This is a genomic window from Nocardioides zeae (assembly GCF_030818655.1).
GTDB lineage: Bacteria > Actinomycetota > Actinomycetes > Propionibacteriales > Nocardioidaceae > Nocardioides > Nocardioides zeae_A.
Genome location: NZ_JAUTAN010000001.1, coordinates 1 through 57,120, shown reverse-complemented (window position 1 = coordinate 57,120; position 57,120 = coordinate 1). Strand labels below are relative to the sequence as shown.

The window sequence follows — 57,120 nt, the reverse complement described above, 5'->3', positions numbered from 1 at the left end:
TAGTTCGGCGCCTCGGCCACCATCTGGATGTCGTGGGGGTGGCTCTCCTTCAGCGAGGCCGAGGTGATCCGCACGAAGCGCCCCTTCTCCTGCAGCTCCGGGACCGTGCGCGCGCCGATGTAGAACATCGACTGGCTGAGGCCGCCGATGAGCTGGTGGGCCACGGCCGCCAGGGGGCCGCGGTAGGCCACCTGGCCCTCGACGCCCTCGGGCACGATCTTGTCGTCGCTGGTGACCTCGGCCTGGAAGTAGCGGTCCTTGGAGTAGGACTTCTTGCCCCGGCTGCTCATCGCGCCGAGGGAGCCCATGCCGCGGTAGGCCTTGTACTGCTTGCCATTGACGAAGACGAGCTCGCCCGGCGACTCCTCGCAGCCCGCGAGGAGCGAGCCGATCATGACCGACTCGGCACCCGCGACGAGGGCCTTGGCGATGTCGCCCGACTGCTGCAGGCCGCCGTCGGCGATGACCGGGACGCCGGCCGGGTGGCAGGCGAGCGAGGCCTCGTACACGGCCGTCACCTGCGGCACACCGGCACCGGTGACGACGCGCGTCGTGCAGATCGAGCCGGGACCGAAGCCGACCTTGACGGCGTCGGCGCCCGCGTCGACGAAGGCCTGGGCGCCCTCGCGCGTCGCCACGTTGCCGCCGATGACCTGCACGTGCTTCGTCGCCGGGTCGGACTTGAGCCGCTGCACCATGTCGAGCAGCAGCCGCACGTGGCCGTGGGCCGTGTCGGCCACGAGCACGTCGACGCCCGCCTCGATGAGCGTGGTCGCGCGCTCCCACGCGTCGCCGAAGTAGCCGATCGCCGCGCCCACGAGGAGGCGACCGTCCGCGTCGTACGACGCGTCGGGGAACTGCTCGGACTTCACGAAGTCCTTGACGGTGATGAGGCCGCCGAGCTTGCCGTCGGCGTCGACCAGCGGGAGGCGCTCGCGCTTGTGCTTGCGCAGGAGCGCGGTCGCGTCCTCCCGGCTGATGCCCACGTCGCCCGTGATGAGCGGCATCGGGGTCATCACCTCGTCGACCTTCGTGGTCGCCCACTCGGCGACCGGCGTGAAGCGCAGGTCGCGGTTGGTGATGATGCCGAGCAGCGTGTCGGCGGGGTCGACGACGGGGAGGCCGGAGACCCGGTACTCCCCGCAGATGCGGTCGAGGTCCTCCAGCGTCGCGTCGGGGCCGATGGTGACGGGGTTGGAGATGATGCCCGTCTGGGTGCGCTTGACCAGGTCCACCTGGTAGGCCTGGTCGGCCACCGAGAGGTTGCGGTGCAGGATGCCGATGCCGCCCTGGCGGGCCATCGCGATCGCCATGCGGGACTCGGTCACCGTGTCCATGGCGGCGGAGATGAGCGGGGCCTTCAGGGAGATCTCGCGCGTGAGCCGCGAGGTGGTGTCGATCTCGCTGGGTGCCAGGTCGGAGTAGCCCGGCAGCAGCAGCACGTCGTCGTAGGTCAGACCGAGGGCGGCGAACTTGTCGGGGACTCCGGCGGTGGCGCTCATGGGAGCCAGTCTAGGCCCGCGGCAGCGGCCTCAGCTCCCGCACCGGGATGCGAACGGTGAGCACGTCCGCCGACATGCGGATCCGGCCCCGGAGGCCCGCGGCGAGCACCAGCGGGAGGACCGCCTGGTTGTCCGCACGGGTGGACAGGAGGATGTCCTGGGCGCCCTCGCCGGCCGCGAGCCGGGCGATGTCGGAGAGCAGCCGCGTGCCGATCCCCCGGCGCTGCCAGCTCGGGTCGACCTCGAGGTCGACGGGGTGCAGGCCGGGCTCGGCGCTCGGCTCCGCGGGCCGCAGCGTGGCCACGCCCACCACGACGCCCTGCACGGTCGCCTGCACCGTGCGGCCCACCACCTCGAAGGTCGGGGTCGCGCCGCCGCCCATCCGGCGGGCGCTCGAGCCGAGCACCGTGGGCGTGCGCGCCAGCACGTCCGAGACCAGGTCGGCCATCGCCGCTCCCCGGGCGTGCTCGGTGGCGGTGAAGGCGGCCCGGCGGCGTACCTGGACCTGGACGTCCCCGACCGTCATCTCCATCACGTCGCCGGTGGTGGCGTCCCCGGGCTCGGCGTCGAAGAGCTGCGCGACGACCTCGGGGAACCGCGACGGCCGCGCGATCACGGCCCGGGCCGCCTGCACGTAGCGCGCGGGCTGGTCGACCAGGGCCGCCTCCGTGCACGGGGTGCCGACGACGTCGGTCCCGCCCGCCCCCTCCAGGAGGCCGGTGAGCTGCTCGAGGGTCCAGCCCTCCGGGGTGCGCACGACGAGCTCGTCGGTCACGGCCTCGACGCCCGGGAAGACCTGGAGCGCGAGGATGTTGACGCCCGCGGCGCCGCACTCCTGGGCGAGGACGGCCAGGGTGCCCGGTCGGTCGGGGAGGGTGGTGCGTACTCGCCACAGCATGGGGCTGACGGTGCGCCGTGCGTGTTGCGCGACCGGGGCAGGGGTGTTTCGGCGGTGCAACAACGTGGCGCGGACGCACGCCGCCCCCGACGCCACGAGGGCGCCGGGGGCGGAGCGGTGGTGCTGGTGGAGCGGTCGCTCAGTGACCGTGGCCGTGGCCGTGACCGGCGGCGGCCGGCTCCTCCTCCTCGGGCTTGTCGACGACCAGGGTCTCGGTCGTCAGCAGCAGGCCCGCGATGGAGACGGCGTTGACCAGCGCGGAGCGGGTCACCTTGACGGGGTCGAGGACGCCCTGGGCGACCAGGTCGCCGTACTCGCCCGTGGCGGCGTTGTAGCCGTTGCCCACGCCGAGCTCGCGCACCTTGGAGACCACGACGTAGCCCTGCTCGCCGCCGTTCTCGGCGATCCAGCGGAGCGGCTCGTCGACGGCCTTGCGCACGATGCGCACGCCGACCGCCTCGTCGCCGGTGAGGCCGAGGTCGCCCTCGAGCGCCGCGGCGGCGTGGATGATCGCGGAGCCACCGCCGGGGACGATGCCCTCCTCGATCGCGGCGCGCGTCGCGGAGACGGCGTCCTCGATGCGGTGCTTCTTCTCCTTGAGCTCGACCTCGGTGGCCGCGCCGACCTTGATGACGACGACGCCGCCGGCCAGCTTGGCGAGGCGCTCCTGGAGCTTCTCGCGGTCCCAGTCGGAGTCGGTGTTCTCGATCTCCGCCTTGATCTGGTTGACGCGACCCTCGACGGCCGACGCGTCGCCGGCGCCGTCGACGATCGTGGTGTTGTCCTTCGTCACCACGACGCGGCGGGCCTGGCCGAGCACCTCGAGGCCGACCTGGTCGAGCTTGAGCCCGACCTCGGGGGCCACGACCTGGGCGCCCGTGAGCACCGCGATGTCCTGGAGGATCGCCTTGCGACGGTCACCGAACGCAGGCGCCTTGACGGCGACGGCGGTGAAGGTGCCGCGGATCTTGTTGACGACGAGGGTGGAGAGCGCCTCGCCCTCGAGGTCCTCGGCGATGATGAAGAGCGACTTGCCCGCGGCGATGACCTTCTCGAGCAGCGGGAGCAGCTCGGCGACGGCCGAGATCTTCCCCTGGTGCAGGAGGATGTAGGGGTCGTCGAGGACAGCCTCGCGGCCCTCCGAGTCGGTGACGAAGTACTGCGAGATGAAGCCCTTGTCGAACTGCATGCCCTCGGTGAACTCGAGGTCGGTGCCGAGCGTGTTCGACTCCTCGACGGTGATGACGCCGTCCTTGCCCACCTTGTCGAAGGCGTCGGCGAGCAGGGCGCCGATGTGCGCGTCGCGCGAGGAGATCGTGCCGACGCTGGCCACGTCCTCCTTGTTGTCGACCTCGCGGGCGGCGTCGCGGAGCGCGTCGCCGACGGCCGCGGCGGCCAGGTCGAGGCCGCGCTTCAGGCCGAGCGGGTTGGCACCGGCGGCGACGGCACGGAGGCCCTCGTGCACCAGGGCCTGCGCCAGCACCGTCGCGGTCGTCGTGCCGTCACCGGCGACGTCGTTGGTCTTGGTCGCGACCTCCTTGGTGAGCTGGGCACCGAGGTTCTCGAACGGGTCGTCCAGCTCGACCTCACGAGCGACGGTCACGCCGTCGTTCGTGATGGTCGGGGCGCCCCACTTCTTGTCGAGGACGACGTAGCGGCCCTTGGGGCCGAGCGTCACCTTGACGGTGTTCGCGAGCGCGTCGACGCCGCGCTCGAGCGAGCGACGAGCGTTCTCGTCGAACTCAAGGATCTTGGGCATGTCTCTCCTCAGAGAAGCTGCAGGGTCAGGAGACGATCGCGAGGACGTCGCGACCCGAGAGGATCAGGTACTCCTGGCCCGCGACCTTGACCTCGGTGCCGCCGTACTTGCTGTAGATGACCTTGTCACCGACCGCGATGTCGAGCGGGATGCGCTCGTCGCCGTCCTCGTTCCAACGCCCGGGGCCCACCGCGAGGACCTCGCCCTCCTGGGGCTTCTCCTTGGCGGTGTCGGGGATGACGAGACCGGACGCCGTGGTCTGCTCGGCGTCGAGCGGCTTGACGACGATGCGGTCCTCGAGGGGCTTGATGTTGACCGACACGATGTCGACCTCCACTTTCCGTGCGGATCCGAATGCCGGACGGCGGACGCCGCCCGGCGGGGGCTGTGGTCGTCGCCGGCTCCGAGCGCGCCGTCGCGGGGGTCGCGCCGTCGTCGTCGACGATTGGCACACTCACCCGGAGAGTGCCAGCGCCGACGTTAGCACTCCACCAGAGGGAGTGCCAGAAGTGTCTGGGAGGATGGACGACGTGGACCTCGAGACCTTCCGGTGGCTGCTGACGCACGACGGGCGCACGCTGCTGGACGTGGCCTCCCGGGCGTACGCCGACGCCGACGGCGACCCGGTGCGCGCGGCGGCCGCGGTGCGGCGCACCGAGCCGGACCCCGAGCGCTCCGCCGCCGCGCTGACCCAGGTCGGGCTCCGCGTACGCGGTGTCGCGAAGTTCGGCGAGGACGCGCTGCGGATGTTCTTCACGCCCGACGGGCTCGAGCAGGCGACCCGCCGCTCCGTGGCCGACCACCGGGCCGCCCGGCTCGCCGCGGCCCGGCCCTCGTCCGTCGTCGACCTCGGCTGCGGCATCGGTGGCGACCTCACCGCCCTGGCCCGCGCCGGGCTCGTCGCGGCGGGGGTGGACCTCGACCCGCTGCGCGTGGCGATCGCCGAGGCGAACCTGGCCGCCCTCGGGCTCGAGGGGGCGGTCACCGTCGCGGACGCGACGACGCTGCCCCTCGGCGGGTTCGGGGTCGCCGCCGTCGACCCCGCTCGGCGGGACGGCCGCGGCCGCGTCTTCGACGCCGATGCCTGGGTGCCCTCGTGGGACTTCGTCGCGGGCCTGCTCACGAGCCGCCCGGCCGTCGCGAAGCTCGCGCCGGGCCTCCCCCACGACCTCGTCCCCGACGGCGTCGAGGCGGAGTGGGTCAGCGACCGCGGCGAGGTGAAGGAGGCGGTGCTCTGGTCACCCCACCTCGCGGTCAGCCGGCGGCGCGCGACCGTGCTGCGGGCCGAGGGGCTCGCGACGCTCACGGAGGAGGACGACCCCCACGACGGCGCCGAGCGTCCCGTCCGCGGGATCGGCCGCTACCTCTACGAGCCCGACGGTGCGGTCATCCGCGCCGGTCTCGTCACGGCCGTGGCCGGGGCCGTCGAGGGCGGCCTGCTCGACGAGCACATCGCCTACGTGACCTCGGACGCCGGGTTCCGCACGCCGTTCGCCGCGACGTACGAGGTGGTGGAGGAGCTGCCCTACCGCGAGAAGGCGCTCCGCGCCGCGCTCCGCGAGCGCGGCGTCGGGCGGCTCACCATCAAGAAGCGCGGCGTCGACGTCGTCCCGGAGCAGCTGCGCAAGCGGCTGGCGCTCCGGGGCGACGCCGAGGCGACGGTGGTGCTCACCCGGGTGGCCGGGGAGGGTACGGCGCTGCTCGTGCGCCCGGTCTAGGAGAGGCGCTCGATGACCATCGCCATGCCCTGGCCGCCGCCGACGCACATCGACTCGACGCCGAACTGCTTGTCGTGCCACCGCAGGGAGTTGATGAGGGTGCTCGTGATGCGGGCACCCGTCATGCCGAAGGGGTGACCGACGGCGATCGCGCCGCCGTTGACGTTGAGCTTGTCGACGTCGATCCCGATCTGCTGCGCCGAGCCGAGCGCCTGCACGGCGAACGCCTCGTTGATCTCGAACAGGTCGATGTCGCCCACGCCCATGCCCGCGTTGCGCAGCGCGGCCGGGATCGCCTCGACCGGACCGAGGCCCATGATCTCGGGCGAGAGGCCGGTGACGGCGGTGGAGACGATGCGCGCGAGCGGGGTGAGGCCCAGCTCCTTCGCCTTCGTGTCGCTCATGATCACGAGGGCCGCGGCGCCGTCGTTGAGCGGGCAGGCGTTGCCCGCCGTGACCGTGCCGTCGGGGCGGAAGACGGGCTTGAGCTGGCTGATGGCCTCGTACGTCGTGCCCGCCCGCGGACCGTCGTCGGTCGAGACGACGGTGCCGTCCGGCAGGGTCACCGGGGTGATGTCGGTGGCCCAGAAGCCGCTGGCGATGGCCTCCTCGGTGAGGTTCTGGCTGCGGACGGCGAAGCGGTCCTGCTCCTCGCGGCTCATGCCGAGCTTCTGGGCGACGTTCTCCGCGGTCTGGCCCATCGCGATGTAGGCGTCGGGCAGCGTGCCGTCCTCGCGCGGGTCGCGCCACACGTCGGCACCGCCGGTCGCGCGGGCCTCGGTGCGGCGGACGGCCTCGGCGAAGACGGGGTTCTGGGCGGCGGGGTCGTCGGCGAACCCGGCGCCGAAGCGGCTGACCGTCTCCACGCCGCCCGACAGGAAGACGTCGCCCTCGCCGGCCTTGATGGCGTGGAACGCCATGCGGGTCGTCTGCAGGCTCGACGAGCAGTAGCGGTTGACCGTCACGCCGGGGAGGTGGTCCATCCCGGCGAGCACGGCGACGATGCGGGCCAGGTTGTTGCCCGACTCGCCGGCGGGCTGGCCGACGCCGAGGGCGAGGTCGACGATGTCCGCGCGGTCGAGCTCGGGGACCTTCGCGAGCGCGGCCTCGACCATCTGCACGGCCAGGTCGTCGGGACGCATGTCCTTGAGCGACCCCTTGCCGGCACGGCCGATGGGCGAGCGGGCGGTGGAGACGATGACGGCTTCGGGCATGGGGGCTCCTGTGTCTGTCGGTGGGGGCGGGAGTTCAGCGGGCGCGACGGGCGACGACGCGGGCGAGGATGCCGAGCGTGCCCTTGAGGTGCTGCTCGGAGATGACGGGGAAGATCTTCTTCCACCGGTCGTGGGCGTTCGACCAGTCGTAGTAGCTGGTCACGAGGGTGCGCGCGGAGCCGTCCTCGGACGGTTCCGTCGGCTCGAGGCGGTAGCCGTAGACGTGACCGATCGGCGGCTTGATGGTGCCGACGATGCGCCAGGCCACCTCCCGATCGGGCTCGAGGGTCTCGATGACGACCGTGACGTCGTACTCCCCCATCTCGGGGAGGTCGCCGAGCGCCTCGCGGTCCATGTGGACGACGAAGGTGTCACCGACGGCGCGCGGGCGGTCCCCGCTCGCCGACTGGAGCATGCCGGAGGAGTCGATGTCGACGTGGCCCTCGGGATCGGTGAGGACGTCGAAGATCGCGCTCGCCGGGGCGGCGATCACGCGGGTGGTCTCGAGGCGCTCGGTCACGTCGCCCACCCTAGACGGGCGACGGACCGAGCGCTCGGTCAGGTGAGGTTCGTCATCTCCGCGGCGATCGTCGTGTCGTCGCCGTGACCGGTGTGGACGACCGTGTCGCCGGGCAGGGCGAAGAGCCGTGCCTTGATCGATGCCTCGATGGTGGGGCGGTCGGAGTAGGACCGGCCGGTGGCCCCCGGGCCGCCGTTGAACAAGGTGTCGCCGGTGAAGACGACACCGAGCTCGGGGGCGTGCAGGCAGACCGCGCCCGGGGCGTGGCCCGGGGTGTGCAGCACGGTCAGGGTCGTGCCCCCGACCGCGATCTCCTGGCCGTCGGAGAGGTCGACGTCCCAGAGCTCGCCGTGCTCGCCGGTGCCGTGGGTCAGCTCCCACAGCGGCCGGTCGTCGGGGTGCAGCAGGATCGGCGCGCTCGTGCGCTTGCGGAGCTCGGGCGCGACGCGGACGTGGTCGTCGTGGGCGTGGGTGCACACGATGGCCTTGACCCTGCGGTCCCCGACGACGCCGAGGATGGCCTCGACGTCGTGCGGGGCGTCGATCACGACCACCTCGGAGTCGTCACCCACGACCCAGATGTTGTTGTCGACGTCGTACGTCTCCCCGTCCAGGCTGAACGTGCCCGCGACGACGCCGTGGTCCACGCGGGCGCCGCCGGCGGCGTGGTGGGAGCTCGCCATCAGAGGACCACCACGCTGCGCAGGACCTCGCCGTGGTGCATCTTCTCGAACGCGGCCTCGACGTCCTCGATCCCGATCTCCTCGGTCACGAACGCGTCGAGGTCGAGACGGCCCTGGCGGTAGAGGTCGACCAGCATCGGGAAGTCGCGGTTGGGCAGGCAGTCGCCGTACCAGCTCGACTTCAGCGACCCACCGCGACCGAACACGTCGATCAGCGGGATCTGCGGGACCTTCATGTCCGGCGTCGGCACGCCGACCAGGACCACCGTGCCGGCCAGGTCGCGGGCGTAGAAGGCCTGCTCCCAGGTCTCGGGACGACCGACCGCCTCGATCACCACGTCCGCACCGTCCGCGCCCTCGTGACCCGCCGCCGCGCCCGCGATCGCCTTGATCGCCGCGACCGCATCGGTCTCCTTCGAGTTCACCGTGTGGGTGGCGCCCAGCTTCCTCGCGCCCTCGAGCTTCTTGTCGTCGATGTCGACCGCGATGATCGTGCCCGCACCCGCCAGCGCCGCGCCCGCGATCGCGGCCACGCCGACACCGCCGCAGCCGATGACGGCCACGACGTCGCCGCGCGACACGTTGCCGGTGTTGATCGCGGCACCGATGCCGGCCATCACGCCGCAGCCCAGCAGGCCCACGGCAGCCGGACGGGCCTCCGGGTCGACCTTCGTGCACTGCCCCGCGGCCACCAGCGTCTTCTCGGCGAACGCCCCGATGCCCAGGGCCGGCGACAGCGGCGTACCGTCCGCCAGCGTCATCTTCTGCGTCGCGTTGTGGGTGTTGAAGCAGTACTGCGGCTCGCCGCGGTCGCACGCGCGACAGTCGCCGCACACCGCGCGCCAGTTCAGCACCACGAAGTCACCCGGCGCGACCGCCGTGACGCCCTCGCCGACCGCCTCCACGACACCTGCGGCCTCGTGGCCCAGCAGGAACGGGAACTCGTCGTTGATCCCACCCTCGCGGTAGTGCAGGTCCGTGTGGCACACCCCGCACGCCTGCACCTGCACCAGCGCCTCGCCCGGCCCCGGGTCGGGCACCAGGATCGTCTCCAGGCTCACCGGCTCCCCGACCGACTTCGCGACGACTGCCTTGACCTCATGCATGTGGGACTCCCTCTCCTGGAGCTCGTGGACCTGACCCGACGCATTCTCCCCGATGCAACCGATCGGAGGACGGTCGCGTCTTGGTGGCGGAATGATGGAGGTGAGAGATGACGACCCCAGGAGCGACGTTGACGACGCCCCGGCGACGCAGCCGTGACGAGGAGTTCGCGGACTACATGGCGGCGCGCCAGGCGAGCCTGCTGCGCACCGCGTACCTGCTGTGCGGCGACCGGCACACCGCCGAGGACCTCGTGCAGACGACACTGGCGAAGCTGTACCTCGCGTGGGACAAGGTCGAGGCGCAGACGTCGCTCGACGGCTACGCGCGACGGATCCTCGTCAACGAGCACAACTCGCTGTGGCGGCGCGCGTGGAAGAAGCGCGAGTCCAGCACCGCCGAGGTGCCCGACACCGTGCAGCACCGCGACGACTACGACGACGGCACCGCCGGGCGGTTGTGGGCCTTCGTGCAGACCCTGCCCCGCAAGCAGCGCGCGGTGATCGTGCTGCGCTACTACGAGGGCCTCAGCGAGGCCGAGATCGCCACCACCCTCGGGATCTCCCCCGGGACCGTGAAGTCGCAGGCCAGCCGCGCGCTCGCGGCCCTGCGGGACCGGACCCCCTCCCACCTCCGAGAGGAGCAGCGATGACGAACGACCTGGACGACCAGCTGACCCGCACCCTGCGCGAGCACGCCGGGGACGCCGGTACGCCGCGGCTCGACCTCGACGCCGTACGGGGTCGCGCCCGCCGGATCCGGCGCACCCGCACCGCTCTGGTCGGGGCGGGAGCCGCCGCCGTCGTGCTCGCCGTCGTCGCGCCGCTGGGGCTGCTCGGCGGAGGGTCCAGCGACCGGTCGGTCGACCCGGTGACGGGTGGTACGGCGAGTGCCGATCGCACGCGGCACCTCCTGATGGACCTCGGCGACCTTCCGGAGGGGGCCCCGGCCGAGGTGCCGTACCGGCTCGACGGGGTGCTGCACCTTCCCGGCGGGGCGACGTACGAGCTCCCGTTCGACGCCATCTCCGGCTCGCTCGGCGATGTGGTGCCGTACGCCGCGGGCGGCTGGCTGGCGACAGTGGATCCGGGGCGCGGCGGTGAGTACGACCTCTACCACCTCGACGGCCAGGGCGAGCTGGTCGAGATCCTGACGGGCCTCGACGAGGAGCGACTGGTGAACCCCACCTTGGCCTACGATCCCGCGACGGGGCGCGTGGCGTGGGTGGAGTCGTCCATCGGGGCGGGCGAGGGAGGTATCGAGACCCTCGTTGTCGCCGATGCGGACGGCGACGAGCTGTGGCGCCGCCCCCTGGCGACGGGGCCCAACTTCGATCCCGTCAGCCGGCCCCTCGGGTTCCGAGGCGACGACGTGATCGTGGAGGCTCAAGAGCTGGGCCGGTCCGTCCGAACGATCCGGTTGACCCAGGACGGCATCATCACGGTGCTCTCCCGCACCCCCAGCGACGCCGTGTCGCCGGACGGTTCACTCGTCGCTCGTCCCACGGGTGAGACCGGCGAGCTCGACCAGGCGTGCCGCGGGGTCTACCCCGCGGGCGAGGATGCTCCCCTCGCGTGGTCGACCGAGACCTGCGCGACCACCTACGGCCTCTTCGACCGTGACAGCCGCTGGGTGACCGCGGGCCCGTACGAGCAGTACGCCGAGGCCGGCGGGCTGATCGACAGCGTCCGCGATGCTCGCAACGGTCGCGGCGTTCTCCAGGTCAACTCCCCGGAGGGCACTCAGACGTTCGTCAGGGGCGGCGCCTGGGAAGGTTCGTCCTCCCTGATCGTCGAGGTGCAGCAGAGCATGTCGTCCACCGCCCCGGCTCGCTACGCCCTCGTCCGCATCGATGTCGACAGCGGACGAGCGGAACTCGCAGCTCCGATCGAGGACTACGACGCCGAGTGGGACAACGGGGCTGGGCGGTTCTTCGTGAAGTGACGCCTCGCGAGCTCGCCGGCCCCCTCAGACCAGCACGCTCGTGACGGGCTGGGAGGAGTCGGCGGGCAGGTCGAGCGCGGAGGGGGTGCGTCCGCGGGCCACCATCTCCGCGCCGAGCGCAGCGACCATCGCGCCGTTGTCGGTGCACAGGCCGGGGCGCGGGATGCGGACCCGTACGCCGACGCGCTCGGCCCGCTCCAGCACCATCGCGCGCAGGCGGGAGTTGGCCGCGACGCCGCCACCCAGGAGGAGGTCCTCGATCCCCTCCGCGGTGGCGGCGTCGAGCGCCTTGCGGACGAGGACGTCGCAGACCGCCTCCTGGAAGCTCGCGGCGACGTCGGGCACCGAGACGGGCTCGCCGGAGCGCTCGCGCGCCTCGACCCAGCGGGCGACCGCGGTCTTGAGGCCGGAGAACGAGAAGTCGAAGCGGTGCCGCTCGAGGTCGCGACGGGCCGTCAGGCCACGGGGGAAGTCGATCGTGATCTCGCCGTCGCGGGCAGCGCGGTCGACGTGCGGGCCACCCGGGAACGGCAGGCCGAGCAGGCGGGCGACCTTGTCGAACGCCTCCCCCGCCGCGTCGTCGATCGTGGCGCCCATCGGGTCCACACCCAGGGTGAGGTCGGTGACCTTGAGCAGGCTCGAGTGACCGCCCGAGACCAGCATGGCGATGCAGGGCTCGGGCAGCGGCCCGTGCTCGAGCTGGTCGACGGCGACGTGGGCGGCGAGGTGGTTGACGCCGTACAGCGGCTTGCCCAGACCGACGGCGAGCGCCTTGGCGCTCGCGACGCCGACCAGGAGCGCTCCTGCGAGGCCGGGGCCGCTCGTCACGGCGATGGCGTCGACGTCGCTCGGGCGGATCCCCGCGGTCGCGCAGGCGCGCTCGATCGTCGGGACCATGGCCTCGAGGTGGGCGCGGCTGGCGACCTCCGGGACGACGCCGCCGAACCGCGCGTGCTCCTCGACGCTGCTCGCGACCGTGTCGGCCAGCAGCGTCGTGCCGCGCACGATCCCGACGCCCGTCTCGTCACACGAGGTCTCGATGCCGAGGACGAGGGGTTCGGTGCTCACGCGTCGGATTGTTCCAGAGGCGGTCTCGCGGCGAAGGCGAGGTGGAGGCGGGCTTCCATCTCGGAGCAGGGGTGGGTGCCGGTCGGGTCGATGGTGAAGCCGAGACCGTTCGGGGTGAGCCAGACATAGTGGCCCGGCGCGCGTTGGCGGGCTTGGTAGCCGGCGTGGGTCTTCCAGCGGTGGTGGCGGCGTTGCAGGAGGCCCGAGTTGTGGGTGCCGGTCTGGGCTGGTTGTTGTGCTTCGGGGGATCGCTCGGGGTCGTGGTCGAACGGGGTGGGGTGGTCGTAGTCGGCGTTGCGGCTGGTGGAGGTGGCATACGGCCAGTAGTCGCCGCCGGTGGTGAGGTGAACGCGTTCTTTGATGGCTTCGGGGTGTTCGTAGGCGGTGGTGCGGACCGCGTCGGCCAGGTCGATGACCGGTTTCACGGTGACCTGGGTGGTGGCGAGGAGCTGGTGGAGGGCGCCGAGGGTGCGGGGGCCGAGTTCTTCGGCGCGGGCGACGCCCTTCGTCCCGAGGAGGGTGGCTTCGTGGAGGTGGACGTAGAGGACCGCCTTCGGCCGCAGCTTCGTCAGGTCGGTGCGGTGGAGCTTGTCGAGCACGTCGGCGGGGAGTGCGGTCGCGCGCGAGGGCGCGAGGGGTTCGTCGTCGGTGACCGGACCGGCCTGCGCGGGATCAGCGGTCTCGGCGGTCTCGTGCTCGACCAGCAGGGCGAGGAGCTCGGCAGGCCGCGCGAGGTAACCCAGCGCGATCGCACGGACCTCGTCCGCGGTCGCATCCGGGTGACCCGGGGTGAGGATCTCCGCGACCCGGGTGACGGTGGCCTGCACCCACGCCGCATCACCCGCATCCAGCCGCGCGATCAACGTCCGCAACCCGTACTCGTCGGTCCGGCCCAGACCCACGTAGCGGCGGCGCTTCTCCTCCTCCACCCGCTCCTCGTGCAGCGCGGGGTCGGCCTCGATCACCTTGCCCTCGGCCACCGTCAGCACCCGCCCGGGTGCCTCGGTGGCGATCATCCGCGCCACCGCAGAGTCGACGACTCCGACCACCGCACGCGGCAGATGCCGCGACATCCGGGCGACCTTCCGCGCGACGTACACCTCCGCGCTCCCCTGCCGCACCACCGCCCACGTCAACGGCAGCCGGTGCTGCAGGTCCAGCACGTCCGCGAGGGCGTTGATCGTCGCGACCACACCCGAGCTGCGGGCGAGGGCGATCTCCCCGAGGGCGTGGTCCTGCACCCGCGGCGTCCCCTCCCCACCCACGTCGACCAACGGGTTCCGCACACGGTTCGACTCCCCGGAGTGCACCGCAGCCCACGCCGCGATCACCTCCAGGTCGGCCACCTCCGCCAACCGGCGGGCGCGCACCGCCCCAGCAGCTGCATCCAGCAGCTCACGAGGCGAAAGGTGGTCGAACATGTGTGCGATTCTACGCCTCGCCGACCTGCCCCGCCACCGCGATTCCACAGGCACACAAGGCCCAGCTCGATGGCCTCACCGCGGCGTACAAGACAACTCGACGCTCACGCCGCGCCGTACAACCCAGCTCGACGCACCCGCCGCGCCGTACAACCCAACTCGACACGCACGCCGCGCCGTACAACCCAACTCGACGCCCCCGCCGCGCCGTCCAACCCAACTCGACGCCCCCGCCGCGCCGTCCAACCCAACTCGACGCAGAGATCAGCAGGCGTGGGAGGCCGCGCGGCAGGCGCGGAGGCGGCGGAGGACGCGGAGGCCGCCGCCGAGGAGGCCGTGGGCCGAGATCGCCTCGAGGCCGTAGCGGGAGCACGACGGGCTCAGGTGGCACACCGGCTCGGGCCGAGCGGCGGAGACGTTGACCTGGTAGGACCGCACCGCGCGCGAGGCCAGGCGTGCGCCGACCGTGGACGGACGCGCCGTGTGGGGATCGACCGCGCTCGCGCGGAACATGCCGAGCACCGCCTGGAGCAGCACGGTCAGGGCCAGGAACGAGAAGCAGTCGGCGTCGCAACAGCCGGAGCAATCGGGGGTACGGTCCCGCTTCTTCCTCCCGGGCAGCGCCCGCCGGCCGCGCGGCTGCTGCCGCTGCTTGCGGCGTCGCTGCTCCCACCACCGCACGTTCACAGCGCCGCCTCCGGGAAGGCGATCACGGAGAGGAACCGGATGGGCAGCTCGACCAGCTCGACCGGTCCGTGGGCGCCCTCGCCGTCCATCTGCAGCGAGTCGCCGGGGTGGAGGCGGTACACCGTGCGGGAGTGGGAGTAGTCCATGGCGCCCTCCAGCATGAAGATGAACTCGGTCCCGGGGTGCTGGAAGAGCGGGTAGGTCTCGCTCTTCTCCGTGAGCGTCACGTGGAGGCACTCGAGCCGCTTGTGCTCGCCGCGCAGCGAGCCGAGGAGCTCGTACTCGTGCCCCTCCTTCGTCCCCGCCCGCACGATGCGGGCCCCGGTGCCGGCCGCCACGAACGCCGCCGGGCGCTCGGCGTCGGCGCCGCGGAAGAGGGAGGTGACCGGTACGTCGAGGCCGACGGCCAGCCGCGCCAAGGTGGAGAGGCTGCAGGAGGTCTGGGCGTTCTCGATCTTCGACAGCATCGCCTTCGAGATGCCGACCCTCTCCGCCATCTCCCCCACCGAGAGGCCCTGCTGGGTGCGCAGGCTCCGCACGTTGCGCGCGATGGCCTCCTCGAGCTCGAGCTCCTCGAGAGGATCCTCCGGGCGACGCTCCCGCGCCGTACCGGCCCGGTTGCGCAGCAGTGCGGCGTCGTTCTCCTCGGTGGACACGAGTGAACCCTAGGAGACGCCCACCGGCTCCTGCAGCAGGCGCTCCAGCACGTCGGCCAGCGCCACGGCCCCGGCCTCGGCGTCGGCGTCCTCGCACGCCTCCTCCGGCGAGTGGGACACGCCCGTCGGGTTGCGGGTGAAGAGCATCGCCGTCGGGATCGCGGAGGCGAGCACGCCGGCGTCGTGCCCCGCGCCGGTGTCGAGCACCGGCGCGTCCGGCAGCACCCGCGCCAGGCGGCCCGACAGGTCGGCGTCGAAGTGGACCGTGCCGCCGTAGGACTCCTCCGTCAGCGTCACCGCGCACCCCTGCGCCGCGGCCAGCCGCGACGCCTGACGCTCGATCTCCGCCACCACGGCGGCGGTCACGGCGTCGTCGGGGTGGCGCGCGTCGAGCCAGAGGTCGACCCGCGAGGCGATGACGTTGGTGCCCCCGGGCACCGGTACGACGCGGCCGACCGTCGCCCGGGCCTCGGCGTGCGCCACGGCGGCGTCGCGGGCGGCGAGCACGATCCCCGCCGCCACCACCATCGGGTCGCGCCGGTCGACCATCCGGGTCGTGCCCGCGTGGTTGCCCTCGCCGGTCACGGAGAAGCGCCAGCGACCGTGGCCGAGGATGGAGGAGCCGATCGCGACGGGCTGACCGAGGTCCACCAGCCCCCGACCCTGCTCCACGTGGAGCTCCACGAAGGCGTCGATCCCCGCGAGCCGCGCGGGGTCGGGCCCGATCCGGTCGACGTCGAGACCGGCGCCGGCCGCGACCTCCGCGAAGGTGCGGCCGTCGGCGTCGCGCAGCCCGCGCGCCCGGTCGGGGTCGATCGCGCCCGCCAGCAGCCGCGAGCCGAGGCAGGCGACGCCGAACCGCGCGCCCTCCTCCTCCGGGAACGCCACGACGGCCAGCGGCCGCTCGGTGCGCACGCCCCGGGCGTCGAGCAGGTCGACCGCCGCCAGGGCCGACGCGACGCCGAGCGGACCGTCGAAGGCGCCGCCGCCGGGCACCGAGTCGAGGTGGCTGCCGGTGACGATCGCGTGGGGCGAGCCGGCGGCCCCGGCGGGGCCCGTGCCCGGCCGCCACGCCCAGATCGCCCCGTTGCGGTCGGTCTCGACCTCCAGCGAGCGCCGCTGCGCCTGCTCGACGAACCACTCGCGCAGCGTCAGCTCGGCGTCCGCGTAGACGAACCGCGACCAGCCACCGCGGGTCGCGTCGCGGCCCACGTCGGCGATCTCCCCGAGCAGCCCGGCCACCGACGTGGCGCCGGCGGGGGCGGGCGCGCTCACGCCGCCACCCCCGCGAGCCGGAAGGCCGGCGGCACCGCGGCGGCGCCGGTGGCCGCGTCGGCCGCCAGCCGCCCGAGGAGCGGCGCGAACTTGGCACCGTGCCCGGAGCAGGGCGAGAGGATGGTGATGCCGGCGACGCCGTCGATCACGAAGTTCTCGTCCGGGGTGTTGGTGAAGAGGCAGGTGGTCTCCGCGTAGGGCTCCGGCACGAGCCCGGGCAGGTGCTGCCGCACGTAGGCCACCACGCGCTCGCGGTTGGCCGGGTCGATGCGACCGTCGGAGTGGGCGGCGGACGGGATGGCCGGACCGCCGTTGTACTCCGCCACCTTCTGGCCCCGGAAACCCGCGTCGCGCCCGCCCGGCAGGCCGTAGACCTGGATCTCGGGGATCTTGTGGATGAAGGTCGGCCAGCCGTCGACCGGCAGCCCGGACGCGTCGTCGACGTAGGGGAAGTGGTAGGCCTGCTCCTTCCGCACCTCGAGGCGCGGCACGCGCCGGACGAGGGCCTCGGGCAGCGTCGGCAGCAGGTCGGGCAGCCACCCGCCCGCACTGACGACGACGTGGTCGGCACGCAGCTCGGCACCGGCCTCCGACACGACGCGGAGACCGCGCCCGTCGGGCACCACCTGCGCCACGGGCCAGTCCGTCAGCACGGTCGCCCCGGCCTCGGCGGCGAGCCGGGCCATCGCGAGCACCGACGACTCGGCGTCGATCACGCCGGCACCGGGGTGCCACAGCACGTCGGAGTCGAACGCGATCCCGGGCCACCGCTCGGCGGCCGCCGCCGCACTCATCAGCTCGTGCTCCACGCCCGCACCGGCCATCACCGTCGCGAGGTGGTCGGGGCGCCGGTCGGCGCCGTGGTCGAGCGACCCCGTCGGCGTGATGAGCCGCTGGCCCGCCAGGGCCTCGAGCTCGTCCCACGCGTCCCGGGCCTGCACCACGAGCCCCGTCCAGAAGGGATCCGGGTAGCCGTAGCGGAAGATCCGTGCCGACCCGTGCGAGCTGCCGTGCTCGTTGGCCGGCGTCGTGCGCTCGACCAGCGTCACCCCGTGCCCGCGCCGCGCCAGCTCCCAGGCCGTCGCCGCGCCCGCCAGGCCCGCTCCCACCACCACGTACGTCGTCACCGACGCTCCCTCCTCGTCCGCCTCGTCCATCATCACCGCACGGCGGCACTCACCACCACCGCGCGCCCCCCACCACCGCCCGAGCCGTCCAGCGCCCACAGGAGCACGTCGTCCGCGCCCGGCTCGAAACCGGCGAGCTCCACGACCCGCAGGCCACCCACGGCCCGGCCCCGCGCCAGCACCAGGTTGAGGTTCTGCACCGGCCCGCCCAGCGGTCGGCCGAGCACGACCGACTCCCCGCGGTAGGCGAGCACCTCGCCGCGGCGTACCGACTGCTCGGCGCCGTCGACCGTCAGCACGAGCCCCTCCCCCGCGACCACGCAGGACACGCGGTCGACACCGGGGAACGCCGACCAGGGCGCCGGGCCAGCGATGGCGGCGACGCTCACGCGCCACGCGCCGTCGGGGTGCGCGGCGAGCTCCCGCGTCAGCCCGGCGCCGTTGCGCCACGGCACCGCCGGGAGCCCGCCGAGGTCGGCGAGCGACACCCGCCTCAGAACGACGGGCCCGGGCGACCCGGGACCCAGTCCGTGCCGGCGACCGGCACGCGGGCCATGGCCGCGGCCTCGACCGTCAGCGCGACGAGGTCCTCGGGCTCGAGGTGCGTCACGTGCGCCTTGCCGCAGGCCCGCGCGATGGTCTGCGCCTCCATCGTCAGCACCCGGAGGTAGTTGGCGAGGCGGCGGCCGCCCTCGACGGGGTCGAAGCGCGCGGCCAGCTCGTCGTCCTGCGTCGAGATGCCGGCGGGGTCGCGGCCGTCCTGGTAGTCGTCGTAGTAGCCGGCGGCGGACCCGATGGCCTGGTACTCGGCGTCCCAGCGCGGGTCGTTGTCACCGAGCGCGACGAGCGCGGCAGTGCCGATCGCGACCGCGTCGGCGCCGAGCGCCAGCGCCTTGGCGACGTCGGCCCCGGTGCGGATGCCGCCGGACACGATGAGCTGCACGCCGTCGGCCTTCCGGTGCACGCCGAGCTCCTGCAGCGCCTGCACGGCCTGCGGGATCGCGGCGAGCGTCGGGATGCCGACGTTCTCGATGAAGACGTCCTGCGTCGCCGCCGTGCCGCCCTGCATGCCGTCGACGACGACCACGTCGGCGCCGGCGTGCACGGCGAGCTTCACGTCGTAGTAGGGCCGCGAGGCGCCGACCTTCACGTAGATCGGCTTCTCCCAGCCCGTGATCTCGCGGAGCTCGGCGATCTTGATCGTGAGGTCGTCGGGGCCCGTCCAGTCGGGGTGCCGCGAGGCGCTGCGCTGGTCGATGCCCTGGGGCAGCGTGCGCATCCCCGCGACGCGCTCCGAGATCTTCTGGCCCAGCAGCATGCCGCCGCCGCCGGGCTTCGCGCCCTGGCCGAGCACGATCTCGATGGCGTCGGCCTTGCGGAGGTCGTCGGGGTTCATGCCGTAGCGGCTCGGCAGGTACTGGTAGACGAGGTGCTTGCTCTGCCCCCGCTCCTCCGGCGTCATGCCGCCGTCCCCGGTCGTCGTCGAGGTGCCGGCCTCGCTCGCGCCGCGGCCCAGCGCCTCCTTCGCGCGGCCCGACAGGGCGCCGAAGCTCATGCCCGCGATCGTCACGGGGATGGCCAGCTCGAGGGGGTACGTCGCGTTGCGCGCGCCCAGCGTCACCTCGGTGCCGCAGCGCTCCCGGTAGCCCTCCAGCGGGTAGCGGCTCATCGAGGCGCCCAGGAAGAGCAGGTCGTCGAAGTGCGGCAGCGCCCGCTTCGCGCCACCGCCCCGGATGTCGTAGATGCCCGTCGCGGCCGCGCGCTGGATGTCGGCGATGGTCGCCGGGTCGAACGTGGCCGAGGGGCGCAGGCCGCGCCGCGCGAGGGTGAGGTCGTCGTGCATGGGAGCCTCCGGTTCAGTACGCCGCGGCGTTGTCGACGTGGAAGTGGTAGAGCGTGCGGGCCGAGCCGTAGCGCGTGTACGACGCGGGGTCGTCGTCCTCGAAGCCGGCCGCCTTCAGCAGCGTCGCCAGCTCCTCGAGGTGCTCGGGGCGCATCTCCTTCGCGACGCAGTCCGCGCCCAGCGACGCGACCGAGCCGCGCACGTAGATCCGCGCCTCGTAGATCGAGTCGCCCAGCGCCTCCCCGGCGTCACCGCGCACCACGAGCCGCCCGGCCTGCGCCATGAAGGCGCTCATGTGGCCGATCGACCCGCCCACGACGATGTCGACGCCCTTCATCGAGATGCCGCAGCGCGCCGCGGCGTCGCCCTCGACGACGAGCAGGCCGCCGTGGGCGGTCGCACCGGCCGACTGCGAGGCGTTGCCCTTGACCAGGACCGAGCCGCTCATCATGTTCTCCGCGACGCCGACCCCGGCGTTGCCCTCGATGACGACGTCGGCGCGCTGGTTCATGCCCGCGGCGTAGTAGCCCACGTGCCCCGCGACCGTGACCTGCCGCGGCGTGTCCATGCCGACCGCCACGGCGTGCGCCCCGCGGGGGTTGGTGAGCGTGACCGGCGTGTCCACCGGCAGCGTCTCCTGCCCTTCGACCTCGCGTCCCTGGAGCAGGGCGTTGACGGTGCGCAGCGGCACGGCCGCCAGGTCCAGCTCGACGGTGGTGGCGCTCAGCGCGTCCATGCGTAGATCCTCTCGGGCTCGGGCTCGTAGATGCGGGCCTCGGCGATGCCGGGCAGGCCGACGAGGGCGCGGTACTCCGACGCCATCGCGACCCAGTCGTCGTGCTCGGCGATGACGGCCGGCTTGCAGGCGATCGCGTCGCGCACGACGGCGAACGAGTCCCCGTCGGCGACGAGCAGCGTGTAGAAGCCGTCGAACGTGGTGAGCAGCTCCTTGAGCGCCGTCTCGACCGTGTAGCCCGCGGCCAGGCGGTCGGCGACGAAGCGGGCACCGACCTCGGTGTCGTTCATCGAGTCGAACTCCGCGCCGGCCGCGATGAGCTCCCGGCGGATCGAGGCGTGGTTGGAGAACGATCCGTTGTGCACGAGGCACTGGTCGGGGCCCACCGCGTAGGGGTGGCAGCCGCCCGGCGTCACGGCCGACTCGGTCGCCATGCGGGTGTGGCCGACGCCCTGCCAGCCCTGCGCCGCGGGGAGCCCGTAGGCCTCCGCCAGGTCACGGGGGTGGCCGACGCCCTTGAGCACGGCGACGTCGGCGCCGAAGCCCGCGACGAGCGCCTCCGGGAAGGCCTCCTTCACCGCGGTGCGCAGCCGGTCGAGCTCGGCGTCGCCGCCGGGCACGTGCGCCACCAGGGTGGGCCCGGCGTCGACGACGGCGACGTCCGCGCCGTACGCCGTGGTGAGGGCGCCGGCGACGACCTCCGCCGCGAGGCCGGTGGTGAGCTCGACGCAGCTCGCGTCGGGCACGAACGAGACGGTCACGTGGCCGGCCGGGGACCAGCGGGGGTCGCCGTAGACGGCGATGCCGGCCGAGTCGGCGCCCCGGTCCTGCATCTCGCAGAGCATGCCGGTCAGCAGCTCACCGAGCCGGGGGGCGAGGGCGGGGTTGCGCAGGTGCAACCCGACGATGCCGCACATGGGCGGGTCCTTTCTCCGAAGACTTCAGGGGCCGGTCAGCAGGCCGGTCAGTAGGCCGTGAGGTAGTGGTCGATCTCCCAGGACGTGACCCGGGAGTGGTAGGCGAAGAACTCGGCGCGCTTGGCCTCGGCGAAGTACGCCGCGACCCGGTGCTCGCCGTCGCTGGCGGCGTCGAGGGCGGCGCCGACGACGGGGTCCGCCTCGAGCGCCTCGACCGCGTGGATCAGCGTGCGCGGCAGCGGCGGGCGCACGGTGCCGTTGTCGCCGCCGACGGTGCCGGGGTCGAGGTCGCGCTCGATGCCGTCGAGGCCGGCGCCGATCGTCGCCGCGATGGCCAGGTAGGGGTTCGCCGACCCGTCGCCGCCGCGCAGCTCGACGCGGTGGTGGTCGGGGATGCGGATGAAGTGGGTGCGGTCGTTGCCGCCGTAGGTCGGGAAGCTCGGCGCCCAGCTCGCGCCCGACGTCGTGGCGACCGCGCCGGTGCGCTTGTAGGAGTTCACGCTCGGCCCCAGCACCGCCTGCAGGGCGGAGGCGTGCTCGAGGATGCCGGCGGTGAAGGCGTACGCCGTGCCGCTCAGCCCCAGCCCCCGGGCGTCGTCGCCGTCGGGGAACGCCGACTCGCCGTCCTTCCACAGCGACAGGTGGAGGTGGAGGCCCGAGCCGGTGCGGTCGGAGAACGGCTTCGGCATGAAGGTCGCGACCATGCCGCGCTCCTCGGCGAGCATGGAGATGAGGTAGCGGAGCGTCACCACGCGGTCGGCGGTGGTGAGCGCGTCGGCGTACTCGAAGTTCTGCTCGAACTGGCCGTTGCCGTCCTCGTGGTCGTTGGCGTAGTTGCCCCAGCCCAGCTCGTTCATGGCGCGGGACACGGTCGCGAGGTGCTCGTACATCCGCGTGACGCCGCGGGCGTCGTAGCAGGGCCGGGCCGCGTTGTCGCCCGGGTCGGCCGTGACGAGCGTGCCGTCGGCCTCGCGGCGGAGGAGGAAGTACTCGACCTCCGCACCGACGTAGGCCTCGAGGCCCTGGGTCTCCTGCAGGCGGGCCAGCATCGACTTGAGGATCACGCGCGGCGCGAACGGCCACGGCTTGCCGTCGACGTGCGGGTCGCAGTGCACGATCGCCAGGCCCTCCTTGATGAAGGGCACCGGGGTGAAGCTGGCGGGGTCCGGGAGGACCATGAGGTCGGGGTCCTTGGGCTCCTGGCCCATGGAGCCGACGGCGTAGCCGGCGAAGCCGACGCCCTCCGTCTGCAGCTGCTCGACCGCCTCGACGGGCACGAGCTTGGCGCACGGCTTGCCGTTCAGGTCGACGAAGAGCGCCAGGATGAACGTCGTGCCGGCCTTCTCCGCGAGGGTCGCGAGATCGGTCATGGCGGGAACCTCCACTTGTTCACTGCTGTGAATCATTGTCTACGAGGAGTGAACAGCGCAAGCGTTGCGGACGTGTTTCGCGGACGTCACGGTCAGGGGTCCGCCCGGAACGGGTCACGACGGAGGGTCCGGGCGTACCGTGACGGCATGGCGATCAGCGACGGCCGGAAGCGCGCCTACGCCTGGATGATGGGCGTCTGCCTCACGCTCTTCGTGCTGGCCGGCGTCGTGGTGCGGCACTGGTCGACGCCGCTGGCGATCGGCATGTGCGTCGTGGCCGCCGTCCTCCCGCCGGCGGCGGCGGTGGTGGCGAACACCGGCGCGCTCGCCGACCACCGCCCGCCGCCCGAGCCCCCCGACCCCGACCGGTGACCGTCAGGCCGCGCGGCTGCGCGCCCGGGCCGCCAGCGCCAGGTCGACCACGAGGAACGCCAGCAGGCTGACACCCAGCAGCGGCAGGAACCAGCCGACGGCGACCGCCGCGAGCGCGAGCCCGACGAGGCCGACCGGGGGCGCCGAGCGCCAGGCCCCGCGCCGTACGGGACGGCCCACCGCCCAGCGGTCCCCGCGGGTCGGGCGGCGCAGCCACCACATGCGGTAGCCGCTCACCACCATCACCACGATGGCGAGGCCGAGCCCGAGCAGCGCCACCTGGTTGGCGAGGCCGAACAGCGAGCCCATGTGGACGTCGACGCCCCAGCGGGCGAGCTTCGCCATGAACGGGTAGTCCTCGAACCGCACCACGTCGACCACCTCCCCCGACGCCGGGTCCACCGCGGCCGCGTCGACCTGCACGGGCCAGGAGCGGTCGATCTCGGAGACGACGTACGTCGCCGTGGCGCTGCTCGGCCGCTTGATCTCGACGGCCGCGGTGAGGCCCTCGGCACGGGCCGCGTCCCACGCGGCCTGCCACCCGACACCGGGAGCGTCCTCGTCGACGCCCACCCCGGACCCGGAGCCGGCAGACCCGTGGTGGTGCGCGTGCTCGTCCGCCCCGGCGTGCGGCTCGGTGAGGTCGCTGACGACCGCGGGCGTGGTCCAGTCGAGCGCGGAGCGCAGCTCGGTGACGTGGGTGCCGGCGTGCTGCGACCAGGTGAGACCCGTGGCCGACAGCCCGAGCAGGCCGACCGCGACCACGGTGCCGAGCAGGCCGTGGACGGCGCGGGTGCGGGCGGGCGCGCCCGGTGCTGCCGCGCACGCGGCGGGCGTCGCGGTGGCGCCGCTGCGGGCCGGTCCACCACAGGGCGAGGCCGCCGAGGGCGACGACGGCCAGCCAGGAGGCGGCGAGCTCGGAGTAGAGCCGCCCGGTGTCCCCCAGGTGCAGGCTGCGGTGCAGCTCGCTCACCCAGGTGCGCAGCGGCAGGGAGCCGGAGGTGCCGTACGCCGTCAGCTCCCCCTGCGTCTCGCCCGTCACCGGGTCGACGAAGACGGCGCGCGTGCGGGAGGTCGCCACCTCCCCCGCGTCGAACATCACGCGGGTGGTCGCGCCCTCCTCGGGAGCGGGCCGGACGGCCACCAGCGGCAGGTCGGGCTCGACCTCCCGGGCGGCGGCGACCTGGGCCTCGAGCGGCAGGGCCGGCCCCCGGGAGTCGGTGGTGAGCACGTCGTCGTACACCACCCTCTCCACCTGCGGCGTCACCGCGTAGAGGGCGCCGCTGACGGCGGCGACGAGCAGGAACGGCGCGATGAGCACGCCGGCGTAGAAGTGCAGGCGCAGCAGGAGCGGGCGCCAGGTGCGGGATTGCTGGTGGGTCATGCGGACATGCCTCCTCGGGCACGACGACGGAGCGGCGGACCGCTCCTCGAGCAGCCCGACCGCGATGGCGCGTCGGTGGCGCGGGCCCCTCAGGCGGGGCGCGCGCCGAGGCGCGGCGGCGCGCGGGCGGGGAGGCGTCGGCGCTCCGCACGGTCACGGAGGGCCGGGGGCGCGGGAGCCGGTACGACGCGGGCGGCGCCCGGCACCGGGAGGGGACCCCGCAGCGCGAGCACCGCGACGAGGCGCACGAGGGCGAGGTCGAGCACCGTCCAGAGCGCGCGTTCACCCGCGGCGAGCCAGAGCCCGCCGATCCCCGCCGCAGCGAGGTGGGCGAGCAGCATGGTGGGGGTGGCACCGTGGCCCCCGTGCTGGATCCCGTCGTGGACCCCGTGGTGGGCCCCGTCCGCGGTCACCATGAGCGCGAGGTGCACGGCCGCCTGGCCGAGCACGAGCAGCAGGCCGGCCTGGAGGGCGTCGACCCGGCGGCCGACGAGGAGCGCGGCGACGGGCGTGAGCGCCACGAGCAGCCCGGCGAGCACCGGCAGGCCCGGGAGCGCACCGCCGGCGAGCGCGTGCCCGCCCGCGCCGGCGAGCAGGGCGACCGTCGTGAGCACGGCGCCGCGCACCACGCGCAGCGGCCACCCGATCGACGTCACGGACGGACATTCTCCACGACTCAGCTCCCGGGGCCGCCCGTCGGCAGCGGGTAGACCGTCGGCGAGCCCACCACCGGGTCGGGGGCCACGACGCACGGCAGGTCGAAGACCTCCTCGACGAGGGCGGCCGTCAGCACGTCGGCGGGCGCTCCCGTCGTCACGACGTGGCCGTCCTTCATGACGACGAGGTGGTCGGCGTAGCGCGCCGCCTGGTTGAGGTCGTGGAGCACCGCCACGATCGTCTTGCCCTGGTCGTGGAGGGCACGGAGCAGGTCGAGCAGCTGGTACTGGTGCGCGATGTCGAGGAACGTCGTCGGCTCGTCGAGCAGCAGGGTCGGCGTCTCCTGGGCCAGCAGCATGGCGACCCAGACCCGCTGGCGCTGGCCGCCCGACAGCTCGTCGACGTAGCGCCCCGACAGCACGTCCGTGCGCGTCGCCGCCATCGCGGCCGCGACCGCGGCCTCGTCCTCGGGTCGCCACTGCTGGATGAGGGACTGGTACGGCGCGCGTCCGCGCGCGACGAGGTCCGCGACCCGGATCCCGTCGGGGGCCAGGGACGTCTGCGGGAGCAGGCCGAGACGCCGCGCGACCTCCTTGGAGCGGTAGCGGGAGATGTCCTTGCCGTCGAGCAGCACCCGGCCCGCGGTGGGCGTGATGATGCGCGCCAGGGAGCGCAGCAGCGTCGACTTGCCGCAGGCGTTGGGACCGATGATCGCGGTGAACGAACCGTCGGGGATGCCGACGGTCAGGCCGCTCGAGATGGTCCGCTTGTCGTAGCCGATCGTCACGTCCTCGGCGGCGAGGCGGGTGCTGGTGGTCGTCGTCATGGGTCCGTCCCGTCTCAGGAGGTCGCGGCCTGGCGGCGGGCCTCGCGCACCAGCAGCCAGATCAGGTAGAGCCCGCCGACGCACACGGTGATGAGGCCGACCGGCACCGGCCGGTAGGCGCTCGCGACGACGAGGGAGAGGAGGTGGGCGCTCACGAGGAGCGTGGCGCCCATGGCGGCGGCCCCGAGGAGGCTGACGCCCGGCGAGCGGGTCAGCCGACGGGCGAGCTGGGGTGCGACGAGGGCGATGAAGCCGAGCGGTCCGGCGGCGGCCGTGACGAGGGCGGTGGTCGCGACGCCGACGACGATGAGGGCGAGCCGCGCCAGCCCGACCCGCGTGCCCTGCGTGACGGCGGCGTCGTCGCCGAGCTCGAGGCGGCGCAGCGACGGGGCGAGGGCCGCGGCGGCCAGGACGATCAGCCCGAACCCGACGAGTGCCGGCACCAGCGACGTCCAGGTGACCCGGGTGATGGAGCCGGCGCCCCAGAAGCCGACCGCCATCGCGTCCTGCAGGTCGGCCCGGGTGATGAGGTAGCTGTTGACCGAGCCGAGCATCGCGGAGACGCCGATGCCGACGATGATGAGCCGGAACCCCTGGACGCCGCGGCGGTAGGCGAGCACGTAGACGACGACGGCCGTGAGGATGCCGCCCACGATGGCGGCCGCCGCCAGGGAGGCGTAGTCGCGCGTGCCGAGCACGAGGATCGTCACGACCACCGCGGTGTAGGACCCGGCGTCGAAGCCGATGACGTCGGGCGAGCCGAGCGGGTTGCGGGTCAGCGACTGGAAGATCGCGCCGCCGACGCCGAGCACGGCACCGAACACGAGGGCCGCGAGCACGACCGGCATCCGCCACTCGAGCACGACGAGCCGGTGGAACCGCTCCCCGCCGCCGCCGATCGTGCGCACGACCTCCGCGACGCTCAGCGGGTAGTCGCCGAGGGTGAGCGCGACGATCCCCAGCGCGGCGGCGACGAGGGCCAGGACGGCGGAGACGGCGACCACCCGCACCGGGAGGCGGAACGAGAAGAACCCGCCGCGCAGGGTGCCGGTGGTGTAGCCGAAGTCGACCCGCGGCGTACGGGGCTCCACGGCGCTCACAGGCCGCTCGCCTTCTGGCGGCGGACGAGGGCGATGAGCACCGGGGCGCCGATCACGGCCGTCACGATGCCCACCTGGATCTCGCCGGGGCGCCCCAGCACGCGGCCGACCACGTCGGCCACCAGCACGAGCACCGGGGCGGCCACGGCGGAGTAGGCGATCACCCAGCGCTGGTCGGGGCCGGTGAACCAGCGCACGACGTGCGGCACCATGAGGCCGACGAACCCGATGCCGCCGGTCAGGGCGGTGCCGCCGCCCGCGAGCAGCGTGACCGCGACGATGCCGAGCACGCGCGTGCGCAGGATGTTCGTGCCGAGCGAGGTGGCGAGGTCGTCGCCGAGCGCGACCGCGTTGAGCGCGCCCGACAGCGCCAGCGCGACGAGGAGGCCGACCGCGAGGAACGGGAGCACGGCGAGGGTGTCGTCGAGGCTGGTGCTGTCGATGGAACCGACCCCCCAGCTGCGCAGCCGGTCGAAGGTGGTGGGGTCGATGAGGGTGAGGAACTGCTGCACGCCGCCCAGCACGGCCGCGAGCGCGACGCCGGCCAGCACGAGGGTGATCGGCGAGGCGCCCCCACCGCCGGCCGCCCCGATGAGGTAGACGAGCCCCGTCGCGAACGCGGCGCCCACGAAGGCGAACCAGACGTAGCCCGACACGCTCGCGACCCCGAAGATCCCCACCCCCAGCGTCACCGCGAACCCGGCGCCGGCGTTGACGCCGAGGATCCCGGGGTCGGCGAGCGGGTTGCGCGTGAGCGCCTGGACGAGCGCGCCCGCCACCCCGAAGGCGGCGCCGACGGCGAGGCCGGCGATCGTGCGCGGGATCCGCAGGTCCCACACGATGAGCGAGGCCTCGGTGCCGTCCTTGGTGAGCAGGCCGTCCCGGACCGCCCCGAACGGCAGCGGGTTGGCCCCGAACGCGAGGCTCGCGGCCATCGCGGCCACGAGCGCCGCCAGGAGCACGACGAGCCCGACCGCGCGCCGGGGTCCGAGCGACGGCGACGGTCGCTCGGGAGCGGGCGCGGGCGGGGGCGCGAGGACGGCGGCGGTCATGGCGGTCCTTCGGGGGCGGCAGCAGAGCGGGCTTAGGTTAGCCTTCCCTGCTTCCGACGTCGCGCAGGGTCCGTGTCCCGGGCATCCACCGCCGCAGCCGCGCCCCCACGACCTCGTACGGCGCGCCCAGCGCCGTCAGCGCCGGCACGACCTGGTCGTCGGTCAACCGGCCGGTCACCGTCAGGTGGGGCACCCACCGGCCCGGGGCCGACCACGGCGGTCCGCCCCGGGCTCCCCCCGACCGGAGCAGTCGCGCCGCCTCGGCGTGGAGCGCCAGCAGTGCCGGCGTGGGGGCGACCACGCGCGCCACGACACGGCGCCCCGCCGCACCGAGCACGAGCGGGGCGCCGAGGTGGAGGGTCAGGGGCAGGTGCGCCACGAGCGCGTCGAGCGCCGCGTCGGCCTCGGCCGGGACCTCGTCGCGCTCCGCGACCGTCAGGTGGGGCGCGTGGCCCGCGTCGCGGCGTACCCCGGCCCCGGGGACACCGGCCGCCGCCACGCGGTCCCACTCCTCCCGCACGGCGCCCTCGCCCTCGGCGTCGAGGAGGAGGTCGAGAGAGTCGCGCACCTCGTCAGGCTACGGGCGGCTCACGTGTAGCCGTTCCACGTCGCCTGCCCGCCGGGGCGCAGGGACGACCGGAGGGAGAACTGGGTCCAGTAGTCCTCCCGGATCGAGACGGTGCGGCAGTCCGAGTCGCCGTGGACGACGAGCGTCGTCCACCCGCCGTCGGGGTGACGGACGGAGCCGTAGAGCGTGCCGAGCGACCCGGTGCGCTTCACGCACAACGTGTTGGTCCCGTCGCGCCACACCAGCTTGGCGACGGAGCTGCCCGTGTTGCTGTACAGCGTCCACTCGTAGTCAGCAGCCGTCGCCGGTGCCTGACCCGCGGCGGCGAGCCCCACCGCCACCAGCGGCAGTGCGCAGAGCTGCGCCAGTCGTCGTCGTACGTTCACGTCGTTCCCCCTCGTGGCCGGCCGCGCCCGTCGCGGCACTGCCCCGCAGGGTTCGCCGTGACGCGCGCGGCCAAACCTCCGCGAGCGGCTCAGCCCTTCGTCACGTCGGCCACGAGCACCGAGGTGTTGAGCGCGGCCCACGCGAGCGTCACGGCGGTGGCCTTCTTCCGCGCCGTGCCGTCGGACAGCTTCTGGTTGAGCAGCAGGCAGTCGACGACGTCCGAGGTGATGCGCGCGCCGAGCGCGAGGCGGCGCACCCGCTGCCCGCCCACGATGCCGGCGGTGCTGATGAGGAGGTCACGGACGCCGTAGGTCTTCGCGAGGCCCTCGTACGACGCGCGCTCGCCCCCGCGGATCCCGAGCGCGTCGGGCAGGTGGCTGGGCTTGGCGAGGGCGTAGACGCCGTAGGCCGCCGTCGCGGCGGACACCAGGCGGGTGGGGCGGAAGCTGCTCACTTGTCCTCCAGGCGGGTCGTCTCGTTCTCTGCGGGGAACTTACCGGGGTCCCCGGTGACGGCCGCCCGGATGCCGCCGACGAGGCGGCGCACGCGGGAGGAGGAGGACTCCCAGTACTCGGCCGTGTCCACCTTCACCTTCAGCAGCGCCAGCGTCGGGGTCTCGAGGCCGTCCGGGAACCACACCTCGAGCGCGGGCGACCACAGCTCGCGGGCCTTGTCCGCGTCGTGGGTGAGCAGCGCCGTGCCGGACAGCGAGGTCCAGGCCGCGTGCTTCGGGTCGGCGAAGGAGACGTTCACCTGCGGGTGCTCGCGCACCTCGGCGACCTTCGCGGAGTCGTCGTGGCAGAAGAACCAGAGGTCACCGTCGAACTCCACCTCCTGCAGCGCCATCGGCCGGCTCACGTGCTTCCCGTCGCTCGTCATCGTGGTGAGCATCGCGATGCGCGCCTGCTCGACGAGCTCGGCGACCTTGGCGGTGCCTCCGTCGGTGTCGTGGTGGGACATCTCTGCTCCGTTCGTGGGGGTCGCCCGTGGTGTGGACGGGTGGGGACCGGCCCCGGTACCCCGCAGGTGTCGGTGGGATGCGACAGGATGGCGGGCGATGACCACCCCCGAGGCCGCGGACGCCCCCGCCGAGCGCTGGTCGCTCGAGCGTGTGCGCGGCGCTGCGCCCGACGCGGCGTCGCTGGCCGCGGCGCGCCGGCTGACCGCCCCGGGGTCGTGGTCGGACTGCGGCGTCAGCGCCACGCTCGTCTGGGGCAAGTGCCAGGGCTCGGGCACGGCGCCCTACCAGGTGAGCGTCGACCTGGCCGGTCCGGCCTACCGGTGCTCCTGCCCGAGCCGGAAGTTCCCCTGCAAGCACGCCCTGGCGCTGCTGATGCGCTGGTCGGCGGGCGACCTGGAGCCCGGCGCCGACGCCCCGGACGAGGCCGCCGCGTGGGCGCGCCAGCGGGCGGAGCGGGCGGCGTCCCACGCGGCGGCCGAGGCGGGGTCCCAGGATCCCGTCGACCCGGCCGTCGAGGCAGCGCGGGCCGAGGCCGCGGCGAAGCGGCGCGACGAGCGCCTCGCGCGGATGGACGCGGGCGTCGAGGAGCTCGCGGTCTGGCTCACCGACCTCGCCCGCACGGGGATCGCCGCCGCCCGGCAGCGCGACCTGACCTGGTGGGAGTCCGCGGCCGCGCGGCTCGTCGACGCCCAGTTGCCCGGCGTCGCGGAGGAGGTGCGCGCCCTCGGGCGCACCGTCCGCCACCGCGCCGACTGGGCCGAGCACACGGTCGACGTCCTCGGCCGCTGGTGGCTGCTCGTGCGCGCCTGGCGGCGCCGCGGCGACCTCGACGCGGCGAGCGCGGCCGACCTCCGCGCCGTGGTCGGCTGGGCCTGGGCGACCGACGAGGTGCGCGCCGGCGAGACCGTCACCGACGTGTGGGCCGTGCTCGGTGCCCACCGCTCGACCGACGGGGGCCTGCTCGAGCAGCGCACCTGGCTCCACGGCGAGCGCTCCGGCCACGTCGTGCAGGTGCTCGACTTCGCGGCGCGGGGCGCCCCCGTGCCCGTGGCCCGCACCGTCGGGAGCCGGCTCGAGGCCACCCTCGCGCTCTACCCCGGTCACGACCCCCGCCGTGCCCTCCTCGTCGCCGAGCCCGTGGCCGCCGGCGACCTCGACCGGCTCCCCGGGGGCGGCGACCTCGCCGCGGCCCGCGCGCGCCGCACGGCGGCGTTGGCCGCCAACCCCTTCGTACGGCGCGTGCCCGTCGTCGTCGCCGACGCGCGGGTCCTCCCGGGCGCGGACGCCGACACCACCGGCGCGGTGACCGTCGTCGACCCGGCGGGCCGCACGGTGCCGGGGGTCGCGACCGGGGCCGACGAGGAGGAGGCCACGGGCGCCGTCTGGTCGCTGCTCGCCCGCACCGGCGGCCACCCCGCCGACCTGTTCGGCGAGCTGCAGGACGGCGTGCTCCGGGTGCTGGCCGTGGGCACGGGCGACGGGGTGGTGGGACTGTGAGCACGATCGAGGACTGGGCCGACGGCGTCGTCGCGGCCGCGATCCTCGGCAGCGGACGTCGGGCGGTGCCGGAGCCGCCGGACGTGCTCACGGGGCTCGGTCCGAGCCCCACGGCCGACTCCGGCACCCGCCTCCTCGACGCCGCGACCGTGCTGGCGGCGCTGCGGTCGGTGGGAGCGCCCGACGCTCCCGCGGCTCCCGCCGACGCCCCCGCTCCCGCGCCTGCCGACACCCTCGCCGCGCCGCCCCCGCGCGCCCGGCAGCTGCTCGAGCTGCTCCACGCACGGCCCGCGCCGGTGCCGGCCGCGGAGCGCGACCTGCTGGTCGCCCACTGGCTGGAGCGCGCGGCGGCGGCCGGGGTCCGCGTGCCCCACGACCTCCTGCCGGTGCTGCTGGAGCGTGCCCGGAGCGCACCGGCGCTCCGGGCGCCGCTGCGGCCCGTGCTCGACGCGCGCGGACGCTGGCTCGCCGGGCTGCACCCGGGCTGGGGCGCCGTGCTGAGGGACGACCGGGGCGCGGCGCCCGCGGCCGGAGCTCCCGACGACCGGCCCGACCCGGCCGCGTGGCCCCACCTCCCGGCGCCGGCGCGCCTCGGGCTGCTCCTCGACCTCCGCGCCTCGGACGACCCCGCCGACCGGGCGCTGGCGGCCGACCTCGTCGCCTCCACCTGGGCGAACGACCCGGTCACCGAGCGCACCCAGCACCTCGAGGCACTCGGCACGGCGCTCGCCGACACCGACGACCCCCTGCTCGAGCGGGCGCTCGACGACCGGTCCGTGAAGGTGCGGGGTCTCGCGCAGCACCTGCTCGACGGGCTGCCCACCTCACGGCGGGCCCAGCGGATGGCGGACCGGCTCGCGCCGCTGCTCTCCCCGGAGCGGGATCCTCGGCCGGCGCCTCGACCTCGCCACCCCGCCCGACCCCGACGACGCCGGCGTGCGCGACGGGCTCACCCCTCCCCCGCGCGGCACGTCCCGCCACGACTGGTGGCTCGCCACGTTGGTGACCGGCGCCCCGCTCACCGTGCTGACCCGGGGGTCCGGGGTGGACGAGGCCGCGACGTACCAGCGTCTCCCCGACCCCCTCCGCGACGCCGTGCGACGGGCGGTGCTGCTGCGCCGCGACGCCGTCTGGGCGCGGGCGGTGATCGCCGTGGAGGGACGCCCCTCGGGGCTGCTGTCGGTGCTGCCCCTCGAGGAACGCACGCAGCACCTCGGGTCCGGTCTCGCCCGCTGCCGTGGAGCCGGTGACCTGCGGGACCTCCGCGACCTGCTCGCCGCCCTCCCCGTGCCCGCCGACCCCGGCCTGGGCCGCGAGGCGGTCGAGGCGCTGCACCGCGTGCCGCCGCCGCGGCTCGTGCTGCCGACCGAGGTGTTCCACCACCTGCGCGACGCGCTGGTGGACGCCCCGCCCGCGACGCTCGACCGGCTCACCGACCTGGTGCGCACCGACCTGCCCGAGACCACCGGTCGACCCCTCTCGACCGCCCTGCAGCTCCTGTCCTTCCGACGCACGATCAGCGAGGCCCTGCGATGACGACCACCCCTGGCACGCCCGAGACCCCCGAGGTGCTGCGGCCCCACGCCGAGCAGGCGTACGCCGACGAGCTCGCCGCCCTGCGGGACCACGACGCCGCGTCGGGCCGGGCGCGCCCGCCGAGCTGGCAGCTGTCGCCGGGGGCGGTGACGACCTACCTGCTCGGCGGCGAGCTGCCGGACGGGACGGTCATCAGCCCGAAGTACGTCGGGTCGCGGCGCCTCGTCGAGATCGCGGTGGCCTCGCTGGCGACCGACCGGGCGCTGCTGCTGCTCGGCGTGCCCGGCACGGCGAAGACGTGGGTCGGCGAGCACCTGGCGGCGGCGATCAGCGGCACCTCGACGCTCGTCGTGCAGGGCACGGCGGGCACGGCGGAGGAGGCGCTGCGCTACGGGTGGAACTACGCCCGGCTGCTCGCCGAGGGGCCGTCCGAGGCGGCGCTGGTGCCCAGCCCGGTCATGCGCGCGATGCGCACCGGCGCGCTGGTGCGCATCGAGGAGCTGACCCGCATCCCGGCCGACGTCCAGGACGCGCTCATCTCGATCCTGTCGGAGAAGACCCTGCCGGTGCCCGAGCTCGACACCGAGGTGCAGGCCCGGCCGGGCTTCAACGTGATCGCCACCGCCAACAACCGCGACAAGGGCGTCAACGACCTGTCGTCGGCGCTCAAGCGACGGTTCAACACCGTCGTGCTGCCGCTGCCCGACAGCGTCGAGCAGGAGGTCGAGATCGTGCGCAGCCGGGTGTCGGCGCTGGGCCGCTCGCTCGACCTGCCCGCCGACCTCGGTGGCACCGAGGGGGCGCCGAGCGAGATCGAGCGCGTCGTCACGGTGTTCCGGGAGCTGCGCTCGGGCTCGACGCTCGACCGGCGCACGAGCCTGAAGTCGCCGTCGGCCACGCTGTCGACCGCCGAGGCGATCTCGGTGATGACCAACGGGCTGTCGCTGGCGGCGCACTTCGGTGACGGGGTCGTGCGCGCCGCCGACGTCGCCGCGGGCCTCGTCGGCGCCGTGGTGAAGGACCCGGTGGCGGACGCGATCGTGTGGCAGGAGTACCTCGAGACCGTCGTCCGCGACCGCCCCGCGTGGGCGGACCTCTACCGCGCGTGCCGCGAGCTGGGCTGAGCGCTGCTCCCGTGACTGCCGTGACCACGAGCGTCCTCGTCCCCCTCGGCATCCGCCACCACGGCCCGGGCTCGGCCCGCGCCGTGCGGGCGGCCCTGGAGGAGCTGCAGCCCGACCTCGTCGTGGTCGAGGGCTGCCCGGAGCTCGACCCGCTGGTGGCCCACGTCGCCGACCCCGGGCTCGTGCCGCCCGTGGCGGCGCTCGTGTACGCCGCGGACGACCCGCGCCGGGCGTCGTTCTACCCGTTCGCCGCGTTCTCCCCCGAGTGGGTCGCGCTGCGCTGGGCGGTCGCCCGCGGCGTACCGGTGCGGTTCGCGGACCTGCCCGCCGTCCACCAGCTGGCCCCTGTTGATGTCGAGGGGGCCCCGGAGGACGCCCGGCCCGCGTCGTACCCCGACGTGATCGGGACGCTCGCCCGCACGGCCGGGTACGACGACCCCGAGCGGTGGTGGGAGGACGCCGTCGAGCTGCCCGACGCCACGGTGAGCGTGCTCGACCGGTTCGCGCTGCTGCGCGAGGCGGTGACGGAGGTGCGCGACGCCCACCGTTCCGAGCACGCGGACGAGGACCTCGAGAACGCGCGGCGGGAGGCGGCGATGCGTCGTGTCGTGCGGGCGGCGTTCAAGGAGGGCCACGAGCGGGTGGCGTTCGTGTGCGGTGCGTTCCACGCCCCGGCGCTGCACCTGCCCGACTTCCCGGCGGCCGCCCATGACAACCGGCTCCTCGCGCGCCTGCCGCGCACCAAGGTGGCGGTCACCTGGGTGCCGTGGACGCACGGGCGGCTGCAGTTCACGAGCGGGTACGGCGCGGGCGTCGGCTCGCCGGGCTGGTACGACCACCTCTTCACCTGGGCCGACCGCGACCGGGACGGCGTGGTGCCGGCGTGGATGGTGGCCGTCGCCCGGGCGTTGCGGACCGCCGGGATCGACGCCCCGCCCGCGTCGCTGGTGGAGGCCACGCGGCTGGCCGATGACCTGGCGGTCATGCGCGGGCGACCGTCGGCGGGGCTCGCGGAGCTGCAGGACGCGGTGCTGACGGTGCTGTGCGAGGGCTCGGCCGTGCCGTTGCAGCTCGTCGAGGAGCAGGTGGTCGTGGGCCAGCGGCTGGGCGAGGTCCCCGAGCACGTGCCGATGGCGCCGGTGGCCGCGGACCTCGCGCGGCAGCAGCGCGCCGTGCGGCTCAAGCCGAGCGCGTCGGTGACGGAGACCGTGCTCGACCTGCGCACGCCCAACGGCCGCGCCCGCTCCGCGCTGCTGCACCGGCTGCGCCTGCTCGGCGTCGCCTGGGGCACGCCGATCGACGCGGCCGCACGACGGGCACCTTCAAGGAGGCCTGGCGGCTGCAGTGGGACCCGGGCTTCGCCGTCGCCCTCGTCGACGCGGGCCTGCGGGGCACGACGGTCGCCGACGCCGCCGCCCGCACGGTCGCCGAGGACGCCGCCGTGGCTCCCGACCTCCCCGCGCTGAGCGACCTCGTCGAGGCCTGCCTGCTCGCCGACCTGCCCGCGGGGCTGGCCGCCGTGGTCGACGCACTGGCCGAGCGCACGACCCACCAGCACGACGCGCTGGCGCTCGCGGAGAGCGTGGGGCCGCTGGCGCGGACGCGGCGGTACGGCGACGTGCGCGGCGCCGACACGACCCGCGTCGCCGACCTGCTCGGCACCGTGGTCGTGCGGGCGTCCGTCGGGCTGCGGGCCGCCTGCGCGAGCCTCGACGACGACGCGGCCGCGCGCGCCCGCCGCGCGATCGAGACCTGCGACGAGGGCGTGACGCTGCTGGACGACGAGGCGCTGCGCCAGCCGTGGCAGGAGGCGCTCGGCGGGTTGGCGGCCGACGAGGCGCTGCACGGCTCGGTGGTGGGACGGGCCAACCGGTTGCTGCTCGACGCGGGACTGGTCGTGCCGGCCACCGCGGCCGAGCGGATGGCCCGCCGGTTGTCCCCCGCCGCCCCGGCGCCTGCGGCGGCGGCCTGGCTCGACGGCTTCCTCGCCGGCGACGCGGCCGTGCTGCTCCACGACGACGACCTGCTGCGGATCCTCGACGACTGGATGGCCGGCACCGCCGACGCCGTCTTCGACGACCTGCTGCCGCTGCTGCGTCGCACCTTCGCGCGGTTCTCGTCCGCCGAGCGACGCGCGGTGGCGCGCGGGGTGGGGCGGGGGCCGCGGTCCGGCGGCGCGTCCGGTGGCCTCGTGCTCGACGTCGACGGGGCCGCGCCGGTGCTCGCCGGGGTGGCGCGGTTGTTGGGTGCTCCCGAGGTGGGAGGTGCGGTCGCATGAGCGAGCGGGACGCCCGCACGCGGTGGCGGTTGGTCCTCGGGGCGCCGTCCGACGAGGTGCTGGGGAACGACGGCCACGGTGTCGAGCTCTCCGCCGACGACGTGAAGCGGGACGAGGCGCTGGAGGCGTTGTACGGCGAGCGCTCCGGCTCCCGCTCGCGGACCGGGGGGCTCGGTGGTTCGTCGCCGCGGGTCGCCCGCTGGTTGGGCGACATCCGCACCTACTTCCCGAGCTCCGTCGTGCAGGTGCTCCAGGTCGACGCCATGGAGCGGCTGGGCCTCCGCGAGCTGCTGGCGGAGCCGGAGCTGATGGAGGCGGTGCAGCCGGACGTGCACCTCGTGACCACGCTGATGGGGCTGCGGGGCGTCATCCCCGAGCACTCGAAGCAGACGGCCCGCCGGGTCGTGCGGACCGTCGTCGACGAGATCGAGGAGCGGATCCGCGCGCGCACCGTGCAGGCCGTGACCGGTGCGCTCGACCGCGCCGCCCGCACCCGCCGTCCGCGGCCGGCCGACATCGACTGGAGGCGCACCATCGCCGCGAACCTCCAGCACTACCTGCCCGAGCACCGCACCGTCGTGCCCGAGCGCCTCGTCGGCCACGCGCGCCGGGCCCACCAGCTCGAGCGCGAGATCGTGCTGTGCGTCGACCAGTCGGGGTCGATGGGCCCCTCGGTCGTCTACGCGTCCGTGTACGGCGCCGTCCTCGCCTCGCTGCGCTCCGTCGCGACCCGGTTGGTCGTCTTCGACACCGAGGTCGTCGACCTCACCGACGACATGGACGACCCGGTCGACGTGCTCTTCGGGGTGCAGCTCGGCGGCGGCACGGACATCAACCGCGCGCTGGCCTACTGCGAGAGCCGCATCGAGCGGCCCACCGACACCGTGCTCGTGCTGCTGAGCGACCTGTTCGAGGGCGGCATCGCCGAGGAGATGCTCGCGCGCTGCGCGCGTCTCGTTGCGTCGGGCGTCACCGTGGTCGCGCTGCTCGCGCTGAGCGACGACGGGGCACCGGCGTACGACGAGGACCACGCCTCCGCGCTCGCCGGGCTGGGCGTGCCCACGTTCGCGTGCACGCCCGAGGCGTTCCCGGACCTCATCGCGGCCGCGATCGAGCGGCGGGACATCACCGCGTGGGCCGCGGCGGAAGGGATCGTGACGGCGCAGCCGGGGTGAGGCTGGGGGGCGTCAGCGGACGCGCATCCGCATGACGACGTCACGGAGACCGACGAACCACCGCGTGTGATAGCCCGTCTGGCCACGCTGCAGTGCGCGCTCGATGCCGTCCAGGACGAAGTCGCGGCTCCAGTGACCGCGGCGGACGAGCTCGGGGATCACGTGACGATCCATCCGACGCGACTGCCACGCCATCGTCTGGTCGCACTGCGCCAGCGATGCGCCGGGAACGCCGTCGACGTCGAAGACCGCGGCCAGCGTCGTCCCGATCAAGGTGGGGCGTGCCTCGAGGTACGACAGGAGCCATCCGCCCCCACGGGCCGACGGCAACCACGCCCCCAGCAGGAGCACTGCCCCGTGGTCGAGCGGCGGCGGCACCAGGCCGTCGCGGACCCAGTCGAACATCGCCTCTATCCCGTTGAGACCGTCCCAGTCCTTCGGCGACCGGACGAGCCGCGCCGACCACTCGTGCACGAAGACGTGGAGGTCCTCGGGATGGAGTGCCGGTGGCAGGTCGATCCGGTCCCTCAGGTCGAGGGGCCAGTATCGAGCGGCACGCTCGGGTGACAGGCAGGCCAGCTGGGCTGCGGAGGACGCCGACCAGTGGGCCGGGGTCAGCCGGCCCCTCCACTCACCGTCGGGCGCCAGGCTGCCACCCGGCAGGGATGAGACCCGAGCGTCGTGCCGGCGGACGAACGGAGCGACGGAGCGTCTCTCGGACGGCGTCGCCGCCTGCATCAGCCTGACGACCCCGTCTCGGTCGCCCCGGCCCAGAGCGTCCGTGAGGGCCAGCCGGAGCGGGGGTCCACCGACGGAGTCCACGCGCGCAGGTTAGCGGCGTGCCGCCAGCGACCGACATGGCCGACGGCCCCGGCCCCTCCACGAGGAGGGACCGGGGCCGTCGGGGTGACGCGGGTGAGGCTCAGCTGCAGCCGCTGGTCGAGCCGCAGCCCTCGCAGACGTAGCACGAACCAGCCGGGCGCATCTTGGTGCCGCAGGTGAAGCAGAGCGGGCTGTCGACCGCCGTGCCCGTGATCTTCTCGAGCAGCTCCGCGGAGGTGTGGGCCTCCTTCGGGGCGGGCTTGGCGCCGGACTCGGCCGACGGAGCCTTCTCCTCCACCGCGACCTCGGGCAGCGGCGTGATCTCCACGGTCGGCGCCTCGAGCAGCTCGGCCGCCGAGCCCGTCTCCTCGACCGGCTCGTAGGAGCCCGTCTCGAGGTGACGCTGGCGCTCCTCGGCCGAGTAGATGCCGAGGCCCGCCCGCTCGTCGAACGGCAGGTAGTCCAGCGCCAGGCGACGGAAGATGTAGTCCATGATCGACTGGCTCATCCGGACGTCCGGGTCGTCGGTCAGACCGGCCGGCTCGAAGCGCAGGTTGGTGAACTTCGAGACGTAGGTCTCGAGCGGCACGCCGTACTGCAGACCGATCGACACCGCGATCGAGAACGCGTCCATCACGCCGGCCAGGGTCGAGCCCTGCTTTCCGAGCTTGAGGAAGATCTCGCCGAGCTCGCCGTCCTCGTGGGCGCCGGAGGTCATGTAGCCCTCCGCGCCGCCGACCGTGAACGACGTCGTGCGGGAAACACGCGACTTCGGGAGGCGCTTGCGGGTCGGAGCGTAGACGATCTTCTCGACGACCTTCTCCACGACCTCGGCCGCCTCGGCAGCCTCGGCGGCGTCGGCCGCGTCCTTCTTCGCCTTGCCGCCACCGTCGGAGAGGGGCTGGCCCACCTTGCAGTTGTCGCGGTAGATCGCCGTGGCCTTGAGGCCCAGCTTCCACGACTGCAGGTAGACGTCCTCGATCTCCTCGACCGTGGCCGACTCGGGCAGGTTGACCGTCTTGCTGATCGCGCCCGAGAGGAACGGCTGCGCCGCGGCCATCATGCGGACGTGGCCCATGGGCTTGAGCGAGCGGGCACCCATCGCGGTGTCGAACACCTCGTAGTGCTCCTGGCGCAGGCCGGGGGCGTCGATGACGTGGCCGTGCTCGGCGATGTAGTCGACGATGGCCTCGACCTGCTCCGGCTGGTAGCCCAGCTTCTTCAGCGCGCGCGGGATCGTCTGGTTGACGATCTGCATCGAGCCGCCGCCGACGAGCTTCTTGAACTTCACGAGCGAGAAGTCGGGCTCGATGCCGGTGGTGTCGCAGTCCATCATGAAGCCGATGGTGCCGGTGGGGGCGAGCACGGAGGCCTGCGCGTTGCGGAAGCCGTTGACCTTGCCCAGCTCGACGACCTTCGCCCACTCCTTGGTGGCGAGGCGGTGCACGGCCGTGTCGTTGCTGTGCATCGTGCGCACGGCGTCGTTGGCGGCCTGGTGCTTGCGCATGACGCGCTGGTGCGCCTCGGCGTTGCGGGCGTAGCCGTTGTAGGGGCCCACGATCGCGGCGAGCTCGGCCGAGCGGCGGTACGACGTGCCGGTCATCAGCGAGGTGATGGTGCCGGCCATGGCGCGGCCACCGTCGGAGTCGTAGCCGAGGCCCATGGCCATCAGCAGCGCGCCGAGGTTGGCGTAGCCGATGCCCAGCTGGCGGTAGTTGCGCGTCGTCTCGCCGATGGGCTCCGTCGGGAAGTCGGCGAAGCAGATCGAGATGTCCATCGCGGTGATGATGATCTCGACGGCCTTGGCGAACAGGTCGGCGTCGAACGTGTCGTCGTCCTTGAGGAACTTCAGCAGGTTGAGCGACGCCAGGTTGCAGGACGAGTTGTCGAGCGACATGTACTCCGAGCACGGGTTGGACGCAGTGATGCGACCCGTCTCGGGGTTGGTGTGCCAGTCGTTGATCGTGTCGTCGTACTGCAGGCCCGGGTCGGCGCACTCCCAGGCGGCCTTCGCGATCTTGTGGAAGAGCTCGCGGGCGTCGACCGTCTCGATGACCTCACCGGTCTGGCGGGCGCGGAGACCGAACTCCGTGCCGTCCTCGACGGCGCGCATGAACTCGTCGGAGACGCGGACCGAGTTGTTGGCGTTCTGGTACTGCACCGAGGTGATGTCGTCGCCGCCGAGGTCCATGTCGAAGCCGGCGTCTCGCAGCGCGCGGATCTTGTCCTCCTCGCGCGCCTTCGTCGCGACGAACTCCTCGATGTCCGGGTGGTCGACGTCGAGGACGACCATCTTGGCCGCACGACGCGTGGCGCCGCCCGACTTGATGGTGCCCGCCGATGCGTCGGCGCCGCGCATGAAGGAGACGGGACCGCTCGCGGTGCCGCCCGAGGAGAGCAGCTCCTTGCTGGAGCGGATGCGGGAGAGGTTCAGGCCGGCACCGGAGCCGCCCTTGAAGATGAAGCCCTCCTCCTTGTACCAGTTCAGGATCGAGTCCATCGAGTCGTCGACCGACAGGATGAAGCAGGCGGAGACCTGCTGGGGGCTCGACGTGCCCACGTTGAACCACACGGGCGAGTTGAACGAGAAGTACTGGTGGACCAGCAGCCAGGTGAGCTCGTGCTCGAAGACCTGGGCGGCCGCCTCGTCGGCGAAGTAGCCGTGCTCGACGCCGGCCGCGACGTACGTCTTCACGACGCGGTCGACGAGCTGCTTGAGGCTCCACTCGCGCGCGTCGGTGCCGAGCGCGCCGCGGAAGTACTTCGACGTGACGATGGTCGAGGCGTTGACGGACCAGAAGTCCGGGAACTCGACGCCGCGCTGCTCGAAGACGGTGGCACCCGTCTTCCAGTTCGTCTGGACGACGTCGCGACGCTCCCAGGTGATCTCGTCGTAGGGGTGCACACCCGGGGTGCTGAACACCGGGGTGAGGGTGAGGCCGGCCGAGCCCGAACGACCCTCAGCGCCTGCTGCGCCCGGGCCGCTCACCGTCTCCGTCATGAAATCTCCTCGATCGTCGCTGCTGGGTCACTACTGGCTGTCGTTCGGTCGTGCTGGTCGCGCACGAGGGCCGGGGACTCCCCCGTACAACGCTCTCGCGGCGACATGTATTGCTGGTCTGCGTGCTGTGGTGCGTGCGGATGTCGGCGCGAGGCCGACGGACGAATGGTGTGCCCGGCACGCCGCTTCCCCACGACGTGCCGGGCAGCTGGTGGTCAGCCGCTGGTGGCGGGCGCCGGGCGCTGTGCAGCGTTGCCGACGGCACTGACAGTTCTGGGATCCCCACCGGGACCGTCCCCGGGCTCACCGGCGGCGGCCGCCGCCTCGGCCCGGTCGAGCCGCAGCAGGCCGATCTCCGCCTCGAAGTCGGCGGCGGACTCGAACGAGCGGTAGACGCTCGCGAAGCGCAGGTAGGCCACCTCGTCGAGCTGCCGCAGCGGGCCGAGGATCGCGAGGCCGACGTCGTGCGCCTTGATCTCGGCCGAGCCGGAGGCACGCAGCGTGTCCTCGACGGCCTGGCCCAGGCAGGCCAGGTCGTCGTCGCTCACCGGTCGGCCCTTGCAGGCCTTCCGCACGCCGGCGATGGCCTTCGCGCGGTTGAACGGCTCGCTCGCGCCCGACCGCTTCAGCACCGAGAGCTGCATGAGCTCGACCGTCGTGAACCGCTGCTCGCACGCGAGGCACGAGCGCCGACGCCGGATGGAGGCGCCGTCCTCCGCGACCCGGGAGTCGAGGACCTTGGTGTCGCTGTTGCGGCAGAACGGGCAGTGCACGGCGCGACCTCTCCTCGGATCCGGGGTGTGGACGTAGATGTGGATGGAACGGCCCCGCCTGTGGAGGGACCCGCCGACTTCTGTGGATTCACAGAAGCCTTCTGGGGACTAGATGTGGATAACTACATCGGTGTAAGTACTAGATGTGGGGGTAACCGTACGCGCCACCCCCCAGCCGTGCAAGTGCTCCCGAGAACCCGCCGAACGCGCAGGTCAGAGCGCTTCGGCGGCGTGTCGCGCCCCCATCCGTCATGATGGGGCGGTGGCCGGGGGGAAGCGTGCAGGAGACCGATCGGGAGAGCCGAACCGCGCCCGAGGATCAGGCCGGGCCCTCGCCCTGCACGCCCTGGGCATCACGCTGACGGTCGTCGCGTGGGGCTACCTCGTCTGGATGGCGATCGACCTCGGGCGCGCGGCGCGCGACGACGGGAGCGGCGTCGCCTGGCTCCTGCTCGCGCTGGCCTGCCTCGGCGCCATCGCCTGCCTCTTCGTCGGACTGCTGCTCGGCGGGAGCGCCCTGCGCCTCCTCGGTGGAGCGGGCGGCACACCCGGTGACCAGCCACCGCGACCGACCGGCGGCAAGCGCGCCGCCCGCTGACCGGACGACGGGGACGACCCTCCGGGAACGGCACGAGGGGCGAGCCCGCCGTCGCAGGCCCGCCCCTCGCTCTCTTCCCCTGGTCCGGCAGGTCGGGGTCGAGTCGACCTGCCGGGATCGTGGGCGTCGCGGACCTGCCGCGACGCGGTGCGGCGTCAGCCGGCCGCGGGCACCTCGAGCTGGTCGCCGGCCATCAGCGCCCCGGAGCTCAGGTGGTTGATCGAGCGGATCTCGTCGATGACGTCCTGCACCGACTCGCCCGAACCGGCACGCGCCGCGGCGATGTCCCACAGCGTGTCGCCCGACTGGACGCGGATGGTCTCCGTCTGCCCGGCGGTCGACTCGTCGCTCGCGGCGGACACCGAGCCGAGGACGACGCCCAGGGCGAGCATGGCGACGAGACCGAGCACCAGCACCACCAGACGGCCGCGTCGCGTGAGGCGCAGCGAGCCCTGCGCCCGGGGAGCCGGGCGCGCCGGACGGACCGCGCGAACAGGACGGGCGGACCGGGTTGCCGGCAGCTGCGGGGCGAATGCGGTCGAGCTCATGGTGACCTCCTGGGGAAGTGTCGGGTCGTGACGAGCGATGTCTATCGACGGCCACCGACAGTTCTGGTCGGCGTCACCGCCGGACCCACCGTCGATCACACGTTCGATCGAACACCTGAGCGACACTAGAGCAGGTGTTCGATCGGATCAAGGGTGCGGTCGAACATTTCTTCGACGGCGTACCGACGGCGACACGGGACACGCCGGTCGAACAGATGTTTGAATCCGCACGGGTCCGACGACTAGCGTGCGGTCCGCGACGGTGTCCCGCCTGCAGCACGGCGCGGGGGCACCGAGCAGTCGACCGAGCGGCGAAGCGTCCGAGGGCGCGGAAAGAAGGACGGACATGGCGGCGACCAAGGACCCGGGCGACGACGCAGGGGTGACGGACGTGTCGGCGGTGCCGCAGCCCGGTGCGGGGCAGGCGCGCCTGACGCCGCGCCAGGCGCGCGTGCTCGCCGTCATCACGACCGCGCTCGACGAGCGGGGCTACCCGCCGAGCATGCGCGAGATCGGCGAGCAGGTCGGCCTCACCAGCTCGTCCTCGGTCGCCCACCAGCTCAAGGCGCTGGAGGAGAAGGGTTACCTCCGTCGCGACCCCAACCGCCCCCGGGCGATCCAGGTGGTCGGGCACGGCCTCGAGGTCGAGCGCGCGGCGCTCTCCAGCGCGGACGAGTCCGTCATCGACGAGACCGACATCGGCGAGGCGCGCCCCGCCGCGACGTACGTGCCGGTCGTCGGACGGATCGCGGCCGGCGGCCCGATCCTCGCGGAGCAGCGGGTCGAGGAGGTCTTCCCCCTCCCGCAGCAGCTCGTCGGGGACGGCACGCTCTACATGCTGGAGGTGTCCGGCGACTCGATGATCGACGCGGCGATCTGCGACGGCGACTACGTGGTGGTCCGCCAGCAGCCGACGGCCGAGAACGGCGAGATCGTCGCCGCGATGATCGACGGCGAGGCGACCGTGAAGACGTTCCAGCGCCGCAACGGGCAGGTCTGGCTCCTCCCCCACAACGAGGCGTACGACCCGATCGACGGCACCCACGCCACCATCCTCGGCAAGGTGACGGCGGTCCTCCGCCGCCTCTGATCCCGACTGCTCCGGGCCCGGTCGTCCCGGGCCCGGGGACGGCCGTAGGATCACGTCGAGGCCGTCCCCGAGGAGACCGCAATGCCGAGCGACACCCCGCGCTTCCCGGTGCTGGAGGCTGCCGACGGCTACCGGATCCGCGACGTGGACGCCCACGTCACCGCGCTGGTCGAGGAGATGCGTCGCGGCCGACGCACCGGCTTCCACCCCGGCCCCTTCGACCCCCGTCCGTTCCCGGCGGTGCACGACGCCCAGGTGTACGACGCGGGCGTCGTCGACGCCTGGATGGACCAGTGCTCCGCGGAGCTCGAGGCCCGGCGCCAGCACCCGTCCAACGGGGGCGGGTGGCAGGCCGGGGAGCCCTACGCGGGCGACCTCGACGACCCGCCGGAGCTCCGTGACACCGGCGTCCGGGACGACAGTACGCCCGACCACTTCGTCAGCAGCGTCCCGACCTGGGCCCGGGTCGTGGCCCTCGTGGTGATCGTCGCGCTCCTCGGCGCCTACGTGCTCTCCTTCTTCTGATCCGCGCGGGCCGCACGGATCAGGACGGCCCGCTCTCCGTCCCCACCCGTACAGCGCGGACCCGTCATCCCCAGGGCGACGGACCTGTGCCCGTCCGACGCCCCGGCGGGGTTGGATGGCCCCATGTCGCCCTTCCGCCTCCTCGTCGTCGTGGCCCTCGTGGTCGCCGGCTGCGCGCTGCCGCCGGCGGTCGGCGCTGCGCCCGGCGGTGCGGCGGGCACGGCGGGCCCGGCGGCTGCCGTGGCAGCCACCCCGGCGTCCGATCCCCTGGCCCTGTCGTCGCTCCCCGGTGCCCCGCGCACGGTCCTCCTCGACGTCGACGGCCACGAGGTGCGCGACACGGCGTGGAACACCGTGCACGGCCTCCCGGCGGGCGCCTACGCCGGCCTGCGCCCCGCCGCGGGGTGGGACCCGACGACCCTCGAGCTCGTCCGGCTCGTCTGGCTGCGGGTCGCCGACGACCTGGCGCCCTTCGCCGTCGACGTCACCACCGCCGACCCGGGCGCGGCCGCCCTCGAGCGCTCGTCGGCCGCGGACGGCGCCTACGGGATGCGGGTGCTGCTCACGACCGACACGTCCGCCGCGCCGACGCTGTGCGACGAGCCCTGCGGCGGCATCGCCTTCACCGACGCCTTCGACCGCGTCGGCTCGGCCGACCAGTCCCCCGCGTGGGTGTTCGTCGACCCGGCCGACCTCGCCGCGGTCCGCACCGACCCCGGACGGCTGCCCGCGCTCGCCGACACGCTCGCGGCGGCCGCCTCCCACGAGCTGGGCCACACCCTCGGCCTCGGGCACGACGGTGACGAGGAGTTCGAGTACCACCCGGGACACGGCAACTGGGCCCCCGTCATGGGCCGCAGCGAGGGTGTGCCCCTCGTGCAGTGGAGCAACGGGGAGTATCCCGGTGCCGTCCGGCGCGAGGACGACGTCGCCCTCATCGCCGCCAACGGTGCTCCGCTCCGCGACGACGACCACGGTGACACCCCCGCGACCGGCACCGTGGTCGCCACCGACGCCATGACCGAGGGCGCGACCGAGGGCGTGATCGGCACCAGGACGGATCGCGACGTCCTCCTCGTCGACACGACCTGCACCGGCACGATCCGGGCCCGTGTGGCCCCATCGCCGGGCGGCAACCTCGACGTCGGCCTGCGCCTCCTGCGCCCCGACGGCAGGGTCCAGGAGGTGGCGGGCACGGGCACGCACGGCGACGGGGCCGTGCTCGGCCTCGACGCCCAGCTCGTCAGCGGCCCCGTGCCGGCCGGTCGGTGGGCCGTCGAGATCGACGGGGTCCCCGTCACGACGGGGACGGTCGCGGACGGGAGCCCGACGTGGTCCGACTACGGGAGCCTGGGCGCCTGGTCCGCCCGCGTCAGCACCGCGTGCGCCGGGGCGGTGCCGCCACCGGTCACCGACGTGCGGGCGGCCCCGCCCGCCCCCGGGGTGCTGCAGGTCCGCTGGGGAACCGCGTCGGGGACGTCCCCGACGGCCTACGAGGTGCGGCTGTGGGACGGCGACCACCTCGTCCGCGGGCCGGAGACCGTCAGCGTCGGCACCAGCTCGGCAACGAGCGAGGCATCGGCCCGCGGTGGCCGCCACCAGCTGGGCGGGCTGCGGTCGGCCGCGACGTACCGGGTCGAGGTGCGCAGCGTCGCGGGCGGCGAGCGCGGCGCCTGGTCGAGCGCGACCGGGCGCACGCCGCCGGGTGCGGTGACCCGGCTCGTCGCGAGCGGCGCCCGCCCGACCTCCGTGACGCTCGGCTGGGCGCCGCCGACGGTGGGCGCCGGCGACGTCACGGGATACGTCGTGGCCGTGGACGGGCGCTCGCGGTGGGTCCCGGCCGACCAGCGCCACCTCACGCTCACCGGCCTGCGGGCCGGCAGCTCCCTGGCCGTCGAGGTGCGGCCCACGTCCGCCGTCGGCCACGGAGCCTCCGCGTCGCTCACCGTGCGGCTGCCGCGGGCGACGGTGCCGTCGGCTCCGACGGGGATCAGCGTCCGGCCCGGTCGGCCCGGGCGACCGACCACCGCGCATGTGCGGTGGGGCGCGGCGCACCCCAACGGAGCCGCCATCACGGCCTACTACGTGGTGGCCCGTCCCGCGAGCGGCAGCAGGACCACCAAGGTCTCCCGGGTGCTCGGCCCGGCCGCCCGGTCGCTCGACCTGCCTCTCCCCTCCGGCCGGTGGACCGTCGATGTCCACGCGGTCAACGACCGCGGTACGGGGCCCGGGAAGCGGTCCGTGCCGGTGCTCGCGCAGTAGCCACGTGAACGGACGGCGACGGTTCGCCGTCGGGACCGTGCTCACACCGCTGCACGCGGAACCCGCGGGTCCGGCCCTCGTTACCGGGGTGTGACCGAGACCTCGTCCTCCTGCGCGCCGCGGCCCGAGCTGCCGCCGGTCCGGCGCCGTACCGTGCTCGCCGGTTCCGCCGTGGCCGGCGCCGCTGTGGCCGGAGCCGCCGCGGTGGCGGACCCGTGGGGCTCCCCCGCCGCGCAGGCCGCCACCTCGCCGTACTTCCAGCACGGCGTCGCCTCCGGTGACCCGCTGCCCGACCGCGTCGTGCTGTGGACGCGGGTGACGCCCCAGCGCGACGCCACCCCCGGCTCGGGCCGCGGTGGCAACGTCACCGTCGAGTGGCAGGTCGCGACCGACACGCGCTTCCTCCACCTCGCCGCGCGCGGCACCTACCGCACCGGGCCGGCCGCCGACCACACCGTGAAGGTCGACGCGACGGGCCTCCGGCCCGGCACGCGGTACGTCTACCGCTTCCTCCTCAACGGCGTCCCCAGCCCCGTCGGCCGCACGCGGACGGCGCCCGCCGCCACCGCGGTGCCCGACCGCCTGCGTCTCGGCGTGGTCTCCTGCGCCAACCTGCAGGCCGGCTACTTCCACGCCTACCGGCACCTCGCGCAGCGCGACGACCTCGACGCGATCCTGCACCTCGGGGACTACCTGTACGAGTACGGACCGGGCGAGTACGGGCTCGGCAGGGACAACGTCGACGTGCGGCGGCACGTGCCGGCGCGGGAGATGGTCTCGCTCGCGGACCACCGGCAACGCCACGCGCAGTACAAGCAGGACCCCGACCTGCAGTGGCTGCACTCGAAGTACCCCTTCATCGTCACCTGGGACGACCACGAGACGACGAACGACGCCTGGCGCGGCGGCGCCGAGAACCACCAGCCCGCCACCGAGGGCGACTGGGCCACGCGGCGCGCGCGGGCCCACCGGGCCTACGACGAGTGGATGCCCGTGCGGATGAACGGCACCGCCGCGCTCGGCGACGGCACCCGCCTGTTCCGCAGCCTGCGCTTCGGCCGCCTGGCCCAGCTCTCGATGCTCGACCTGCGGACCTACCGCGACGAGCAGGTCGCCTATCCCGCCGTCGACGCCCGGGTCAGCGACCCCGCCCGCACCATCACCGGCCGGGCGCAGCTGGACTGGCTGAAGGACGCGCTCGGCACGACCCAGGTGCAGTGGAAGCTCGTCGGCAACCCCGTGATGATCGCCCCCGTCACCTTCGCCCAGCTCCCGACGGAGCTCCTCGACCCGGTCAACGACGTGACGCACCTGCTGCCGCGCGACGGCTCGCCCTACAACGTCGACCAGTGGGACGGCTACACCGACGACCGCCGCGAGCTGTTCACCCACATCCGCGACCGGGGCATCCGCGACACCGTCTTCGTCACCGGCGACATCCACTCCGGGTGGGCCGCCGACCTGCCGTACGACGTCGCGACCTACCCGCTCGGCCGCTCGGCCGGCGTCGAGTTCGTCGCGAGCTCGGTGACGTCCAACAACCTCAAGGACATCCTCGGCGTGCCGCCGCGCACCGGCAGCCTCGCCGTCGAGTCGGCCATCCGGCTGGCCAACCGCCACGTGCGCTACCTCGACTTCGACTCGCACGGCTACTCCGTGCTCGACGTGACGAGCGCCCGGGTGCAGATGGACTGGTACGTCACCGGCCCCCGGGACCAGCGCGGCGCCGGCAGCACCCACGCCGTCTCGTTCCAGACGCTCGCCGGCACGAACACCATCAGCCGGGCCGCCGGGCCCGTGGGAGGACGCTGACATGACCGACTGCGTGCACCGGGACGCCGCGACCCCCTCGCCGTTCCTCGACGGGGACCCCGAGCGGGAGCACCTGCGGCCCGCCGCCCAGCGCCGTACCTTCCTCAAGGTGGCCGGGGCCGGCGGCGCCGCGCTCACCTTCTCGGCCGCCCTCGGCGCGGAGCGGGCAGCGGCGACCAGCCGCCCTGCGCTGGGCAACCGGGCCTACGTGATCGTCGTCGACGGCTGCCGCCCCGACGAGATCGACTCGGGGCTGATGCCGAACCTGCAGGCGCTGCGCGCCGGGGGCCTGCACTTCCCGCAGGGTCGCTCGCTCCCGATCATGGAGACGATCCCCAACCACGTCATGATGATGACGGGCGTGCGGCCCGACCGGAACGGCGTGCCGGCGAACTCGGTCTACGACCGTGCCCTGGGCGCCGAGCGCACCCTGGAGCTGCCGACGGACCTCAAGGCCACCACGCTCATGACGCTCGCGCGCAAGCACGGCATGACGGCGGGCTCGGTGCTGAGCAAGGAGTACCTCTACGGCATCTTCGGGCGGAACGCGACGTACCGCTGGGAGCCGGGCCCGATCGTCCCCGTCAGCGGGCACGCCCCCGACCCGTTCACGATGGACGCGGCGCTCTCGATCGTCGAGGAGTTCGACCCGCACCTCGTCTTCGTCAACCTGGGCGACGTGGACCGCGTCGGCCACACCGACCTGACGGGCGGGCTGTCGCTGGAGCTGCTGCGGCGTACGGCGCTGGTGGCGACCGACCTGCAGGTGAAGCGCTTCGTCGACATGCTGAAGTCCACCGGCCGGTGGGCACGGTCGCTGGTCGTGGTGCTCGCCGACCACTCGATGGACTGGTCGCTGCCCCACAAGGTCGTCTCCCTGACCTCGCCCCTCGCCGCCGACCCGGTGCTGAAGGGCAAGGTCGCCATCGCCCAGAACGGCGGCGCGAACCTCGTCTACTGGACCGGCCCGGCGAGCCAGCGCCAGGCCGGTGTCGACCGCATCGTGGCGATCGCGAAGGTCCAGCCGGGCGTGCTCGGCGTCTACGACCGGGCCCGCGTGCCCCGCCTCCGCCTGGGGGCGAACGCCGGCGACGTGGTCGTCTACTGCCGCGCGGGCTGGCGGTTCTCCGACCCGCACGTGCTCGCCAACCCCATCCCCGGCAACCACGGGCACCCCACGACGGAGCCGATCCCGTTCTTCCTCGCCGGCGGCCACCCCGCCGTGCCACGGGGTCGCACCTCGCCCCTCGTGGCCACCACCGTCGACGTCACGCCGACGGTCGCCCGCTTCCTCGGCCTGCCCTTCCCCACCGGACGGTGGGCCTGGGACGGGCGGTCACTCCTCGGCTGAGGCCGACAGCCGCGCCAACGCCTTGACGACGACCTCCGGGTCCGTCGTCCGCCACATGGCGGGCAGGCTGGCCTCGAGGAAGCGCCCGTAGCGCGCTGTCGCCAGGCGGGGGTCGAGCATCGCCACCACCCCGCGGTCCTCGACCGTGCGGATCAGCCGCCCCGCGCCCTGCGCCAGCAGGAGCGCGGCGTGGGTGGCCGCGACCTGCATGAAGCCGTTGCCACCGGCGGCGTCCACGGCCCGCTGGCGGGCCGACATCAACGGGTCGTCGGGCCGCGGGAACGGGATCCGGTCGATGAGGACCAGCTGGCAGGTGTCCCCGGGCACGTCGAGGCCCTGCCAGAGCCCGAGCGTGCCGAAGAGGTTGGTGTGGGGGTCGCCGACGAACTGGCGCGTCAGCTCGGAGAGCTGCGCGTCGCCCTGGGCGAGGGTCGTCAGGTGGGGCAGGCGCTCCCGCACGGCCTCGGCCGCCGCCTCCGCGGCCCGGCGCGAGGAGAAGAGGCCGAGCGTGCGGCCCTCCGCGGCGTCGATGAGCCGCACGATCTCGTCGACCTGGGCCGCCCCGAGACCGTCGCGACCGGGCGGCGGGAGGTGGCGCGCCACGTAGAGGATCCCCTGCCGGCCGTAGTCGAACGGCGAGCCGACGTCGAGGCCGCGCCACGGCAGCACACCGGACGACGCTGCGGCGTCGCCGTCGACCTTCGCGGCCGCCGCCGCGTCGGAGGCGCCGATCCGGTCCGCACGCTCCGACGGCTTGAGCCCGACCGTGGAGGCCACCACGTCGAAGTCGCCGCCCAGCATGAGCGTCGCGGAGGTGAAGACCACCGTCGACTCCGTCAGCAACCGGTCCCGCATCTGGCCCCACACCTGCAGGGGCGCCACGCAGAGGCGGTCGGGAATCCGGTCGCGGCCCGAGCCGAAGGGCCGCGACAGCCACACGACGTCGTTGTCGCTGTTGGCGGCCAGGCGCTCGGCGGTCGTGAAGACCTCCTGCACCCCCGCCTTGGCCTGCGCCTTGCCGGCGTCGGGCTCACCGGGCGCGTCCTTCGGCCCTCGCGCGAACGCCGAGACGCACTCCCGCGCCGCGTCGCGGACGAGCTCGAGCGACTCCGCGACGAGGTCGGGCAGCCGGTCGAGGCGTCCCGCCTCCGTCTCGCTCATCGCCGCGCGCAGCGACTCGGCCGCGTCGGCCAGGTCGTCGGCGGGGTTGCTCGGCGCGTCCGCCTCCTCGACGTGGCGCCGGGCCCGGCGCGCCGCCCGGTCGACGTCGTTGGCGCTGAGCTCGTCGGTGGCTGCCTGCGTCACGCGCGCGACCAGCTCGTGGGCCTCGTCGACGACGACCGCGTCGTACTCCGGGATCATCGGGATGCCCTCGATCGCGTCGATCGCGAGCAGCGAGTGGTTGGTGATGACGAGCTGCGAGTCGGCGGCCTTCGCCTTGGCGCGCTCGGCGAAGCACTCCTCCCCGTAGGCGCAGCGCGTGGCGCCGAGGCACTCCCGCGCGCTGACGCTCACCTGGCGCCACGTGCGGTCGTTGTGGCGCGGCGCGTGGTCCTTGTCGCCGGGACCACCCGCCTCCGCCTGCTCCTCGGCCCACGAGCGCAGCGCGAGCACCTCGGCGCCCAGCGTGCCCTCCGGCACCTCCACCAGCACGCCCTGGTCGTCGGGGACGCCCTCGCGGATGCGGTGCAGGCACGCGTAGTTGGACCGGCCCTTCAGCACCGCGTAGGACGTGTCGACGCCCTTCTCGCCCTTCACCGCCTTGACCAGCCGCGGCAGGTCGCGCTCCACCAGCTGGTGCTGCAGCGCGAGCGTGGCCGTGGCGATGACGACGCGCTCCCCGTGGAGCATCGAGGGCACCAGGTAGGCCAGCGACTTGCCGGTGCCGGTGCCGGCCTGCACCAGCAGGTGCTCCTCGTCGGCGAGGGCCTCCGCGACGGCGTCCGCCATCTGCAGCTGCCCCGCCCGCTCGGCCCCGCCGAGGGCGGCGACCGCCGTGCCGAGCACCTCCCGCACCCGCGACGGACGCCCGGCGGAGGCCGTCACGGCAGGCTCGTCGGGGGCGTTCGCGGAGGGGGAGGACACCCGGGCAACCCTAGCCGCGGCGGCGCCGGTACGACGCGGCGCATCCACAGGCGACGCGTCAGCCCCGCAGCGACGCCGAACGGCCCGCCCCCGGCGAGGGGCGGGCCGTCGGTACGGCGAGGGAGCGCGTCGGTCAGACCACGGCGCCCGAGTCGTTCGGGTCGCGGGTCGCCCTCTCCTTCTTGTCGCGCGAGAACGGCGAGCGCTGGTTGAAGTACGTCAGCAGCGGTCCGGCGAGCAGCGTCGTGGACGCCGTGCCGAACAGCAGGCCGAGGAGCAGCGCGAGCGCGAAGTCCTGGAGCGAGTCGCCACCGAGGATGGTGAGCGCGGCCAGGATGAAGATCGAGCCGATACCGGTGTTGACCGTGCGCGGCAGCGTCTCGAGGACGGCCTGGTTGGTCACGTCGACGAAGTTCGGGTCCTCCACCTCGGCGGCCTTCTTGGTCAGCACGGTGCCGCCCTCGGCCGCCTTCGCGTCGGCCTCCGCGGCCGCCGCCAGGCGGTCCTTGCGGGCCTGGCCCGTCGCCCACCACTTCTCACGCACGCGGTCGAAGACGACGATCGTGTCGTTGATGGAGAGACCGATGATCGTCAGCGCGGCGGCGAGGAAGACGCCGTCGATGGGCTTGCCGAGCCACGCGAAGATGCCGACGACGAGCACGACGTCGTTGGCCATCGCGAGCGCCGCGGCGACACCGAACGTCCACTTGAACCGGATCGCCAGGTAGATCATCTGGGCGAGCAGGGCCAGGACGAGCGCGATGATGGCGTTGCGGAAGAGCTCGCCACCGAGCGCCGCGCCCAGGCTGTCGTCGGAGACGACCTCGGAGACCCCGACCTCCTGGTCGAGCGCCTCGCGGATCTGGCCCTCCTCGGCGTCGCTGATGCGACCGGTGCGCACGGAGATGTCGCCCGCGTCGGCCGACTGCACGACGGCCTCAGGGAAGCCGGCGTCCGCGATGACCTCGCGGGCGCGGTCGGGCGTGATGCTCTGCTCCGTCGCGTAGATGACGTTGCGGCCACCGGTGAACTCCAGGCCGAGGTTGAGGCCCTGGGTGGCGATGCCGGCGACGGCGATGATGCAGGCGGTCAGCGAGCCGAGCACGAACACCTTGCGCCGCTGGATGAGGCGGGGGTTCTTCCGCTCGAGCCAGAGCCGCACGCGGCCCACGGACGCGAGGCCGGTGACCTTCGGGTTGCGGTTCACCCAGCGCGACGAGACGGCCGCGGTCGTCAGGATGCGGGCGATGACCAGCGCCGAGATCATCGACGCCACGGTGCCGATGATGAGGGTGACGCCGAAGCCCTGGACGGGTCCGGACGCGAGGAACACGAGCAGGATCGCCGCGAGGAGCGTCGTCACGTTGGAGTCGAGGATCGCGGTGAAGGCCTTGTTGAAGCCCACCTGGAGAGCGCGCCGGAGGCCCGCCGCCCGGTTCGCGGCGAACTCCTCCCGCGCTCTCTCGAAGACGAGCACGTTGGCGTCGATGGCGAGTCCGATGGCGAGCACGAATCCGGCGAGACCCGGCAGGGTCAGGGTCGCACCGAGGAAGACGAGCATCGCGTAGGAGATCAGCGCGTACGTCGCGAGCGCGAGCGTCGCCATGAGGCCGACGAGGCGGTAGACGAAGATGACGAAGAGGCCCGTCAGCGCGACACCGATGATGCCGGCCTCGGCGGACGACTTGATGGCCGAGTTGCCGAGCGTGGGGCCGATGGTGCGCACGTCGGGCGCGATGTCCTGGCCGTCGGCCTCGCCCGCGATGCGCAGGGGCAGCGAGCCGCCCTCGATGAGCACGGCGAGGTCGTCGGCCTCGGCCTGGCTGAAGCTGCCCGTGATCTGGGTCGAGCCCGTGATCGAGCCGCCACAGGGGATGGTGACCTCGGGCGAGGAGATGGGCTCGTCGTCGAGGAGGATCGCGATGCGGTTCGCGGGGTTCTGGGCGCAGGCGGCGGCCTTGCTGAGCTCGCCGAAGGCGTCGGAGCCGGCGCCCGAGAAGTCGACGGTCACGGCCCAGTCGACCTGGTTCTGCGGCTGCTCGGCCGCAGCGCCGGTGATGTCGTTGCCCTTGAGGGCGACCGGGCCGACCACGAGGGCCTGGCCCTGCTCGTCGGTGACGGCGCACTCCTGCGCCTCGGCGTCGGCGGACCCGTCCTCGCGGGCGGCCGCCGCGGCGTCCGCGCACTCGGGGACGGTGCCGGTGTCGGCCTGCGAGAAGGCCCGGACGACGGGCCGCACCTCGAGCTGCGCGGTCTGGCCGAGCACCTCGAGCGCCTCGTCGGGGTTCTCGACGCCGGGCAGCTCGATGATGATCCGGTTGGAGCCGGACCGCACGACGGTCGACTCGCTGACGCCGAGGCCGTCGACGCGCTGGCGGAGCACCTCGACCACCTGGTCGACCTCACCGGCGGTCGGGTCCTCCCCCGCCTGGTCGGAGAGCACGGTCAGCGTGATCTGGCTGCCGCCCTCGAGGTCGATGCCCAGTCGGGGCTCGATCTTCCACGCGGCGGCCGCACAGGCGGCGAGCAGCGCGACCACGAACAGCAGTCGGAGGATGATTCCGCGAGACATGCACTACCTGCTCTGACGAGGGCCGACGAGGACGCAAACGGATGAAAGGTTACAGACCCTCCGCCGCGCCGTGGCATCGGCAACGCCGTGCGGCCCCTCCCCCGGCACGCCGCCGGGGAGCGGGGCTCACCCCGCGGCGTACGGCGCGAGCTCGCCCGCGAGGGACGCGTTCGCGCGCCCGGAGACGCGCGTGCCGTCCCCGGTGTGCTCGAGCTGGTCGATCTCCGCGTGCTGGTGGATGCGGTTCATGAGGTCGCCCCGGGCGTAGGGCACCAGCACGTCGAACGGCTCGGCCGGGTGGGGCAGCTCGCCCTCGACGACGCGCAGCGCCTCGGCGATGCCCTCGCCGGTGCGGGCGCTGACGACCACGAGGTGCGGCTCGCGCTGCTTGAGGCGCGCGAGCGCGATCTCGTCGGCGATGTCGGCCTTGTTGACGATGAGCAGCTCGGGCACCTTGTCGGCGCCGATCTCGGCGAAGACCTCGCGCACGGCGGCGATCTGGCCCTCGGGGTCGGGGTGCGAGCCGTCGACGACGTGGAGGATGAGGTCGGAGTCGGCGACCTCCTCCAGCGTCGACCGGAACGCCTCGACGAGCTGGTGGGGCAGGTGCCGCACGAACCCGACGGTGTCGGACATCGTGTAGACCCGGCCGTCGGAGGTCGTCGTGCGGCGCGTCGTCGGGTCCAGGGTCGCGAACAGCGCGTTCTCGACGAGCACGCCCGCGTCGGTCAGGCGGTTGAGCAGCGAGGACTTGCCCGCGTTGGTGTAGCCCGCGATCGCGACGCTGGGGATCTGGTTGCGCCGGCGCTCCGAGCGCATCGTGTCGCGCGTGCCCTTCATCTGGGCGAGCTGACGGCGCAGCTTGGCGATCTTCGTGTTGATGCGACGACGGTCGGTCTCGATCTTCGTCTCACCGGGACCACGACCACCGATGCCCGCGCCGCCGGCGACCCGGCCACCGGCCTGGCGCGACAGGTTGCCGCCCCAGCCGCGCAGACGCTGCTTCATGTAGCTCAGCTGCGCCAGCTCGACCTGCGCCTGGCCCTCGCGGCTCTTCGCGTGCTGGGCGAAGATGTCGAGGATCAGCGCGGTGCGGTCGACGACCTTGACCTTGAGCCGGTCCTCCAGGTTGCGCAGCTGGCTGGGCGCCAGCTCACCGTCGCAGATGACGGTGTCGGCGCCGGTGGCCTGCACGATCTCGGCGATGCCCTCGACCTTGCCCCGACCGACGTACGTCGCGGGGTCGGGGCTCTGGCGGCGCTGGTAGAGCGCCTCGAGCACCTCGGAGCCCGCCGTCTCGGCGAGGAGGGCCAGCTCGGCCATGGAGTTCTCGGCGTCGGCGACGGAGCCCTCGGTCCAGACGCCGACGAGCACGACGCGCTCGAGGCGGAGCTGCCGGTACTCGACCTCGGTGATGTCCTCGAGCTCGGTGCGCAGGCTGGCCACGCGGCGCAACTGGTGGCGCTCGGCGAGGTCCATCGCGCCGGTCGTGAGGTCCTCGGGGTCGGGCCCGTCGGCGGGGACGACGTCCTCGACGAGGTCGTCGGGCTCGTCGGCGTACCCGGAGACGAAGTCGTCGTCGTCCCAGTCGGAGGTGGCCGCCAGCTCGGCGGAGAGGGAGAAGTCAGGTGCGTTGCTCATACGCCCACCAGAGTAGGCCGCCCACCCCGAGCGCGCGACGGGTTAAGCCGCAGGCGTAACGGGATCCGCCGGATCGAGGTCCACCGACCACAGCACGGTGCCCGCCGCGTCGCGGAGCTCGACCCGCAGCCGGCCGTCGGCGTCGATCTCGCCCCACCCGACGTAGGTCTGGTCGGGCCGGGGCGCGCGGCGGTGGTCGACGGTGTTGCCCTTGACGTAGAGCTGGGTCGCCCCGAACGTGCGGTCCGGCTCCTTCGTCCCGAACGCGCAGGCCGCCAGCGGCCCCGAGATGAACTCCCAGAAGGGGTCGAAGTCGGTGTACGCCGCGTCCGCGGGGTCGAAGCGGTGCGCGGCGGTGAAGTGCACGTCCGCGGTGATCCACACGACGTTGCGCACGCCGGCGGCCTTGAAGGCCGACAGGATCCGCGCCAGCTCGTGCTCGCGGCCGCGCGGCGCGCCGTGGTCGCCGTTGCCGTAGCCGTCGAGGTCCTGCTGGCGGCGCGGGGCCAGCCCGATGGGCTGGTCGGCGGAGATGACCTTCCACGTGGCGCGCGAGGCGATGACCTCGCGGATGAGCCACGCGGTCTGCTCCTCGCCGAGCAGCGCCGGCTCGCCCTCCGTCGTGCCGGCGTAGTTCGCGCCGCGGAAGGTGCGCTGGTCGAGGCAGAAGACGTCGAGGTG

The 57,120-nt window shown here is 73.8% G+C and carries 49 protein-coding genes and 4 pseudogenes (1 of these 53 only partly in view); 16 read left to right on the top strand and 37 right to left on the bottom strand.

The window, feature by feature from the left end:
• The 4 genes from guaB to groES all read right to left on the bottom strand — a co-directional run.
• On the bottom strand, positions 1-1,502 hold the 5' portion of the coding sequence (guaB, locus tag QE405_RS00270) for an IMP dehydrogenase (RefSeq protein WP_307198230.1). Its footprint begins 13 nt before the window's first position; only the first 1,502 of its 1,515 coding nucleotides appear in the window; it begins with the start codon at positions 1,500-1,502; its stop codon lies off the left edge, out of view.
• A gap of 10 nt (positions 1,503-1,512) precedes the next feature.
• On the bottom strand, positions 1,513-2,400 hold the full coding sequence (locus QE405_RS00265; protein WP_307198229.1) for a GNAT family N-acetyltransferase: 888 nt from the start codon (positions 2,398-2,400) through the stop codon (positions 1,513-1,515).
• 139 nt (positions 2,401-2,539) lie between these two features.
• Positions 2,540-4,159 carry a chaperonin GroEL gene (groL, locus tag QE405_RS00260; protein WP_307198228.1) on the bottom strand — a complete coding sequence of 540 codons (1,620 nt, stop codon included), beginning with the start codon at positions 4,157-4,159 and terminating at the stop codon, positions 2,540-2,542.
• Between the two features lie 25 nt (positions 4,160-4,184).
• Positions 4,185-4,481 carry a co-chaperone GroES gene (gene groES, locus QE405_RS00255; RefSeq protein ID WP_163772339.1) on the bottom strand — a complete coding sequence of 99 codons (297 nt, stop codon included), beginning with the start codon at positions 4,479-4,481 and terminating at the stop codon, positions 4,185-4,187.
• 208 nt (positions 4,482-4,689) lie between these two features.
• On the opposite strand from groES, the gene QE405_RS00250 reads away from it, so the two are divergent.
• Positions 4,690-5,877 carry a class I SAM-dependent methyltransferase gene (locus QE405_RS00250; RefSeq protein WP_307198227.1) on the top strand — a complete coding sequence of 396 codons (1,188 nt, stop codon included), beginning with the start codon at positions 4,690-4,692 and terminating at the stop codon, positions 5,875-5,877.
• Here the strand turns inward: QE405_RS00250 and QE405_RS00245 are convergent.
• The 4 genes from QE405_RS00245 to QE405_RS00230 are packed head-to-tail and all read right to left on the bottom strand — an operon-like array spanning position 5,874 to position 9,400.
• Positions 5,874-7,091 (bottom strand): acetyl-CoA C-acetyltransferase, encoded by a 1,218-nt coding sequence (locus QE405_RS00245; RefSeq protein ID WP_307198226.1) that lies wholly within the window; start codon positions 7,089-7,091, stop codon positions 5,874-5,876. The two genes, QE405_RS00250 and QE405_RS00245, sit on opposite strands and share 4 nt — an antisense overlap.
• Before the next feature lie 34 nt (positions 7,092-7,125).
• Entirely contained in the window at positions 7,126-7,611 is a 486-nt protein-coding gene (locus QE405_RS00240) for a polyketide cyclase (protein WP_307198225.1), read from the bottom strand.
• 38 nt (positions 7,612-7,649) lie between these two features.
• Entirely contained in the window at positions 7,650-8,294 is a 645-nt protein-coding gene (locus tag QE405_RS00235) for an MBL fold metallo-hydrolase (protein ID WP_307198224.1), read from the bottom strand.
• Entirely contained in the window at positions 8,294-9,400 is a 1,107-nt protein-coding gene (locus QE405_RS00230) for an S-(hydroxymethyl)mycothiol dehydrogenase (protein WP_307198223.1), read from the bottom strand. Before QE405_RS00230 ends, QE405_RS00235 begins: the two co-directional genes overlap by 1 nt.
• 107 nt (positions 9,401-9,507) lie before the next feature.
• Between QE405_RS00230 and QE405_RS00225 the strand changes: the two genes are divergently transcribed.
• Together QE405_RS00225 and QE405_RS00220 are read left to right on the top strand one after the other, a co-directional pair.
• Entirely contained in the window at positions 9,508-10,050 is a 543-nt protein-coding gene (locus QE405_RS00225; protein WP_307198222.1) for a SigE family RNA polymerase sigma factor, read from the top strand.
• Positions 10,047-11,342: a hypothetical protein gene (locus tag QE405_RS00220; RefSeq protein WP_307198221.1), complete on the top strand. Its 1,296-nt coding sequence runs from the start codon at positions 10,047-10,049 to the stop codon at positions 11,340-11,342. Before QE405_RS00225 ends, QE405_RS00220 begins: the two co-directional genes overlap by 4 nt.
• Positions 11,343-11,366: 24 nt before the next feature.
• On the opposite strand, the gene tsaD is transcribed toward QE405_RS00220, so the two are convergent.
• From tsaD to glnT, 11 genes are all read right to left on the bottom strand, one after another.
• Entirely contained in the window at positions 11,367-12,410 is a 1,044-nt protein-coding gene (gene tsaD / locus QE405_RS00215) for a tRNA (adenosine(37)-N6)-threonylcarbamoyltransferase complex transferase subunit TsaD (RefSeq protein ID WP_307198220.1), read from the bottom strand.
• Positions 12,407-13,831, bottom strand: coding sequence for a hypothetical protein (locus tag QE405_RS00210; RefSeq protein ID WP_307198219.1), 1,425 nt, complete (start codon positions 13,829-13,831; stop codon positions 12,407-12,409). The genes tsaD and QE405_RS00210 overlap by 4 nt, the downstream gene beginning before the upstream one ends.
• Positions 13,832-14,095: 264 nt before the next feature.
• Positions 14,096-14,518 (bottom strand): membrane protein insertion efficiency factor YidD, encoded by a 423-nt coding sequence (gene yidD, locus QE405_RS00205; protein WP_307198218.1) that lies wholly within the window; start codon positions 14,516-14,518, stop codon positions 14,096-14,098.
• The gene (locus QE405_RS00200; protein ID WP_307198217.1) at positions 14,515-15,174 is read right to left on the bottom strand and encodes a helix-turn-helix domain-containing protein; all 660 of its coding nucleotides are present in this window, start codon (positions 15,172-15,174) and stop codon (positions 14,515-14,517) included. Before QE405_RS00200 ends, yidD begins: the two co-directional genes overlap by 4 nt.
• A gap of 9 nt (positions 15,175-15,183) precedes the next feature.
• Positions 15,184-16,449: an allantoate amidohydrolase gene (locus QE405_RS00195; protein WP_307198216.1), complete on the bottom strand. Its 1,266-nt coding sequence runs from the start codon at positions 16,447-16,449 to the stop codon at positions 15,184-15,186.
• A complete protein-coding gene (locus tag QE405_RS00190) occupies positions 16,446-17,609 on the bottom strand; it encodes an FAD-dependent oxidoreductase (protein WP_307198215.1) in 1,164 nt (387 codons plus the stop codon). The genes QE405_RS00195 and QE405_RS00190 overlap by 4 nt, the downstream gene beginning before the upstream one ends.
• On the bottom strand, positions 17,609-18,064 hold the full coding sequence (locus QE405_RS00185; protein WP_307198214.1) for a HutD/Ves family protein: 456 nt from the start codon (positions 18,062-18,064) through the stop codon (positions 17,609-17,611). The genes QE405_RS00190 and QE405_RS00185 overlap by 1 nt, the downstream gene beginning before the upstream one ends.
• A gap of 5 nt (positions 18,065-18,069) precedes the next feature.
• Positions 18,070-19,419, bottom strand: coding sequence for an FMN-binding glutamate synthase family protein (locus QE405_RS00180; RefSeq protein WP_307198213.1), 1,350 nt, complete (start codon positions 19,417-19,419; stop codon positions 18,070-18,072).
• A gap of 13 nt (positions 19,420-19,432) precedes the next feature.
• Complete coding sequence (locus QE405_RS00175; protein WP_307198212.1) at positions 19,433-20,155, bottom strand: hypothetical protein; 723 nt, start codon at positions 20,153-20,155, stop codon at positions 19,433-19,435.
• Complete coding sequence (locus tag QE405_RS00170) at positions 20,143-21,072, bottom strand: hypothetical protein (protein WP_307198211.1); 930 nt, start codon at positions 21,070-21,072, stop codon at positions 20,143-20,145. The genes QE405_RS00175 and QE405_RS00170 overlap by 13 nt, the downstream gene beginning before the upstream one ends.
• A 47-nt stretch (positions 21,073-21,119) precedes the next feature.
• The gene (glnT, locus tag QE405_RS00165) at positions 21,120-22,442 is read right to left on the bottom strand and encodes a type III glutamate--ammonia ligase (RefSeq protein ID WP_307198210.1); all 1,323 of its coding nucleotides are present in this window, start codon (positions 22,440-22,442) and stop codon (positions 21,120-21,122) included.
• Positions 22,443-22,589: 147 nt separating this feature from the next.
• Here glnT and QE405_RS00160 point away from each other — a divergent pair, with 147 nt between their 5' ends.
• Positions 22,590-22,814: a DUF3099 domain-containing protein gene (locus QE405_RS00160; protein ID WP_307198209.1), complete on the top strand. Its 225-nt coding sequence runs from the start codon at positions 22,590-22,592 to the stop codon at positions 22,812-22,814.
• 3 nt (positions 22,815-22,817) lie between these two features.
• On the opposite strand, the pseudogene QE405_RS00155 reads toward QE405_RS00160, so the two are convergent.
• From QE405_RS00155 to QE405_RS00110, 10 genes and pseudogenes are all read right to left on the bottom strand, one after another.
• Positions 22,818-23,606, bottom strand: a pseudogene (locus tag QE405_RS00155) (PepSY-associated TM helix domain-containing protein); the annotation flags it as partial.
• A 79-nt stretch (positions 23,607-23,685) separates the two neighbouring features.
• Positions 23,686-24,198: pseudogene (locus QE405_RS20840) on the bottom strand (PepSY-associated TM helix domain-containing protein); the annotation flags it as partial.
• Positions 24,199-24,287: 89 nt separating this feature from the next.
• Positions 24,288-24,854, bottom strand: a complete 567-nt coding sequence (locus QE405_RS00145) for a hypothetical protein (protein WP_307198207.1) — start codon at positions 24,852-24,854, stop codon at positions 24,288-24,290.
• A 20-nt stretch (positions 24,855-24,874) separates the two neighbouring features.
• Positions 24,875-25,681: an ABC transporter ATP-binding protein gene (locus QE405_RS00140; RefSeq protein WP_307198206.1), complete on the bottom strand. Its 807-nt coding sequence runs from the start codon at positions 25,679-25,681 to the stop codon at positions 24,875-24,877.
• Positions 25,682-25,695: 14 nt separating this feature from the next.
• Positions 25,696-26,781 (bottom strand): FecCD family ABC transporter permease, encoded by a 1,086-nt coding sequence (locus tag QE405_RS00135; protein ID WP_307198205.1) that lies wholly within the window; start codon positions 26,779-26,781, stop codon positions 25,696-25,698.
• The gene (locus QE405_RS00130; RefSeq protein WP_307198204.1) at positions 26,778-27,833 is read right to left on the bottom strand and encodes a FecCD family ABC transporter permease; all 1,056 of its coding nucleotides are present in this window, start codon (positions 27,831-27,833) and stop codon (positions 26,778-26,780) included. The genes QE405_RS00135 and QE405_RS00130 overlap by 4 nt, the downstream gene beginning before the upstream one ends.
• Before the next feature lie 37 nt (positions 27,834-27,870).
• Positions 27,871-28,401, bottom strand: a complete 531-nt coding sequence (locus QE405_RS00125) for a 2'-5' RNA ligase family protein (protein WP_307198203.1) — start codon at positions 28,399-28,401, stop codon at positions 27,871-27,873.
• 20 nt (positions 28,402-28,421) lie between these two features.
• Positions 28,422-28,787, bottom strand: coding sequence for a hypothetical protein (locus tag QE405_RS00120; RefSeq protein WP_307198202.1), 366 nt, complete (start codon positions 28,785-28,787; stop codon positions 28,422-28,424).
• 89 nt (positions 28,788-28,876) lie between these two features.
• Positions 28,877-29,242 (bottom strand): hypothetical protein, encoded by a 366-nt coding sequence (locus QE405_RS00115; protein WP_307198201.1) that lies wholly within the window; start codon positions 29,240-29,242, stop codon positions 28,877-28,879.
• Positions 29,239-29,748, bottom strand: a complete 510-nt coding sequence (locus QE405_RS00110) for a pyridoxamine 5'-phosphate oxidase family protein (protein ID WP_307198200.1) — start codon at positions 29,746-29,748, stop codon at positions 29,239-29,241. Before QE405_RS00110 ends, QE405_RS00115 begins: the two co-directional genes overlap by 4 nt.
• A 97-nt stretch (positions 29,749-29,845) precedes the next feature.
• Here QE405_RS00110 and QE405_RS00105 point away from each other — a divergent pair, with 97 nt between their 5' ends.
• The 6 genes and pseudogenes from QE405_RS00105 to QE405_RS00075 all read left to right on the top strand — a co-directional run bounded on the left by QE405_RS00105 (position 29,846) and on the right by QE405_RS00075 (position 37,359).
• Positions 29,846-31,246, top strand: a complete 1,401-nt coding sequence (locus QE405_RS00105; protein WP_307198199.1) for an SWIM zinc finger family protein — start codon at positions 29,846-29,848, stop codon at positions 31,244-31,246.
• Positions 31,243-32,157, top strand: a pseudogene (locus QE405_RS00100) (DUF5691 domain-containing protein); the annotation flags it as partial. The gene QE405_RS00105 and the pseudogene QE405_RS00100, both read left to right, overlap by 4 nt.
• A 25-nt stretch (positions 32,158-32,182) precedes the next feature.
• A complete protein-coding gene (locus tag QE405_RS21050; RefSeq protein WP_444939674.1) occupies positions 32,183-32,782 on the top strand; it encodes a DUF5691 domain-containing protein in 600 nt (199 codons plus the stop codon).
• Positions 32,779-33,906, top strand: coding sequence for an ATP-binding protein (locus QE405_RS00090; RefSeq protein ID WP_307198196.1), 1,128 nt, complete (start codon positions 32,779-32,781; stop codon positions 33,904-33,906). Before QE405_RS21050 ends, QE405_RS00090 begins: the two co-directional genes overlap by 4 nt.
• A pseudogene (locus QE405_RS20835) lies at positions 33,825-36,184 on the top strand (DUF5682 family protein). Before QE405_RS00090 ends, QE405_RS20835 begins: the two are co-directional and overlap by 82 nt.
• On the top strand, positions 36,181-37,359 hold the full coding sequence (locus tag QE405_RS00075) for a vWA domain-containing protein (protein ID WP_307198195.1): 1,179 nt from the start codon (positions 36,181-36,183) through the stop codon (positions 37,357-37,359). Before QE405_RS20835 ends, QE405_RS00075 begins: the two are co-directional and overlap by 4 nt.
• 12 nt (positions 37,360-37,371) lie before the next feature.
• Here QE405_RS00075 and QE405_RS00070 read toward each other — a convergent pair whose 3' ends face one another.
• The 3 genes from QE405_RS00070 to nrdR all read right to left on the bottom strand — a co-directional run bounded on the left by QE405_RS00070 (position 37,372) and on the right by nrdR (position 41,955).
• Positions 37,372-38,181: a hypothetical protein gene (locus tag QE405_RS00070; protein ID WP_307198194.1), complete on the bottom strand. Its 810-nt coding sequence runs from the start codon at positions 38,179-38,181 to the stop codon at positions 37,372-37,374.
• A gap of 100 nt (positions 38,182-38,281) precedes the next feature.
• Positions 38,282-41,182, bottom strand: coding sequence for a vitamin B12-dependent ribonucleotide reductase (locus QE405_RS00065; protein WP_307198193.1), 2,901 nt, complete (start codon positions 41,180-41,182; stop codon positions 38,282-38,284).
• Positions 41,183-41,397: 215 nt separating this feature from the next.
• A complete protein-coding gene (gene nrdR / locus QE405_RS00060; protein ID WP_307198192.1) occupies positions 41,398-41,955 on the bottom strand; it encodes a transcriptional regulator NrdR in 558 nt (185 codons plus the stop codon).
• A gap of 262 nt (positions 41,956-42,217) precedes the next feature.
• Here nrdR and QE405_RS00055 point away from each other — a divergent pair, with 262 nt between their 5' ends.
• Entirely contained in the window at positions 42,218-42,553 is a 336-nt protein-coding gene (locus tag QE405_RS00055; RefSeq protein ID WP_307198191.1) for a hypothetical protein, read from the top strand.
• A gap of 155 nt (positions 42,554-42,708) precedes the next feature.
• On the opposite strand, the gene QE405_RS00050 is transcribed toward QE405_RS00055, so the two are convergent.
• Positions 42,709-43,101: a LysM peptidoglycan-binding domain-containing protein gene (locus tag QE405_RS00050; protein WP_307198190.1), complete on the bottom strand. Its 393-nt coding sequence runs from the start codon at positions 43,099-43,101 to the stop codon at positions 42,709-42,711.
• A gap of 346 nt (positions 43,102-43,447) precedes the next feature.
• Between QE405_RS00050 and lexA the strand changes: the two genes are divergently transcribed.
• The 5 genes from lexA (at position 43,448) to QE405_RS00025 (ending at position 50,141) form a co-directional block, all read left to right on the top strand.
• Positions 43,448-44,191: a transcriptional repressor LexA gene (lexA, locus tag QE405_RS00045; protein WP_307198189.1), complete on the top strand. Its 744-nt coding sequence runs from the start codon at positions 43,448-43,450 to the stop codon at positions 44,189-44,191.
• A gap of 81 nt (positions 44,192-44,272) precedes the next feature.
• Positions 44,273-44,716: a hypothetical protein gene (locus QE405_RS00040; protein WP_307198188.1), complete on the top strand. Its 444-nt coding sequence runs from the start codon at positions 44,273-44,275 to the stop codon at positions 44,714-44,716.
• A gap of 123 nt (positions 44,717-44,839) precedes the next feature.
• Positions 44,840-46,978, top strand: coding sequence for a fibronectin type III domain-containing protein (locus QE405_RS00035; protein ID WP_307198187.1), 2,139 nt, complete (start codon positions 44,840-44,842; stop codon positions 46,976-46,978).
• 90 nt (positions 46,979-47,068) lie between these two features.
• The gene (locus QE405_RS00030; RefSeq protein ID WP_307198186.1) at positions 47,069-48,790 is read left to right on the top strand and encodes an alkaline phosphatase D family protein; all 1,722 of its coding nucleotides are present in this window, start codon (positions 47,069-47,071) and stop codon (positions 48,788-48,790) included.
• A 1-nt stretch (position 48,791) separates the two neighbouring features.
• Positions 48,792-50,141, top strand: coding sequence for an alkaline phosphatase family protein (locus tag QE405_RS00025; RefSeq protein ID WP_307198185.1), 1,350 nt, complete (start codon positions 48,792-48,794; stop codon positions 50,139-50,141).
• Here QE405_RS00025 and QE405_RS00020 read toward each other — a convergent pair.
• The 4 genes from QE405_RS00020 to QE405_RS00005 form a co-directional block, all read right to left on the bottom strand.
• Positions 50,127-52,226 (bottom strand): ATP-dependent DNA helicase, encoded by a 2,100-nt coding sequence (locus QE405_RS00020; RefSeq protein ID WP_373459429.1) that lies wholly within the window; start codon positions 52,224-52,226, stop codon positions 50,127-50,129. The genes QE405_RS00025 and QE405_RS00020 overlap by 15 nt on opposite strands.
• Before the next feature lie 133 nt (positions 52,227-52,359).
• Positions 52,360-54,798 carry a protein translocase subunit SecD gene (gene secD, locus QE405_RS00015; protein WP_307198184.1) on the bottom strand — a complete coding sequence of 813 codons (2,439 nt, stop codon included), beginning with the start codon at positions 54,796-54,798 and terminating at the stop codon, positions 52,360-52,362.
• Between the two features lie 126 nt (positions 54,799-54,924).
• The gene (hflX, locus tag QE405_RS00010; RefSeq protein ID WP_307198183.1) at positions 54,925-56,439 is read right to left on the bottom strand and encodes a GTPase HflX; all 1,515 of its coding nucleotides are present in this window, start codon (positions 56,437-56,439) and stop codon (positions 54,925-54,927) included.
• Positions 56,440-56,481: 42 nt separating this feature from the next.
• Positions 56,482-57,120: alkaline phosphatase D family protein (locus tag QE405_RS00005; RefSeq protein ID WP_307198182.1), on the bottom strand; the 639-nt coding region annotated here is incomplete at its 5' end.

Excerpts from the sequence above, each read along its gene's own strand:
- QE405_RS00075 (WP_307198195.1), top strand. The coding sequence starts at position 36,181 with ATGAGCGAGCGGGACGCCCGCACGCGGTGGCGGTTGGTCCTCGGGGCG.
- QE405_RS00170 (WP_307198211.1), bottom strand. The coding sequence starts at position 21,072 with ATGTGCGGCATCGTCGGGTTGCACCTGCGCAACCCCGCCCTCGCCCCC.
- QE405_RS00230 (WP_307198223.1), bottom strand. The coding sequence starts at position 9,400 with ATGCATGAGGTCAAGGCAGTCGTCGCGAAGTCGGTCGGGGAGCCGGTG.
- QE405_RS00050 (WP_307198190.1), bottom strand. The coding sequence starts at position 43,101 with ATGAGCTCGACCGCATTCGCCCCGCAGCTGCCGGCAACCCGGTCCGCC.
- lexA (WP_307198189.1), top strand. The coding sequence starts at position 43,448 with ATGGCGGCGACCAAGGACCCGGGCGACGACGCAGGGGTGACGGACGTG.
- QE405_RS00110 (WP_307198200.1), bottom strand. The coding sequence starts at position 29,748 with ATGTCCCACCACGACACCGACGGAGGCACCGCCAAGGTCGCCGAGCTC.
- hflX (WP_307198183.1), bottom strand. The coding sequence starts at position 56,439 with ATGAGCAACGCACCTGACTTCTCCCTCTCCGCCGAGCTGGCGGCCACC.
- QE405_RS00235 (WP_307198224.1), bottom strand. The coding sequence starts at position 8,294 with ATGGCGAGCTCCCACCACGCCGCCGGCGGCGCCCGCGTGGACCACGGC.
- QE405_RS00140 (WP_307198206.1), bottom strand. The coding sequence starts at position 25,681 with ATGACGACGACCACCAGCACCCGCCTCGCCGCCGAGGACGTGACGATC.
- QE405_RS00105 (WP_307198199.1), top strand. The coding sequence starts at position 29,846 with ATGACCACCCCCGAGGCCGCGGACGCCCCCGCCGAGCGCTGGTCGCTC.
- QE405_RS00130 (WP_307198204.1), bottom strand. The coding sequence starts at position 27,833 with ATGACCGCCGCCGTCCTCGCGCCCCCGCCCGCGCCCGCTCCCGAGCGA.
- QE405_RS00190 (WP_307198215.1), bottom strand. The coding sequence starts at position 17,609 with ATGATGGACGAGGCGGACGAGGAGGGAGCGTCGGTGACGACGTACGTG.
- QE405_RS00040 (WP_307198188.1), top strand. The coding sequence starts at position 44,273 with ATGCCGAGCGACACCCCGCGCTTCCCGGTGCTGGAGGCTGCCGACGGC.
- glnT (WP_307198210.1), bottom strand. The coding sequence starts at position 22,442 with ATGACCGATCTCGCGACCCTCGCGGAGAAGGCCGGCACGACGTTCATC.
- QE405_RS00035 (WP_307198187.1), top strand. The coding sequence starts at position 44,840 with ATGTCGCCCTTCCGCCTCCTCGTCGTCGTGGCCCTCGTGGTCGCCGGC.
- QE405_RS00220 (WP_307198221.1), top strand. The coding sequence starts at position 10,047 with ATGACGAACGACCTGGACGACCAGCTGACCCGCACCCTGCGCGAGCAC.
- QE405_RS00245 (WP_307198226.1), bottom strand. The coding sequence starts at position 7,091 with ATGCCCGAAGCCGTCATCGTCTCCACCGCCCGCTCGCCCATCGGCCGT.
- QE405_RS00225 (WP_307198222.1), top strand. The coding sequence starts at position 9,508 with ATGACGACCCCAGGAGCGACGTTGACGACGCCCCGGCGACGCAGCCGT.
- QE405_RS00065 (WP_307198193.1), bottom strand. The coding sequence starts at position 41,182 with ATGACGGAGACGGTGAGCGGCCCGGGCGCAGCAGGCGCTGAGGGTCGT.
- QE405_RS00025 (WP_307198185.1), top strand. The coding sequence starts at position 48,792 with ATGACCGACTGCGTGCACCGGGACGCCGCGACCCCCTCGCCGTTCCTC.
- QE405_RS00265 (WP_307198229.1), bottom strand. The coding sequence starts at position 2,400 with ATGCTGTGGCGAGTACGCACCACCCTCCCCGACCGACCGGGCACCCTG.
- QE405_RS00180 (WP_307198213.1), bottom strand. The coding sequence starts at position 19,419 with ATGCACGACGACCTCACCCTCGCGCGGCGCGGCCTGCGCCCCTCGGCC.
- groL (WP_307198228.1), bottom strand. The coding sequence starts at position 4,159 with ATGCCCAAGATCCTTGAGTTCGACGAGAACGCTCGTCGCTCGCTCGAG.
- QE405_RS00210 (WP_307198219.1), bottom strand. The coding sequence starts at position 13,831 with ATGTTCGACCACCTTTCGCCTCGTGAGCTGCTGGATGCAGCTGCTGGG.
- QE405_RS00090 (WP_307198196.1), top strand. The coding sequence starts at position 32,779 with ATGACGACCACCCCTGGCACGCCCGAGACCCCCGAGGTGCTGCGGCCC.
- secD (WP_307198184.1), bottom strand. The coding sequence starts at position 54,798 with ATGTCTCGCGGAATCATCCTCCGACTGCTGTTCGTGGTCGCGCTGCTC.
- QE405_RS00160 (WP_307198209.1), top strand. The coding sequence starts at position 22,590 with ATGGCGATCAGCGACGGCCGGAAGCGCGCCTACGCCTGGATGATGGGC.
- QE405_RS00175 (WP_307198212.1), bottom strand. The coding sequence starts at position 20,155 with ATGGACGCGCTGAGCGCCACCACCGTCGAGCTGGACCTGGCGGCCGTG.